Raw genomic sequence first — 57,046 nt, 5'->3', positions numbered from 1 at the left:
AGGCCGATCTCGCCGGCGCTGCCGCGTGCCTTCGGATTGAAGTTGCTTTCGACCTTGACGACCGCATGCGCCAGATCGACGGGAACGCCGTACTGCTTCGCATAGCTCTTGATCAGGGCCGTATACTGAACGTTCTGCGGAAGGTCCGGTTTCGGGAAGCCTGTGGTCCGGGTGACGGTCGGGATGGAAGAGGTCTTGATGGTCTTGTCGACATTCCCCGCATACGACGTACCCATCCCGGCGAAGAACATGCCAAGGCATGCCGCCACCGCAGCAACAGACGATATTCTCATGTAGTTTGAATTCTCCGGTCTGGGGATTGGACCGAAGCGCACCCCGCTTCGAGCCTCACGTCCCGATCGTTTCATTCACAGGACGTGAGCGTTGCGCCCCGAAGTTCCTGCAGTTTCAATGAGCGGGAAATGAACGGCGCATCATGGTAAACATGTGGCAAAGCTAAAAAAACATGCCACGAACATCCGGAAAACAGGCTTCGGGACGAAAAATTCTTCCGCGTCAGGCGATAAATTGCGGCAGCCCGGAAAGCAGGCGATGGAGCGTATCGAGGGTTGAGATGTCGGCGATGCCGTCTACCCTCTGTTGCCGGAAATGCCTTTGGAACGCGGCGACGGCGCCCTCGGTTTTTTCGCAGAAATCACCAGTCACTTCAATGCCGTAGCCATAGAGCGACAGCATCGACTGGATGGCCTCTACCGGCTGACCGCGGTCGCCGCGCTGAAAGAAGCGCCCGCCGCCGATCGGAGCCGGCTCAACCCAGTGCCCGACCCCTTCACGGTGAAGAACATGCCAAGGAAATTTTTCTCCCGGATCAACCTTGCGAATGGGGGCGATATCGCTGTGCGCCAGCACCCTTTCCGGGGCGATCGACCACCGCTGGCCACAGTCCCGACACAATTCGACGACCGCATCGATCTGCTTCTTCGGGAAATCCGGCAACCCGCCGGGGTGGCCCGGGTTGGCGATCTCAATACCGATCGAACAGGAGTTGATGTCGGTCTCGCCCTTCCAGTAGCTCTTGCCCGCGTGCCAGGCACGCAGCGTCTCAGGCACGAGCTGGTCGACGCGTCCGTCCTCATGAACGAAATAATGGCTGGAAACCTGGCTCTCTTCGCGACAAAGCCATTCGAGCGCCGAAGCGCCCGTTGCCATGCCGGTGTAGTGCAGCACGATCATATCCGGTGCCCGCCTGTCGGCGCGGTCGCCAAAATTGGGCGACGGCATGAAGCGAGCCCCCGGATAGTCGCAGTATTTCGAAGTCATGCGGCTCGGCGTTCTTTCTCGATCGCCTCATAGGCGGCGTTCAGCGCCGCCATGCGATCATTGGCGATCGCGTGGAATTCTTGCGGTACGCCGCGCGCCACCAGCATATCCGGGTGGTTTTCGGAAACCAGCACACGGTAGCGCTTGCGGATGTCGGCGAAATCATCCTTACGCGAAACGCCGAGCACCTGATAGGGGTCGCGACCGTCTCCGTGCACATGGCGGGCCATGATGAGCTCGAAATGCGCCTCGTCCATGCCGAAGATCTCGGCGACCCGCACCAGGAACGCCAGTTCGCGCTCATGAACTGCACCGTCGGACTTGGCGATGTGGAACAGGCCGTCGACGATATCCTCGAGGATCGGGCAGTTTTCTTCGCAGGACGAACACAGCGACGCCATCTTCTCCGCATAGGCCTCGTAGCCGGCGACGTCCTGGCGCGCCAGATTATAGAGACGCGCGACGTTCTGCGCCTGGTCGGGCGGGAACTGGAAGATGTCGCGGAAGGCGGCGACCTCGGCCTCGCTGACGATGCCGTCGGCCTTGGCCATCTTGGCCGAAAGCGCGATCATCGCGACGGAGAAGGCAACCTTGCGCCGTGTCTCCGGGTCGCCCTCAAACAGGGTACGCACGGCCTCGACCACACCGGCAAGCGCATTGCCGGTGGCGGTAACGATTTTGAGGAGGCTGTCCCAGAATGACATGCGAGAATCCCTGTCTCTCCAGCGTATAGCATGGACTTGTGTGGTGGCAAATTGCAAGCGGTGGGATGGTCCGAACCACGAGGATGACGAATTTGTGATGGCACCTCACTATTGTCAATCCATCGATTGGAACTTGCGACAGCTGGTAGACGGAAAGCTGTTCCCTTGGGAACAACCTAGCGATCCGAAGCGGCGAATTTATGCCGAAAAACACACCAAATGCACCGGCCGCGAAGGCCGCGCCGCCCGATTGCGCTCCTCCGGCTGCGACAATCGGCGCGACACCGAGCCCGCCCCGCGTTTCCGACGGCGCCCAGCAGCCGTTCTCGCGCAGCCTCGACACAACATCCACAGGCCCGTCATTTAAATTCCATCTGATTTGCGCTATGGAGGCCGCACCCATCGCATGCCAAAGTCCCGAGGAGGAAACATGGCCAAGAAAAAAGTCGCAATGCTGACGGCCGGCGGGCTCGCGCCCTGTCTGTCATCGGCCGTTGGAGGACTGATCGAGCGCTATACGGACGTAGCACCCGAATATGAGCTGGTCGCGTATCGCTCGGGCTACCAGGGCGTACTCCTTGGAGACCAGATCGAAATTACGCGCGACATGCGCGAAAAGGCCCATATCCTGCATCGCCATGGCGGCTCGCCGATCGGCAACAGCCGCGTCAAGCTCACCAACGCCGCCGACTGCGTCAAGCGCGGCCTGGTCAAGGAAGGCGAAAACCCGCTGCGTGTCGCAGCCGAGCGCCTTGCCAAGGACGGCATTTCGATCCTGCACACCATCGGCGGCGACGACACCAACACGACCGCTGCCGACCTTGCCGCCTATCTCGGCGCCAACGGCTACGACCTGACCGTGGTCGGCCTGCCGAAGACCGTCGACAACGACGTCGTTCCGATCCGCCAGACGCTCGGCGCCTGGACGGCTGCCGAATACGGCGCCCGCTTCTTCGACAATGTCAGCAACGAACAGAGTGCCGCCCCGCGCACGCTCGTCGTCCATGAAGTCATGGGCCGCCATAGCGGCTGGCTGACGGCAACCACCGCCCGCTCCTATATCCAGATGACCGACGACAAGGAATTCGTCGACGGCTTCATGATGAACCGCCAGATGAAGAACATCGACGGCCTCTATCTGCCGGAGATGAAGTTCGACCTGCAGGGCGAAGCCGATCGCCTGCGCAAGGTTATGGACCGCACCGGCTTCGTGACGCTGTTCGTCAGTGAAGGCGCCTGCCTCGACGCCATCGTCGCCGAGCGGGAAGCAGCCGGCGAGACCATCAAGCGTGATGCCTTCGGCCACGTGAAGATCGACACGATCAATGTCGGCAACTGGTTCTCCAAGCAGTTTGCAGCCCTTCTCGGCGCCGAACGCTCGATGGTGCAGAAATCTGGCTACTACGCCCGCTCGGCCCCGGCCAACGGCGACGACCTGCGCCTGATCCAGGGCATGGTCGACCTTGCCGTCGAAAGCGCCCTCAACAAGGTCTCGGGCGTCACCGGTCACGACGAAGACCAGGGCGGCAAGCTGCGCACCATCGAATTCCCGCGCATCAAGGGCGGCAAGCAGTTCGATACCTCCACCAAGTGGTTCGGCGAGGTGATGGATGTCATCGGCCAGAAGTGGAAGGCCCAGAAGCACTGACCGACACTTGCCGGCGGGTGGATATGCCACCCGCCGACAACGCTTGATTAGACGTTGACGGCTCCGCGTTTCCGTGGCTGGCTCGGCGAATTGATTGCCGAACACCACCTTCAGCGCGGAGCTTTTTCATGTCGTTCGAACACTGGTTTGCCTTTGCCGCGGCCTCGGCCGTGCTGCTCGCCATCCCCGGCCCCACCATTCTCCTCGTCATTTCCTACGCGCTCGGCCATGGCCGCAAGACGGCGGGCGCGACGGTCGCCGGTGTGGCGCTCGGCGATTTCACCGCCATGACCGCCTCCATGCTCGGCCTCGGCGCCCTGCTTGCCACCTCTGCCGCCATCTTCACCGTCTTGAAATGGGTGGGCGCTGCCTATCTTATCTGGCTCGGCATCAAGCTCTGGCGCGCGCCGGTGGCCGCCGGCGGCGACGCCGACCTCGAAACCACGTCGACGGAACGCCCGCTTCGCATCTTCTTTCATACCTATGCGGTGACTGCGCTGAACCCGAAGAGCATCGTCTTCTTCGTCGCCTTCCTGCCGCAGTTCCTCGATCTCAGCCAGCCGCTCTTTACCCAGATGGCGATTTTCGAGCTGACGTTCCTCACGCTCGCGATCCTCAATGCCAGCCTCTATGCAGCCCTTGCGACCGCCGCCCGCAGCACGATTTCCAAGCCGAATGTGCGGCGGATCGTCAACCGCGCCGGCGGCTCCATGCTGATCGGCGCCGGGCTTTTGACGGCCACGATGAAGCGGGCCACGGCCTGAAATTCGACCCCACGCTTGCCGCCGCCAGCCTCATAGGTTAATGGAGATTCACGCTTGGCGGCTGGCAACCGCTGATTTGCAGGGGCTACGGGGCCCAGAAGCACGAAAGTGACAGAATGGCGAATTACCGTATTTCCCTTTCCAAACAGACGTTTGGCGTGGCAGCTTTGTTGTCGGCGACCATCGTCTCGGGATGCTCAACGGTAGAGCACACGTCGCTGGCAGACCTCACGGCCGTGCAGACGGTTACGCCCCTCGCAAAGCCCGGCACCGAAATGACCGCCTATGCACTGCCGACGCCCGACGGCGCCGCCACCGCAACGAGCGCGGCCTTGACAGCTCAGACCGCTGGCGTCGCCGCCACCTATCCGGTCGCGACCGATCTGGCACAGGGTGCGGAAGCAGCACCCGCACTGGTCGCGGTCCCCGCGGCCAAGCCGGGCGACACCATGGCGCTTGCCATGGTTGCCCCGACGACGCAGACCGGCGCCAGCGCGGCGATTGCCGCAGCGGAAGCCCCCTCGCCCGCCGACTCCACTCAGGTGGCATCCGCCGCCCTCTCGCCGGCGGCAACCAAGACCGCTCGCGTCCAGGATCTGCCGGTCTCGACGCTCGCAGTTGCAGCAGCAATGGAATCGGACTTCGACACCGGCGAACCGGTCGGCCTCGAAACTCTGGTCGCCAACCGCATGATCGTTCCGACCGAGCGCCCGAAGACCGGCGTCATCGGCTCGACGGTGGCCGCAGTCGCCAACGTCATCCCGGATTCGATGAAGTTCACCAAGACGCCGACGAGCTCGCGTCCCGAACTCGACAAGATGATCAAGTACTATGCCGATCTCAACGGCATTCCGGTGGAACTGGTGCACCGCGTCGTCAAGCGCGAGAGCAACTACAATCCGCGCGCCTACAGCAAGGGCAATTACGGCCTGATGCAGATCCGCTACAACACCGCCAAGGGTCTCGGCTATGACGGTCCGGCGGAAGGTCTGTTCGACGCCGAAACCAACCTCAAATACGCGACCAAGTATCTGCACGGCGCCTGGATGGTGGCCGACAACCAGCATGACAGCGCAGTAAAGCTCTATGCCAGCGGCTATTACTATCACGCCAAGCGCAAGGGCCTGCTCGAAGAGCTCGGCATGAAGTAAGCCGGCCACCCGGCTGGCCCGAAGCGAAGCTGCTTCTCGACGGCTCTGGAATATCCTTACGAGGCGCTCAATCGAGCGCCTCTATTATTTTGGCGTTGAGTGTCTGCACGTCATAGCCGAGCCGCGAAGGCGTAAGCCCCAGCCGCACGACCGCCAGCTTCAGCGAAGGCACCAGCATGATCGCCTGGCCGTCATGCCCGAGCATCCAGAAGGCATCTGCCGGGAAACTGCCCGTTCCCGCCCGCGCGCCGTTTTCCTCCAGCCATACCTGGCCCTGGCCGTATTTGCCGCCCGATGCCTTGGTCGGCGTGCGCATGAAGGCGACATAGTCCTTCGGCAGCATCGCCCTCCCCTTCCAGACACCGTCCTGCAGCAGGAGCTGCGCGAACCGCGCCCAGTCCTGCGTCGTCGCATACATGTAGGAGGAACCGACGAAGGTGCCGCTCTCGTCCGTCTCCAGGACGGCGCTCGTCATGCCGAGCGGCGCAAACAAAGCGTCATAGGGAAAGGCAAGCGCTGCCGTCGGATCGTCGAAGGTGCGCATCCAGATCCGCGACAGCAGCGTGCTGGTGCCGCTGGAATAGCTGAAGTTCGTGCCGGGCTTTGCACCCAACGTCCGCGTCGCGGCAAAACCCGCCATGTCCCTTTCCAGATAGAGCATGCGCGTCACGTCGGTGACGGCGCCATAATTCTCGTTAAAGGCAAGCCCGCTCTGCATCCCCATCAGGTCCGCAAGCGTGATGCCCGCCCGCTCGTCCCCGGCCCATTCCGGCAGCAAGTCGCCCTGCGACACGTCCATGCGCCCTTCTGCAATCCTGAGGCCAATCAGCGCCGCCGTCACCGATTTGGTCATCGACCAGCCGAGCAACGGCGTCGAACGGTCGAAACCCTGGCCATAGGTTTCCGCCACCAGTTGGCCGTCGTGGATCACGGCGATCGCCCGCATGCCCGGCCCGGCGAGGTCAGCGTCCTCGACGAGCTTCTGCAAGGTCGGCTCGATCACGGCCCCCTCGCCTTCGGGCCAGGCCACACCCGGCACGGGCGCCGCTGCGGCGGTTTTCGTTTCGATTGGTGCCAGAGCCGCGGCATCGCCGTCCGGCAGGCTGGCGCAGCCGGCACCCGGACGATAGGCCGCGTAACCGGGTGCGGCAAAACCGAGGATGCGTGCCGTCACCAGCTGTTTCTCTTTGTCGACACCGACGCGCACCAGCTTGAGCAACGGGTGGCCGGGGGCCTGCACGTCGTCGGCGAGCACAGCCTGGGCATCGCGTCCGGCGATGAAGACGTTGGAACAGACGATTTTTGCCGCATAGCCGTCGCCGACCTTCAGCAGTTGCGGCGGCGCCAGCGCAAGCCAACCGAACAGACCGACGACGATCAGCGCCAGCACGGCACCCGAAATCTTCAACAAACGTCCCATGCGATCCTCCGGCCTGATGCGCAAAGAGAACCAGCATTTTGCTGCAAGGGAAAGCCCCGGCCGCCTCAACTTTTCATATTGGAAAAACGCACAAGCAGTCGAAAAAAGTGCAGCGCTTCGAGCTCTCGCTCACGCACTCGCAGAGAGGCGCGCCTCTCCCGCTTCGCCGTCGCCGACGAGCACCGACACGTCGGCCATAACAGGCGAAACCCAGGGACCGCGGATCTCGGCAGCGCCACAGGCCCGCGCGCAATCCGCCTCGCTCTCCTTCTCGACACCGCTGACGGCGATCGAAAGCCGCAGCACCTGTCCGGTCTTGATCAGGCAGGCGAGCAACGCCACGCTGCGTTCGCTGCCATGTGCGGCCCGCACGGCGGCGAGATCGACGGTCACCTGGTCGGGCTGCACCTCCGAGATCTGGTTCAGGGGCAGCGACGAGGCGGAGCCGCCGCCAAGCGCGACGCGAACGCCGAGCGCGCGCAGCCCCCGCAAGTTTTCGGTGACGATGACGAGATCGTCCGTCGAGACGCCCTCGGCGACCTCGATCGTCAGGCGTTCCGGCGAAAGGCCAGCATCCGAAAGGCACCGCTCCACGTGCGTGACGAAATCGCGGTCGCGCAGTTGCGAGACGAAGGGCGCAATCGTCAGCCCTTTCGGGAAAGACCAGCCGGCCGCCTGCCTGCAGGCGGACTGAAGCGCCCAGGCGGCAAGCGCCAGCGTAGTCGCGCTCTGCTCCGGCGGCTCGAACGTTTCCGCGCCGATGACGCCGAGATGCGGATGCCGCCAGCGCAGCAGCGCCTGGAACCCACCGATGGAGCCGCTTTCGATGCCGAGGATCGGCAGGAATGCGAGAAAGAACTCCTCTGCCTCGAAACCGCGCGTAAGATCGCGCTCGGCTTCCGCCCGCTGCCGCACGGCATGGCTCAGGGTTTCCGAGTGGAAGGCATGACTGTTGCCGCTGATCGCCTTGGCTTCGTAAAGCGCCAGGTCCGCCCTTTTCAACACGTCGGATGTCGATTTGTCCGACCGCTCGATGAAGGCGATGCCGATGCTGCAGCCTGAAGCGATGCGCGTTTCCCCGAGATCGAACGGCGCTTCGAACAGCTTTTCCACCCGCGTTGCGAGCATTTCCGCATCGGCCTGAGACGGCGCGCACGCGGCCGCAAGCACGAACTCGTCACCGCCGAGGCGGTAGACCGTCGCCTCGCCGGCAAAGGCACGCCTGAGCCGGGCGCCGAACAGAGCCAGCAACCGGTCGCCGGCGTCATGTCCCAGCGTGTCGTTGATCACCTTGAAGCGATCGAGATCGAGAAGAAGCAAGGCGTTGCGCGCAAACGCGGCACCTTCTGCGCTGAGTGCCTGGCTGATATCGGCCTCGAGCGCAGCGCGGTTTGCAAGCCCAGTCAGCTTGTCGCGATGGACTTCGTTGCGCAGGCGACGCTCGGCGCGCCGCGCGGCACGCAGCTCCAGCTCAAGCCGGCGCGAGTAGCGCCAGCGATAGAAGGAGCCGCCGAGGATGAAAGGCATGGCGCCGGCCGCCATAACGGCAGGGACGTCCCAATGCGGCGCCATCTGGTCGGGAAGAGCGGTTCCGCTGGCAAGCCACGCCACAGAAACCAGAGCCCCCAATGCCGCGCCGGCAGCCGCAAATCGCTGCTCGGGCTTCGGCAGAAACGTACCTAACATCATGTCGACGCCCCCCGTATGTAAGGCGGTGCTAGCACGTCAGGGTTTAATGAATTCTTATGGGTGAAAAATTGTAGATTTGCGTTCCGGAGACCGCCCCAGCCCTGTGAGAAAGCCCGTCATCAAAGTGTAGCCGAGTCACTTTAGAAGCGCCTAAGTTTCAACTGGATGACCGTCTGAGATGAATGAAATCGCTTCCGACGTTGGCTTTGGCAGAAAAAATCCGAAGCTGAAAAACGCCCTGCTCCAGCACAAGACCCTCTCCCTCGCAGGCTTCTCGGAACGTCTGTTCGGCCTGCTCTTTTCGGGCCTCGTCTATCCGCAGATCTGGGAAGATCCGATCGTCGACATGGAGGCGATGCAACTGACCCCGGAAAGCCGGATCGTCACCATCGGCTCCGGCGGCTGCAACATGCTGACCTATCTGTCGGCCGGCCCACGGAAAATAGACGTCGTCGACCTCAACCCGCACCATATCGCGCTCAACCGCCTGAAGCTCGCAGCCTTCCGCCATCTGCCGAGCCACAAGGATGTCACGCGCTTCCTGGCGATCCAGGGCACGACGACCAACGTCCAGGCTTTCGATCTATTCCTCGCGCCGAAGCTTGATACAGCGACGCGCAGCTACTGGACCCGCCGCGACATGACCGGTCGCCGGCGTATCGGCGTCTTTGGCCGCAATATCTACCGCACCGGTCTGCTCGGCCGCTTCATTGCAGCCAGCCACCTGCTTGCCCGCCTGCACGGCGTCAATCCGGAGGACTTCGTCCAGGCGCGCTCCATGCGCGAACAGCGGCAGTTCTTCGACGAGCGCCTGGCGCCTCTCTTCGATCGTCCCGTCATCCGCTGGATCACCGGGCGCAAGAGCTCCCTCTTCGGCCTCGGCATTCCGCCGCAGCAGTTCGACGAGCTCGCAAGCCTGAGTGCCGAAAAGTCGCTCGCCGCCGTTCTGCGCCATCGCCTGGAAAAGCTCACCTGTCACTTCCCGCTGCGCGAAAACTACTTCGCCTGGCAGGCCTTCGGCCGCCGCTACCCGCTGCCGCATGAAGGCGACCTGCCGCCCTATCTCGACGCCGGCGCCTATGAGGCGATCCGCAACAATGCCGAGCGCGTCGAGGTACATCACGCAAGCTTCACCGAGCTTCTCGCCGGCAAATCCGCCGGCTCGGTCGACCGCTATATCCTGCTCGACGCGCAGGACTGGATGACCGACCAGCAGCTGAACGACCTCTGGACCGAGATCACCCGCACGGCGGATGAGGGCGCAGTCGTGATCTTCCGCACGGCGGCGGAAGACAGCATCCTGCCCGGCCGTGTCTCCCCGGCCCTGCTCGACCAGTGGCACTACGATGCCGAAACCTCGCTACGGCTCGGCGCCGAAGACCGCTCCGCCATCTATGGCGGCTTCCACATCTACCGCAGGAAGGGCTGAGACGTGCAACAGGCCGGGATCTCCCACGCGCGGCGCATGGACCACATGTACCGCTATCAGCGGCACTTCTACGATCTCACGCGGAAGTACTACCTCTTCGGCCGCGACACGCTGATCCGCGACATGAACCCGGCCTCCGGTGCCTCGGTGCTTGAGGTCGGCTGCGGCACCGGCCGCAATCTGGCGCTGATCGGCCGCTGTTTCCCGTCGGCCCGCCTGTTCGGGCTCGACATATCCCAGGAAATGTTGACCTCGGCCGGCGCGAAGCTCAACCGTGGCGGCAACAGGCGCGCCACGCTGCATGTCGCCGACGCAACGGACTTCGATCCGGCGATCTTCGGCGAAAGGGGTTTCGATCACATCGTCATCTCCTACTCGCTGTCGATGATCCCCGACTGGCAGAAGGCGATCGACGCGGCGATCACAGCGCTTAATCCGGGCGGCTCGCTGCACATTGCCGATTTCGGCCAGCAGGAACGCCTGCCGACGAGCTTCCGCCGGGCGCTGCACGGCTGGCTCAACCGCTTTCACGTGACGCCGCGCGAGCGGCTGTTCGACGTGTTACGCGAGAAAGCCCGCGAAAATGGCGCCGATCTCGAGCGGCGCACGATCGGCCGCGGCTATGCCTGGCTCGCCGTCTATCACCGCCCTTCCGTGGCGATCGCCGACTGAACGGCAGGCGGTTTACACAAAGGTTTTGCATCCCGCCTGAGGGCAGCCATTCCGGCAAGCGCCGAAACCGCCTGGTTTTCGGCGCTTTTGCGCTTTTCTGCCGTCCGCAATTCCCGCTTGAGCTAACTCAATTTTTACGATGATATGGTGAAAATGGGGTTCACGCCTCACTGGGGAAATCACCGACAGGAAGCCATCGTGTGAGGCAGGATCATCGATCGTCTCTAGACAGGAAAATCATGCGCCGGCTTCTCCTGGCTCTCTTGCCGCTTGCCACCCTTCTTTCCGGCTGCTCGTCGACCGACTATGACCTGATGCAGACGGCATCGATCCCGCCGCGCTTCCACGATACGGACCCGCAGAACTTCGGCGACCGGACCCCGCAGCACCACAATATCCACGGCATCGACGTTTCGAAATGGAATGGCGATATCGACTGGATGAAGGTGAAGAACTCGGGCGTCTCCTTCGCCTTCATCAAGGCGACGGAAGGCAAGGACCGGGTCGATACCCGCTTTCCCGAATACTGGCAGAAGGCACGGGCCGCCGGCATCCCTTATGCGCCCTATCACTTCTACTATTTCTGCTCGACCGCCGACGACCAGGCCGATTGGTTCATCGCCAACGTGCCGAAGAGCGCCGTCTACCTGCCGCCGGTTCTCGACGTCGAGTGGAACGGCGAATCGAAGACCTGCCGCCATCGCCCGACGCCGGACGAAGTGCGCGTCGAGATGAAGCGCTTCATGGACCGGCTCGAAGCCCATTACGGCAAGCGCCCGATCATCTACACCTCGGTCGACTTCCACCGCGACAATCTCGTCGACCAGTTCAAGGAACATCACTTCTGGGTGCGCTCGGTCGCCAAGCATCCGGGTGAGGTCTACGTCGAGCGCCGCTGGGCGTTCTGGCAATATACCAGCACCGGGGTCATCCCCGGCATCGACGGCGCCACCGATATCAATGTCTTCGCCGGCTCGGCGAAAAACTGGAAGAACTGGGTCGCCGCGGTCTCGCAGCCGAAGCAGAACTGACATTCCTGCCGACAGGTGCGGCAGGAAGACCCATTTTCTTCTTTCGGTCATAATGCTCTGAGAGAGCAACGACAGATTTCGCAGCGATTTGATTGCCCGTGGTGGTGCAAGGCGCCCCACGGCAAAGAAAGGAATTTCATGATGACCCGCACAGCCCGGCGCGCGCTTGCCTCCGTCGCTCTTCTGGCGCTGACCGCCTCGGCCGCCGCCGCCCAGACCGCAGCCTCGACAGGCGCGAAGACGGCATCCCCGGCCGTTGCCTGCGGTGGCGATCTCGCAACCTTCCTTCAGGGCGTGAAGGCCGAAGCGGTCGCCAAGGGCGTTCCGGCCGATGTCGCTGACCGGGCGCTCGCCGGTGCCGCCATCAATGAAAAGGTGCTCAGCCGCGACCGCACCCAGGGCGTCTTCAAGCAGACCTTCACCGAATTCTCCAAGCGCACCGTCAGCAAGTCGCGCCTCGATATCGGCCAGCAGAAAATGAAGGAATATGCTGACGTCTTTGCTCGCGCTGAGAAAGAATTCGGCGTGCCGGCCCCGGTCATCACCGCCTTCTGGGCGATGGAGACCGACTTCGGCGCCGTCCAGGGCGACTTCAACACCCGCGACGCGCTGGTGACGCTGTCCCACGACTGCCGCCGTCCAGAGATGTTCCGCCCGCAGCTGATCGCGGCGATCGAGATGGTCCAGCATGGCGACCTCGACCCGGCGACGACGACAGGCGCCTGGGCCGGCGAGATCGGCCAGGTGCAGATGCTGCCAGAAGACATCATCGCCTATGGCGTCGATGGCGACGGCGACGGCCACGTGAACCTGAAGAAGAGCTCGCCCGACGCGATCCTGACCGCCGCCAAGTTCATCCAGAGCCTCGGCTACAAGGCTGGCCAGCCGGTAATCCAGGAAGTCAGCGTTCCCGAGCAACTCCCCTGGGAAAAGACCGGCCTGCAGCCGGGCATGAAGGCCAGCGACTGGTTCGCGCTCGGCGTCAAGCCGCGCAACGGCGACACCGCCTTCGGCAACCTCGAAGCCTCGCTGGTGCTGCCGCAGGGCCGCAAGGGCGTGGCCTTCCTCACCTACCCCAACTTCAACGTCTATCTCGAATGGAACCAGTCGTTCATCTACACAACATCTGCCGCCTATTTCGCGACCCGTCTCGGCGGCGCGCCGACCTATGAAGGCGGCAATCCGGAACCGGGCCTCGACGACACCGGCATGAAGGCACTGCAGAGCAAGCTGCAGACGCTCGGCCACGATGTCGGCAAGATCGACGGCATCCTCGGCTCCGGCACCCGTGCGGCACTCCAGAAGGAGCAGCTCCGCCTCGGCCGTCCGGCCGACGGCTGGGCGACGCTCGAACTCCTGAACGCGCTTTAAGCCCGAACCGCAGTTTCAAAACCATGACCCCGGAGATCGGATCGATCTCCGGGGTTTTTTCATGCCACAACGACCGACCGGATCCCGGTTGATGAGAGCCCACCGGCTCGCCCCCACGCATGCGGCCCTCATCATCGCCGCAAGAACCGGGTGGTTCCGCCGGGCGTGCCGGGTTATGTATCATGTGTCGGAGCACAACCGATCCGGGAGCGGTAACCAGGCGCTTGCGCCATGGCGTCCACCCGGCGGAGGGAGACTGACGCCACCACGCAATCAGCACGGATAGGCATCACCATGAATGCGCGAAGCACCGTCGATGGCAATCAGATGAGCGCCGGGACCTGGGCGCTGCTTGCCCTGCTCGGCCTGATCTGGGGCGGATCGTTCTTCTTCGCCCGCGTTGCCGTCGCCCATGTGCCGCCCTTCACGCTGGTGTTCCTGCGTTTGGGCCTGGCAGCCCTGGCGCTGCATATCTACATCCGCGGCCGCTTCGGCATGTACGAGGCGCTTGCCGGCCGCTGGCGCGAATTCGCGCTGATGGGGCTGATCAACAACGCCATTCCGCACGCCTTCATCTTCCTTGGACAAACCCATATCGGCGCCGGACTGGCGGCGATCCTCAACGCCACGACGCCGGTCTGGACGGTGATCATCGCCAACATGGCGACCGAGGACGAGAAGCTGAGTTCCGCCAAGATCGCCGGCTGTCTGCTCGGGCTCGCCGGCACCGTCGTCCTGATCGGGCCGAGCGCCGTTGCCGGTCTCTTCGGCACCACAAGCAGCGTGCCGCTCTGGGCGCTGCTGCTGCCGGTGCTTGCCGCCATCAGCTATGGTTTTGCGGCGACCTACGGCAAACGCTTCCGCGATCTCGCGCCTCCCGTGACGGCCGCAGGCCAGCTGACCGCCTCGACGCTGATCGCGCTGCCGGTGGCCGCCTTTACGGACACGCCCTGGCTGCTGCCGATGCCGCCCGTCGAGGTGATCCTGTCGATCCTCGGCCTGGCGCTGGTTTCGACGGCCTATGCCTACATCTTTTTTTTCCGCATCATGCGCGCGGCCGGCGCCACCAATGCCTCACTGGTCACCCTGCTGGTGCCGCCAAGCGCGATCCTGCTCGGCTACCTCTTTCTCGGCGAGACGCTGCAGGCGGCCGATTTTGCCGGCATGGTGCTGATCGCCCTTGGCCTCGCCGTGCTCGACGGTCGAATCCTGCGTTTCAGGCGGGTCGCCTGACATCTGATCGTGGTCGGTTACAGGAAAAGCCCACACACCTTGAGTGCTTCGCACCGCGTGAAAAAGACATGGTTTGCGGGGGAATCGACGGCCGATTTTCGTCCCGCTCCGGGCCACTCACGCACGGTAACAAACGTTTATATTAACCTTGGTGAAGCGATTGTGAAAAAAATGTGGCAGCCTGGAAAATTAAATAAAATCAGAACTATAGGCCTGTGAATAAGGCAGCGCCGGCTCACGCATTTCGCACTGCAGCACAAGTTTCCCTTTAACGTGTCGTGATTTCGCCCTATGTTTTAACGCGTTAACGCAGGGAGGGTCTTCCATGGGCCTTACACATTCGCTGAATGTCATCATGATCAGTGCAGCGTTCGTATTCGTGGCCACGATGCTCTTCATCTGAGGAGCGGCCGCTGAGAGTCCAAACCGAATAGGGACTTAAATTTCCGGGAAACCATTTTGCAGCACCAAGCCAGTTAGACCGCCAAGAGAGCATAAGGTCTAGACGCTGCGACAAACGAGAAAGCGCCTGAAGATCGATCTTCGGGCGCTTTCCTTTTTGGTGGATGCTGTAGCGATCGGGACGCTTGCTGCGACCGCAGCCGAAGAGACCCCAAAAGGCATGGAGCCATACCAAAGCGCGGCGGCGACCTCTGTCTGCCAGGACACGCGGCGCGTTCGCAGCCATTCGGAAGTTCAACATGGCGAAGCGCACCTTGCCCGTCGCAAGGTGCGAGCGAAGGTCAGGCGGCCGCGCCGGCCGCCACCATCCGCGGTGCATCGATCGCGCCCACCGCTTCCACAGAGGCCCGCTCGAAACCGACGAGATCCAGCACGGCTGTCACCAGCGGCGTGCGGTTCATCGAATAGATATGGAAATCGCGTACGCCGCGCCGGGCGAGATCGACGATCTGCTCGGCGGCGATGTGGGTCGCCTCCTTGAAGCGCTCGACCGGCTGGTCCTCGAGATGCACGAGCCGCGTGACGATCGCCTCCGGCACGGTGGCGCCACAGAGGCCAGCGAATTTCTGCACCTGCGCCAGATTGTTGATCGGCAGAATGCCCGGCACGATCGGGATGTTGACGCCAGCGCGCCGCACTCGTTCGAGGTAGCGCTCGAAATCATTGTTGTCGAAGAAGAATTGGGTCAGGGCCCGGGTTGCGCCCGCATCGACCTTGCGCTTCAGCATGTCGATGTCAGCGGCGACGTCAGGGCTTTCCGGGTGCTTCTCCGGATAGGAGGAGACGGAAATCTCGATGTCGTCCCCGCGCGCACGGATCGCCCGCACGAGGTCGGTGCTGCTGGCGTAACCCTCGGGATGCGGCTGGTAAGTGCTGCCGATGCCGCCCTGGGGATCGCCGCGCAGCGCCACGAAGTGGCGGACGCCGAAGCTGAGATACTCGTCGATCACGGCATCGACCTCCGCCTTCGGCGCGCCGACGCAGGTCAGGTGCGCAGCGGTATTGGCAAAGCCGCTTTCCGCGATCAAGCGCCTGACCGTCGTCAGCGAACGCGCCTTGGTCGAGCCGCCGGCGCCGTAGGTGACGGTGATGAAGGCCGGACCGAAGGCCGAAAGGTCGTCTGCCGTCTGGAAGAGCTGCGCTTCCATCTCGTCGGTCTTGGGCGGGAAATATTCGAAGGAGAGCCGGAGATTGCCGCGTTCGGCCGGGTAAAGCGTCTGTGCCGTCATTATTATACTCCCCCCGCCTGGACACGCGGCCGCGGCGTTTCATTCTCGTTCACGGCCCGCCGATCACGCGCGAGCCAGATCGTCACCGTCAATTTTCCATCATTCGCCCCCTCAGGCGAAAGATCCGTGGTCTTCTCGAGCACAAGGCCAGCCTTCGCCAGCCAATCGGCCATCGCCTGGTGCGAGAAGCCGAGGCGCGCATGGGCGTGCTCGTCGCGCAGATGCTCAAGTCCGTGCGGCGCGAAGTCGATGATGACCAGCCGTCCACCCGGCATCAGCATGCGCGCGGCTTCCGCGATCGCGGCTTCCGGCTCTTCGAGGAAATGCAGCACCTGGTGAATGGTGACGAGGTCGAAGGTCTGGCCGTCGAGCGGCAGGTTAAAGATGTCCCCATGGCGGATCGACGCCTTGGTGATGCCAGCGCGATCGAGATTGGAGCGCGCCACCGCAAGCATGTCGCGGCTGGCGTCGACGCCGATACCGCGCCGATAGAGGCCCTCGAAGAGCTGCAGGATGCGGCCTGTGCCGGTGCCGAGATCGAGCAAGCTTTCGACCGGCTCGTCGCCCACCATTTCGCGCAGCTTCGCCTCGACGTCACGCTCGCTGACATGCAGGCGGCGAAGCTCGTCCCAGCCGGCGGCGTTGCGGCTGAAATAGGCCTGCGCCTTCTCCGAGCGCGCCTTCTTCAAGGTGGTGAGCCGGGCTGCATCACGCGCCAACACCGCGTCGTCGACGGAGGCGGAGGCCAGCATCGCCCGCACGAGCCCGACCCGGGCACCGTCCTGACGGAGGCGGAAATAGGCCCAGGCGCCCTCCTGGTAGCGGTCGATCAGCTCGACCTCCGCCAGCAGCTTCAGATGCCTGGAAATGCGTGGCTGCGATTGACCGAGAATTTCGGTAAGATCGGTGACGGTCAGATCGCCGGCGGCGAGAAGCGCGACGAGACGCATGCGGGTCGGCTCGCCCGCCGCCTTCAGCACGTCCACCAACGCATCCAGACCCAGTTCTCTCTGCAGAGCCATAGCGATCCCCATCAACACATAAAGATATGTTTATGTGATTTGCGGTGGTGACGCAAGCGGATTTGCGCGGAGAGGCCAAACAATGGCGCCGGCGGAACGGATGCTTGTGTATGGACGCCATGCGCCCCAAACGATGTCTCGGGCGGCACGTCAGGAGACCTGCGAAGGTCCCGCTAGTAGGCCGACTTCACGACCCGAATGAGGGCAGCCCCACGCAACCGTGACAAACCCGGCGCCCTTCCCGGTGTTGGGACGCCACCCTATCCGCGCCTCTGCCGCCCGAGGTACGCGTCATCCGCCAGCCCATCTCGCCGCAGCGATAGACAAACCTGCAAACGCCCGTTCGCGCCCGCCATCGGGACGGCAATCGCAGAGCTGATCGCTACGCCGACCCCTGGAGCGTCCCGCACGTTCATCCCCCACGCGGGCACAGCGATAAACAGACCCTGGCGCGCAACCGAGCGACAGCTGGTCTTCGCCTCAGGTCAGGAGACAAAGGAAAACGGGCGAAGCCTGCGCCTCGCCCGTTCCTAGAGCAAATGTTGCAGCGCCCGCTTCAACGGACGCAGCAAGGTCCAGCGCCACGATATGGCGGCGGCTGAAATCAGCGCGTCAGGCGCTTGTAGGTGACGCGCTTCGGGTTGACCGAGTCCGGGCCGAGGCGGCGGATCTTGTCCTTCTCGTAGTCTTCGAAGTTGCCTTCGAACCACTCGACCTGGCTGTCGCCTTCAAAAGCGAGGATGTGCGTTGCCAGGCGGTCGAGGAACATGCGGTCGTGGCTGATGATAACGGCGCAACCGGCGAAGTTTTCGAGCGCGATTTCGAGCGCTGCCAGCGTCTCGGTGTCGAGGTCGTTGGTCGGTTCGTCGAGCAGCAGCACGTTGCCGCCGTTCTTCAGCATCTTGGCGAGGTGAACGCGGTTGCGCTGACCGCCCGAGAGGTTGCCGACCTTCTGCTGCTGGTCGCCGCCCTTGAAGTTGAAGGTCGAGCAATAGGCGCGCGAGTTCATCTCGTGCTTGCCGAGCTTGATGACTTCAGCACCGCCGGAGATTTCTTCCCAGACGGTCTTGTTGCCGTCGAGCGCGTCGCGGCTCTGGTCGACATAGCCGAGGTGCACGGTATCACCGATGCGGATTGAGCCGCTGTCGGGCTGTTCCTGGCCGGTGATCATGCGGAAGAGCGTCGTCTTACCGGCGCCGTTCGGGCCGATGATGCCGACGATGCCGCCCGGCGGCAGCTTCAGCGACAGGCCGTCGATCAACAGGCGATCGCCATAGCCCTTGGTGACGCCTTCCATCTCGATGACCACCTGGCCGAGACGTTCGCCGACCGGGATGATGATCTGCGCGTCGCCGGGGCGCTGGTTTTCCGCCGCGTTGACCAGTTCGTCATAGGAGCGGATACGCGCCTTGGACTTGGCCTGACGAGCCTTGGGGCTGGATGCGATCCATTCCTGTTCGCGAGCGATCGCCTTCTGGCGGGACGCCTCTTCGCGACCTTCCTGCTGCATGCGCTTGGCCTTCGCAACCAGGTAGGCCGAGTAGTTGCCCTCGTAGGGGATGCTGCGGCCGCGGTCGAGCTCGAGGATCCAGCCGGTGACGTTGTCGAGGAAGTAACGGTCGTGGGTGATCATCAGCACGGCGCCCGGATACTCGCGCAGGTGCTTTTCGAGCCAGGCGATCGTCTCGGCGTCGAGGTGGTTGGTCGGTTCGTCGAGGAGCAGCAGGTCCGGCTGCGAGAGCAGCAGCTTGCAGAGCGCAACACGACGCTTTTCACCGCCCGACAGGTTGGTGACTTCCGCGTCGCCCGGCGGGCAGCGCAGCGCTTCCATGGCCATTTCGACCTGACTTTCCAGATCCCAGAGGTTCTGGCTGTCGATGATATCCTGGAGCTTGGCGCCCTCTTCCGCCGTCTCGTCGGAATAGTTCATCATCAGTTCGTTGTAGCGGTCGACGATCGCCTTCTTCTTGGCGACGCCTTCCATGGCGTTTTCAAGCACCGTCTTCGTCGGATCGAGCTGCGGCTCCTGCGGCAGGTATCCGACGGTCGCACCTTCGGCCACCCAGGCCTCGCCGGTGAATTCCTTGTCGAGGCCGGCCATGATGCGCAGAACCGTCGACTTACCGGCGCCGTTCGGGCCGAGGATACCGATCTTGGCATCCGGGTAGAACGACAGATGAACGTTCTCGAGAACCTTCTTCGCGCCGTAGGACTTATTAAGTCCGGCCATATGATAGATGAACTGACGTGCCATGAGGGAATGCTCCGCAGGGATAAGGAAATTTGCCCGCTATGTAGGCGAATTATAGGAAGGGGGCAATGATCAAAGGCATCCGCCCCCGCCCTATCCCAAAACGAACATCCCGATCGGAACGCCCGGCAGGCTCTCCCGGAAGGCGCCTAAAGCCGGCGCGGTCAAGGCCGCACCATAAGGCGCTGCCATGGCCGACCGGGCGAAACGCCCTACCCGCGACCGGCAGTATCGGCGATACCCTTGGCGCACTTGAACTCGGTCGTGCCTGCGGCCTGGATCAGCGGCCCGAGGCTCGCAGCCTTCATGACATCGCCCGTGAGCCCGATCGTCAGCCCGGTGATGATGCTGCGGCCCTGCACGGTCTGGCAGCGCATGCGCACCCGGTCGCCGGCTCCAGCGCCAAAACTCTGGTCGAAGGCCTGCTTGATCGCCGCCTCATCGAGTTCCGCACCCACACGCTGGCGGAAAAGTGCCCCGACCGCCGAGCGGTTGAGCTCTTCCAGCATGCGCAGCTGCACCGAGAAATAGTCGTCGACCGAGCCGCTCTGGCAGGTGCCGCTTCGCAGCCACTGGTGCCGGTCGAGACCGGATTGCACGCCGGGCATGGCGATAAGCAGCCGCGCCGCGGTGTCGTCGGCCATGGCAAGCTTCGGCAGCTCCAGCCAGCTGCCCTTGCGGTCGGTTGCCCGCGCTTCTGCCGCGACCCCGCAATAGCTCTTGCGCAGCGGCCACAGGCGATGCAGCGAGAGGTTGGTGGCATCGAAGCGTTCCGCCGTCTGGCTCTCGCATTCCTTGCGTTGCGGCCGCGTCTCGCAGAAACCGGGCTGCCAGCTGACCGCCAGCACGTAGTCGGTGCGGCTGGTTGAACTCGCCGGCGGAGCACCCTTGGATGCGTCTTCACCGGCAGCAAAGGCGCCGGAACCAAGCAACAGCGTCAGCGCTGCTAGGATGCCCGCCACAGAACCTGATATCGCTTTACAAAAACGGACCATGATATCCTCCCGCAAAAACAAAACGGGAACAAATATCGCCCAAAACGGGAAAATTGCAACCCCTAATGTAATGCACCGTCAAATCGCTTGTGACCTCATGCGCAACGATCAACAAGCGGCGATTGCCTTTGCCACGCAAATCGATTTGAAATCTCAAAGGTCTGTCGATTGCTTCCGGGAGTAGAGATGTTCGGGCAGGTGAAGACGCATCAGAGCCCGACCGGTGCCAGCTTGAGCTGGCGGCATTTTCCGGCAACCACAGAAGCCCGCGGCATCCTTCTCGTCAGCCATGGCCTTGCCGAGCATTCCGGCCGATATGCCCGCTTTGCCGAGGCGATGGCCGGCCACGGCTTCCATGTCTATGCCCACGACCATCGCGGCCACGGCGCGACGCAGGCGCCTGACGCCCAGCTTGGGATGTTCGCAAGCCGCGACGGCCTCGACAAGATATTCGCGGACATCCGGGCAGTGCGGGAGATTGCGACCACCGCCCATCCGGGCTTGCCGGTCATCCTCTTCGGCCATTCCATGGGTGGACTGATCGCGCTCAATGCCGCCGAAACCGATCCCGGCCTCTACGATGCGCTTGCCGTCTGGAACTCCAACTTCCGGCCGGGCCTTGCCGGCCGTGGCGGACAGGTGATCCTGAAGATCGAAAAGGCGCTCAAAGGGTCTGACGTGCCGAGCCCGCTTCTGACCAAGCTCACCTTCGGCATGTGGGGCGGCGCCATCAAGGATCGCAAGACCGATCTCGACTGGCTGTCGCGCGACGATGCCGAGGTCGCCAAATACGCCGCCGACCCGCTCTGCGGCTTCGATGCGACGGTCTCGCTCTGGCTCGATCTTTTCCGCCTGTCCTTCGATGGAGCCCGGCCCGACCGGCTGGCGCGGCTCCGGAAAAACCTGCCCATTCATCTCGTCGGCGGCAGCGCTGACCCGTCGACCGAGATGGGCAACGCCGTCCGCTGGCTTGGCACGAAGATGAAAGCCGCCGGTCTCAGCGACGTTAGCGTCACCGTCTATGACGGCATGCGCCACGAAACACTGAACGAACTCGGCCGGGACGAGGCGACGGCCGACTTTGCCGCCTGGTGCCTGCGCGCCGTCGCAGGGCGGCGCTGACCGGAAATATCATGGCCGACATGTCGCTTCCCAAGATCGCCGCCGACCACAACCGCATCTCCTTCGGGCTGACACTGATGGTGATCTCGGTGCTTCTGTCGCCGCTGATCGACATCTTCGCCAAGCTCGCGATCGCCACCGTTCCCTCGGCCGAAATCACCGCCGTGCGCTTTCTGCTGCAGGTCGTCTTCATCCTGCCGATCGTGCTCTTCCGCGGCAGCCTGTTTGATCTCACCTGGAAGAAGACCGGGCTGCACGCGTTGCGCGGCGGTCTGCTGGTCGTGACCATGCTCTCCTTCATTACCACGCTGAAGGTCATGGAAGTCGCCGACGCGATCGCGATCTTCTTCGTCGAGCCGATCATCCTCACGATCCTTGGCAGCATCTTCCTGAAGGAGACGATCGGCTGGCGGCGCTACACCGCCTGCGGCGTCGGCTTCTTCGGCGCGCTGCTCGTCATCCAGCCGAGCATGCAGGAGGTCGGCTGGATCGCCCTTCTGCCTGTTGTGGCCGCCTTTGGCCTTGCCGTTTTCCTGCTCGTCACCCGCATGGTCGCGCAAAATGAGGACCCCTGGTCGATGCAGTTTCACGCCGGCGTCTGGGGCGCGCTCTTCTGTCTCGTGCTGCTTTATTTCGGCGAAGGCACCGGTTCCGGCATCTTCGATCCGGTCTGGCCAGAAGGGTACACCTGGTATTACCTGCTCGGCGTCGGCGTCACCGCCACCATTTCAGGCGTGCTCGGCGTCTATGCCTATCGCGCCGCCCCGGCCTCGGTGCTGGCGCCGCTGCAGTATCTCGAAATCGTTTCGGCCACGATCTTCGGCTGGCTCGTCTTCGGCGACCTGCCCGACGCGCTGAAGTGGCTCGGCATCGCCATCATCATCGGCTCCGGCCTCTACATCATCTGGCGCGAGCGCCGCGTGCACAAGGACACGAGCGTCGCTCCGGTGTCGCCAGCCATCTGACAACAAAGCCATCTGAAAACAAAAGAAAGACCATCGGGAGGAATATCATGAAAACTGGAGGTCAGCTCATCGTTGACGCGCTCGTCGCCAACGGGGTGAAGCGCATCGCCTGCGTGCCGGGGGAAAGCTATCTCGCCGTGCTCGACGCGCTCTACGACACCGACATCGACGTGCTCGTCTGCCGCCAGGAAGGCGGGGCCGCGATGATGGCGGATGCCTGGGGGCGGCTGACCGGCGAGCCCGGCATCTGCATGGTGACCCGCGGCCCTGGCGCGACCAACGCTTCCGCCGGCCTCCATGTCGCCAAGCAGGATTCGATCCCGATGATCCTCTTCATCGGCCAAGTGCAGAGCGAAGCGCGCGAGCGCGAGGCCTTCCAGGAGATCGAATACCGCCGCGCCTTCACCGAGGTCGCCAAATGGGTGGGCGAGATCGACGATCCCGCCCGCATTCCGGAATTCGTCACCCGCGCCTTCGCGGTCGCCACGTCCGGCCGCCCCGGCCCTGTCGTGCTGACGCTCCCCGAGGACATGCTGACCCGCAGCGCCGAGGCGCCCGCCGCCAAACCCTACCAGCCGGTCGAGGGTCATCCAGGTCCGGCGCAGATGAAGCGGCTCGGCGAAATGCTGAGCAACGCCAAGCGCCCGATCGCCGTCCTCGGCGGCACTCGCTGGACAGCGGAAAGCGTTGCTGAATTCCAGCGCTTCGCTGAACGCTGGAAGCTGCCGGTCGGCTGCTCCTTCCGTCGCCAGATGCTGTTTGATCACCTGCACCCGATGTACGCCGGCGACGTCGGCATCGGCATCAACCCCGCTCTGGCAAAAGAGGTCAAGGAAGCGGATCTCATCCTGCTTATCGGCGGCCGCTTCTCGGAAATGCCCTCGTCCGGCTACACGCTGATGGACAGCCCCTACCCGCACCAGACGCTGGTGCATGTGCATCCTGACAGTTCCGAACTCGGCCGTGTTTACAGGCCGGAGCTGGCGATTGCCGCCAGCCCGCGCGACTTCGTCGCCGCGCTCGAAAGCCTTGCACCGCCGAGCGAACCGAGCTGGTCCGCACGCACCGAGACCATGCACGCCGCCTATCTCAAGTGGTCGACCCCGCCGGAAACCGGCCCGGGCGCGGTGCAGATGGGCCCGATCATGAACTGGATCGAGGCGAACGTGCCGGAGGATACGATCTTCACCAACGGCGCCGGCAACTACGCCACCTGGGTGCATCGCTTCCACCGCTTCCGCCGCTACGCCACCCAGGCAGCCCCGGCTTCGGGCTCAATGGGTTACGGCCTGCCGGCGGCGGTCGCCGCCAAGCAGCTGCATCCGGATCGCGAAGTCATCTGCTTTGCCGGGGATGGCTGCTTCCTGATGCACGGCCAGGAATTCGCAACCGCCGTGCGCTACCGCCTGCCGATCATCACCGTCGTCGTCAACAACGGTATCTACGGCACGATCCGCATGCACCAGGAGCGCGACTATCCCGGCCGCGTCAGCGCCACCGATCTCACCAACCCGGATTTCGCAGCCCTTGCCCGCGCCTATGGCGGCCACGGCGAGACGGTCGAGAAGACGGAAGAGTTTGCCGACGCCTTCCTCAGGGCGCGCGCCAGCGGCAAGCCGGCGATCATCGAGATCAAGCTCGATCCCGAAGCGATCACCCCGACGCGCACGCTAAGCGAGATCAGGGCGGGCTGAGCAAGTCTTGTTCGTGAAGGGTCCAATCACGGCGCAGACGCGCCGTGATTGGATTTCTGTGACAAGCACAGGAATGAGGGCGATGGAGCATTTGCGATAGGGCCCTTCTACCCACGCGCCCGCGCTTCTGTGCCTGCGAGCGCGCGGGCGAAGCGACGCTTCTCAGGGCGTCGTGCGCCAATTGAACGCCGATCGGCCACCATTATACCTCCCTCATTCCTGCGTTTGTCACAGGAGTCCAGCAGCGCCGCCTCGGCGGCGCGGGGAACGATCACGCCCGCTAACTGCCTGCGAGATACGTCCAGCCGCTTACTCCAGCCATTCCGTCGAAAACGCACCGGCCTCATGCAGATCGGTCGTCTCCAGGCGCCCCGGCCCGAGGTTCTCGAACTTGTGCGGCACATTGGCCGGCGCCACGACGATCTGACCGGCCTCGGCATCGATGATGCGGTCGCCGACGGTGAAGCGGGCGCGGCCGACGCGGACGATGAAGGTTTCCGGATAGGGATGGCGGTGCAATTTCGGCCCGTACCCGATCTCGTCGGTGGAAACGAAGATCACCGAAAGGCCTGCGCCATAGGCGCCGCCCTCGAATTCGCCCTTCCAGGCGTCGGGCTCATCCGCCCATTGCTCCCGCGAAATGAGATACGCTTCGGCCATGCCGATCCTCCACTGTCAGATGGAACGATGCGGCCGAGCGCGAGAGTTTGGATTTTGCGTGGCTCAGCCGCGGATATGCTGGGTCTGCTGGTAGACGGCCGTCGAGCGCGCGCCGGAACGGCAATAGCCGAGCATCGGCCGCTGGAACTCGTCGAGCGCGTCGACCATGCTCTTCACGGCATCGGCGGTCACGCCCATCGGGCCGACGGGAATGTGCTTGGTTTCGATGCCGAGTTCTTCGGCACGGGCGGCGATGGAATCAAAGGTCGGCTGGTCCGGCGCCTCGAAGTCCGGGCGGTGGCAGACGATGGACTTGAAGCCGAGCGCCTTGATCTGGTCGAGGTCCTCGACCGCGATCTGGCCGGTAACCGAGTATTCGTCGTTGATCTGGCGGATGTCCATGGTCGTCTTCCTTGAGGCAAATTTCCCGGCCTCTGATGTAGGCGCAGCCTTATCTCCCGTCAATTCAAAAGCCGCATCGTCAAGGCGCAGGATCAGACGACCGAAAAGGCGATGGCGTAGCTGCGCGCCTCGCCCGGCTGAAGCGGTGTCAGTTCCCCGGCCGCGGCCAACTCCGGCCGTTTGGCGATCCGGTGCGATACCGGCTCGATGCTGATCACGTTGGCCTCGCCGCGCTGGCAGCGCCACATCTGCAGGAAGGGCAAAGTATCGGCCCGGAACCGCACTTTCAGATTTCGGCCGCCGAGCCCCGCGAGATCCGCAAGCGTGACCTCCGACCAGCCATCGGAACCGACGGCCGCCGGCAGGCAGAAATGTGCGCTCTCGCCGGTGCCGAAGCACCAGGCGCTCTCCCCGCCTGCAAGCGAAGCGCTGACGATGCGGGTCTCGTCCCCGAGCAACCGGCCGCCAATGTTGAGGTGATACATCATGACAGGCGGAAAGGCGGTGACGCCGGAATTGACGACGCGATCTTCGAGCACCACTTCGTGCCGCGCGGCATCGATTCGCCAGCGCCGCTCGACCCGGGCCCGCCCGCCATCGGCGAGCGCCACCTCGATCGTCGCCGTGCACTCGGCCCCGTCGCTCGCCATCTCCATGTGGCTGACGGCTGTTCCGGCCAGTGACCCGTGCAGCGGATAGCGTGCGCCTTCCGCGCCACCTTCGATCGCCTCGGGATGGCGGATATGGTCTGGACCGCAGGTAAAGAGAAAACCGGCCAGCGCCCGGTCGATCCTCGGGTCCCCATCCGACGGGATCGCAGCACCCGGCGACAGGTCGACGCCGTCGACGACGAAGGCGGCGATATCGAGCGCCGAGAGCCGGTCGAACAGCACATGATTCTCTTGAAAATCCTGTGGTTCTTCGAGCGTCTTCAGCATGTTCTCTTCCTCAAATCGGCCGCAGAATCACTGCAATCACAAAGAGATGATAGCTGAGGAGAGACGCATTTCACCGGTTGAAGCCCGGGATTGCGCCGCCTAGATAGAATTTAACTGCTTGTTCATGATGAATTCATTTTTTTCACATTAACGTCGAAATCGAAATGTATCGCGCCACATTCACCACAATGAAAACAGGTTCTCTCGTGACGTCAGCGACCCGCACAGGCCTCTCGCTCCTCGCCGCAGTCGGCTTTCTTGCCGTGGATCTGACGGCCGCCTTCGCGCAGGACTATCGCGGCTACAATCGCTATGGCGACGATGTCATGCTGGTCACGCCCGACGGTGAAATCCTCGATTATGTACCCCGCTCCGACGAAGTACAGACCATGCGCGACAGCCGCGGCCGCACGCTTCTGATCGACAGCTGGGGTAATGTGGTCGCAACCGTGGTGCCCAATAATCGCGGCCGCCAACGCGACTACGGCGGCAACCGTCAGGGCGATTACGGCGGCTATCGCCGTCAGGGTGACGTGGATATCTATTCCAACCGACGCTACCGGGAAACCGAGCGCGGCTACGGCTATTCCGAGCCCGGCGACGTCACCGGCTCCGTTCCCGACTACCGCGACGTCGTTCCGCCGTCGACCGACGGCAACGAACTGCCAAACAGCCTACCCGGCCTGATCGACGGCACCCAGGAGGCTTCCGTCGATCCGAACGACGGCAACCCAATGCGCCAATCGATGCCGCCCGCGATCTCGGTCAAGTCGAAGTCGCGCGCCGAGATCACAGCACTTCAGGTCTTCCTCGACCGCGAAGGTTTTTCGCCGGGCGTGATCGACGGCAAGATGGGCTCGAACGTCACCAAGGCGATCGAAGCCTTTCAGCAGTCGACCGGCGAAACGCTCGATCCCAACAACACCGACGACATTCTCGAGCGGCTGCGGATGAACGGCGGCATGCCGATCACCAGCTACACGATCACGGCCGCCGACGCCGCCGGCCCCTATGTCGCGTCGATCCCCGAGGATTACGCGCACAAAGCGATGCTGCCGCACATGTCCTTCACCTCGACGACGGAAATGCTCGGCGAGAAGTTCCACATGGACGAGGCCTATTTGCGCGAGTTGAACCCGGGCGTCGATTTCACCATTCCAGGCACGATCATCAAGGTGATCAACCCCGGCGCCAACAAGACCGGCAAGGTCGCCCGCATCCTCGCCGACAAGGCGCGCAAGCAGGTGCTCGCCTATGACGACGCCGGCAAGCTGATTGCCGCCTATCCGGCAACGATCGGCTCGTCCGATACGCCGTCTCCGTCAGGCACGGTCAATGTCGAGCGCATCGCGCTCAATCCGGGCTACACATACAATCCGAAGATCAACTTCAAGCAGGGCAACAACGACAAGATTCTGACCCTGCAGCCGGGCCCGAACGGTCCCGTCGGCACGGTCTGGATCGCGCTCTCGAAGCCCACCTACGGCATTCACGGCACGCCGGAACCCTCGAAGATCGGCAAGACCCAGAGCCATGGCTGCGTGCGCCTGACCAACTGGGACGCGACCGAGCTTGCCAAGATGGTGAGCACGGGCGTCACGGTCGAGTTCGTCGACTGAGCGAAGCCGGCCGCCCGTTAACCGAACCGTTGTTTTTTTGGCATTTTTCTTGAGGCTTCCCCCAATTGGGTGAGTGACTTCGCGCCTGCAGCATAGATGATGGAGTTGCCTGGCCGACCATCCACGACGAGGCACTCTTTTTTAAATTTCTTTGCGCCGACCCGTCGGCTAAATCGTTTCAGACCTATCCATTTACGAAGACCGCAGCTGCCGACGACCCAGCTGCGGTTTTTTTTCGAGCGCCGGGTGCAAAAGCCCTCCCGCCGCTCTCCCCGTCCATCATGACTTCATGAAACATTGTCATGAGAATTTTTCCGGCAATCGGCTATCACCGGATATCTCAACGACAATGGCCGACCTGCGGCCGCACTTGAAGGATGGCCTGAATGGCGACGGAGCGCACCCTGCCCAACCTCTGGCATGCGACGGCACCGGCCGCCCCTGAGACCAGGCCGCTCAGCCAGGACCTGACGACCGATGTGGCGATCATAGGCGGCGGCTTTACCGGCCTCTCGGCAGCGCTGCACCTGGCCGAAAAAGGCGTGAAGGCAACGGTCATCGAAGCCAAGATGATCGGCTTTGGCGGCTCCGGCCGCAATGTCGGCCTCGTCAATGCCGGCATGTGGGTGAAGCCCGACGACCTGATCTCGACGCTCGGCCCCGAGGCCGGCAACCGGCTGCTGACCGAACTCGGCGACGGCCCTTCGATGGTCTATGCGCTCGTGGAAAAACACGGGATGCCTTGCGAGGCGGTGCGCAACGGTACGCTGCACATGGCCGTCGGCAGCGAGGGCGTCACCGAGATCAAGGACCGCGAAGCGCAGTGGCAGAAGCGCGGCGCGCCGGTCGAGGCGCTTTCGGCCGAGCGGGCGCACGCGCTCACCGGCGCTGAAGGTTTTTCCGGCGCCCTGCTCGACCGCCGCGCCGGCACCATCCAGCCGCTCGCCTATGCCCGCGGGCTCGCCCGCGCTGCCCTTGCCGCCGGTGCCGAGATCTACACCGACACGCCGCTGACCGGTGCGGAGCACCAGGGCGACAGCTGGGTACTGAAGGCCGGCAACAACACGGTCCGCGCGAAACAGGTGATCCTCGCCACCAATGCCTATGGCGGCCTCTTCGCCGAGAGCCCCTGGCAGGCCCATACGCAGGAACTGACGATCCTGCCCTATTTCCAGTTCGCCACCAATCCGCTGCCGGACGCCGTCGCCAAGCGCATCCTGCCGGAGCGCCAGGGCACTTGGGACACCGGCCTCGTCATGACCTCCTTCCGCATGGACCAGCAGAACCGGCTGATCTTCGGCTCGATCGGCCGGCTCGACGCGATCGCTGAAGGCACGCACCGCGCCTTTGCCGCCCGCTCGCTGCGCAAGCTCTTCCCCTTCATCGGCAATTTCCGGTTTGAGTACTGGTGGGACGGCCGCATCGGCATGACCACCAACAACCTGCCGGCCATGCACACGCTCGCCCCCAACGTCGTTTCCGTCAGCGGCTACAACGGCCGCGGCATCGCGCCGGGCACCGTCTTCGGCCGCGCACTCGCCAGCCACGTCACCGGCGAAACCTCGGCGATCCCGCTCGCCGAAACGCCCGTGACCCCGGACACCTGGCGCGGCGTGAAGTCCGCCTTCTACCACGCAGGCGCCCAGGCCAAGCACTTCATCGACCGTCGGTTCTGAGGTAGCGCACGGTGCGGACCGTTCATTTCGGTTCGCGACCATGCCATGCGGTTTCGCCACGGGGTGAAATGCGCGCCAGCCGGATTGCGCCGGCCCATGCTGACCTATCTTGAATATTGAAACCCTGAGGTGTAGCGACCGCCGCGGGTACCCCTCCAAACCTGCTGCCGGGTTGAAGGGCCGCGGAACTTTACTCGACGACCATGTTCATCAACGTCGAAGCGTAATCGGCAGACTTCGACCAGGAGCATCGGATCGTCTCATGCTGCACCCGCAGGTCAGGTTCTCGCCGTCCAATATCGCCGCCCTGAAGAAGTCCCTCCGGGATCGTTACCCGCACATCAAGTCATCCCACCTGGACGAGGCAATCGCCGCGTCGTTCGGCTTCAAATCCCATGCGGCATTGCGCCCGGCGCTGCTTCAGGTCGTCAACCACGCCCGGCTGATCGTCATCACCGATCATATGTTGCTTCTGCTTCGGCTGGAGGAACTGGGATACCGAGATATCGACGCCGGAGACTTGCGCCACCTGATGTGGGACATAAAATTCCCCGACCACTGGTACGATCAACACCTTGAAAAGGCCGTGACGAAACGCAGACGGCCGACAGCGGCCAATTCGCAATAGCGCAGCAGCGACCATCGGTGGCCCGTGCACGGTAGAGACCGTCGATGGCAAAGCCCAAAAACCGCTTGCGATTTGAAATCAGTCGGCTTAGCGTTGACCGATTGCACGTCGCAAGCAGACCCGTGCGAACGGGCCATTCGAGACAAGGAACTGGCCATGGCTAAGCTCGTGTTCGGAATGAACCAGTCGCTGGACGGCTACGTCGACCACATGGAGTTTGCGCCAAGTCCCACGCTCTTCCGCCATTTCATCAAGGAGGCCGAACAGCAGACGGGCAGCCTGTACGGCCGTCGGATCTATGAGATCATGCGCTACTGGGACGACGAGCATCCGGAATGGGATGCGGACAGACAGGCCTTCGCAGCCGCGTGGCGAAAGCAGCCGAAATGGGTCGTCTCGCGCTCCTCGGCGTCCGTCGGCCCCAATGCCCGGCTCGTCGACGGTGATCTTGCGGGCGCCGTGCGCAAGCTGAAGGCCGAGCACGACGGCGAGATCGAGGTGGCGGGCCCCGTCCTCGCGCACAGCCTCACCGAACTGGGCTTGATCGACGAGTACCGGATCTACCTGCACCCGGTCGTCCTTGGTCACGGCAACCCCTATTTCGCCGGCCCCCGCCCGCGGCTCCGCCTGATCGCTCATGATCGGATCGGCGAGGACGTGGTGCGGCTGGTCTACGTTCCCGCTTAGTCGCCGGACTTGCCGGTCCCGTCAGCGCGCGGCTCTGTGCTTCGCGCTAACGGCGTGAAATCCGCATTCGACCCGGTTCGTTTTTCAGCTGCAACCTTGGCTTTCAAGCCAGGTGAGCGCGCCGCGAACTGCGGCGGCAAGCTGGTGCTGCCTTTGCCCTCACTCGGAGCGTCTCCAGCGATATGACCAACCGTCGATCCTTTCTCCGGTGGCCTTCAGCAACAAGGCGTCAGGCAGGAACTGGCCACGCACCAGGCCAATCTTTTCGAGAACACGGCAGCTGCTCTCATGTGCTGCCGCGCATATGGTATGAACCTCGGATAGGGGTGACTGCTGCTTGACCCAATGCATAATCGCAAGACCGGCTTCCGTCGCCAGCCCCCGTCCCCAATAGGCCGGACCGATGCCATAGTGAATTTCCGCGCCGTCCCCATCCACAAACATGAGGAAGAGGCCCATCGGCCGCTGGTCGCTGCGGTCGATGATGCTCCAGATGAAGCGGTCACCATCCGCCCAGCTGCTTTCTCCCCACGCATGGATGACCGCCTCGGTGCTGGATTGTGCGGGATGAGCGCCGCGCGGCAAAAATCGTGCTGCCATGCTGTTGCCGGTGTATTCCGTAAACACGGACGCCGCGTGTTCAGAGCGGGCTGCACGCAGGTGAAGACGGCTTGTCTTTAGTTCAACGGGCGGCGTGATCAACTTCAGGTGTCCGGGCGAGGCAGAGCGCGGACATCTTAATTCCATCGGGACAAAGAGCGAAAGCCACCATCGATCGCTTCCGGCGTAGAAAGTCCCTGGCCGCGCGGTGAAGCTGCCCCCAACATCACTGCGCCGCGATCAGCAAAGCAAAACGCCTCGGATCATCCCTGACCCGAGGCGTTGTCTCTCGAACGGAAGGCGCGATTACGCCGCTGCGCGGTAACCCGAGCCGGCGCTGACCTGCACCTGACCCGACGTGCGGAACGCCCGCAGACGCGTGGCGATGTGCTCGGCCTCTCCCGTCAATGCCTGGCTTGCGGCGTTCGCCTGCTCGACCATGGCGGCGTTCTGCTGGGTGATCTGGTCCATCTGGGTAATCGCGGTGTTGACCTCCTGCAGGCCGGTTGCCTGTTCGGCGGTGCTGGCGCGGATGGCGCCGAAGACGGAGCTGACTTCGACGACCTGGGCGACGATCTGCTGCAGCGACTGCGCCACCTGATTGACCGAATTGACGCCGTCGTCCACCTGGCCGCGCGACTTGGCGATCAGGCCCTGGATGTCCTTGGCCGCTTCGGCGCAGCGCTGGGCCAGCGCCCGGACTTCGGAGGCGACAACCGCAAAGCCCCTGCCCGCCTCGCCGGCGCGGGCCGCTTCGATGCCGGCGTTCAGCGCCAGGAGGTTGGTCTGGAAGGCGATCTCGTCGATGACGTCGACGATCCGCGCGATGCTGGCGGAAGACGTCTGGATCTCCTGCATCACCTCGATCGCGTGGCTGACGATCTCGCCGCTCTGTTCGGCATTGGCGCGGGCGGCAATCACGGTCGAGTTCGCCTGGTTGGCGCCTTCGGCCGTCTGCTTGACCGTGCGCGTCACTTGCTCGACGGCAGCGGCCGTCTCTTCAAGGTTGGCCGCCTGCCGTTCCGTGCGCCGGGCCAGATCGTCGGCAGCCGCCGCAATCTCCTTGGCGCTCGTGTGGATCTGGCTGGCGCCGGCCTCGATGCCGCCGATGGCGCGTGCAAGCTCGCCGATCGCGTGGTTGAAATTTTCGCCAAGCTCCTGATAGGCAACCGGCAGGTCCCCACCGATGCGTGCCGTCAAGTCGCCATCGGCGATCTTCTTCAGCGCCGCGCCGAAGGTCTTGCTGATCAGCGCGCGTTCGGCAGCCAGCACTTCTTCCTGCACCGCACGTTGCTTGGTGACGTCGGAGGCGTCCATGTAGACGGAGATCGACAGATCCATGTCGAGGAAGACGCCCTTGATCAGGCTCGACAGCATCGCGCCCATGTCCTCGGCCGAGGTCCCCTTGCGCGAGAACAGGCCGGCCTTCGGCCAGTGCGCCTTGACGATTTCGGTGATCAGATGCTCGGCGATCAGCGCGTAGCCGCCGATGTACCAGCGCGGCTCGAGCCCGATGCGGGCGTGCACCAGGCCGATGGTGCGAACCTTGGCGCTGTAATCCTCGTTGAAATTGGCATCGACGATATTGGCCCAGTGGCCGACCTGGGCGCCCTTGGCGCGGTCGATATGAGCGTCGGAGGAGAAGAAGCGCTTGGTCTCGGGCGTCGTCTTGACCTTGACGTAGAACTTGTCGAGCGCGGGTTTAAGTTCCTTCTCGAGGATCGGCTTCAGCGCCTTCAGGCTCGTCTTGGCGGCGTCATCGAGCGCCATGAAATTCAGACGACCGGCAACGTCTTGCGTGCCGGCAGCGGCGTGTTCCGTTTTCATGCGCGAACTTCCCTGCATGCTCATTTCTGGATCATGGAGACAGGATCTAGGGCGCTGCAGCGTCTGAGATCATGGCCGCAATCATGGCGGCTGGTTGCCCTGTTCAGTCGGTCGCAGGGGCAAGCTGTGTCCTGGGCCACTGATAGAAGCGCAGGGTAAAGGAAGCCTTACGCGAAACAGCTATTTCGCGAGGCCTGAAATACAACTCAACCGGAACTGACGAATATCAATTCCGGTTGATACGCAATAAACGGTGGAACGGCGAAGGATCAGGCGGCGTTTCGCGAAGCCCAGGATGGCATGCGCGCAGCCCAGGAGCGGCGCGTCTTGACCGGCATCAGCGCCTGCACTTCCTTGGCGAGGGCTGCTGCGTTTTCCCGCGCCTTGTCGAGATTGCTGACGCGGTTCGGATCCATCGTCTGCAGCGTGCCGCCAAAATCGAAGATCTCGCGATAGGCGGCGCGCTCGACGATCGGCGTGTCGAGAACCGAGACGCCGCGCTCGGCGAGCATCGCCTTGATCGTCTGCAGCGCACGCGTGGTGACCAGCGAATTGACGCGGGTGAGCACCACAGAATGGTTGATGCGCAGGCCCGAACGGTCCTGGATCTGGCGGATCAGCTCAAGAATTTGAGCCGCACCCTTGGCATCCATGGCGCAGCCCTGCACCGGGATCAGCACCTGGTCAGAGATGGCGAGTGCAAGTGCTACGATCTGGTCCTTGGCGCCCGCGAGATCGATGACGATATAATCCGCTTCGTCCTTCGCCTCGCGGATATGACATTCGAGCGAGCCGGGCGTGATGTGCGAAATGACGGTGAGGTTGGCGATATGGCCGGAAGCCTCCGCCCAGCTGGTGATCCAGCGCTGCGGATCGGCATCGAGGACGACTACCCGGTGCCCCTGCCGCGCCAGTTCCGTCGACAGGATCAGCGCCGCGGTCGTCTTGCCCGCACCACCCTTTGCATTGGCGAAAGTGATGACCGCCATGATATTCCCCATTCTATGCCTGTATCGCGCTGAACCGGACGGCCACAGCCGGTGGTTCGCTTCTTAACGAAACCTTACAGAATTTGGTTAACGAAACGGTAACGCCGGCACGTCAAACCTGACAGTCGGCCTTAAGGCTGCGTGCCAGAGACACTGCTATGGTGATGAAAATGCTGGAGTTCTGGCCTCAGACCGGCAAAACTGCCGGTTCGCTCACGTGCTGTGATCGATAGCACATCGACGAGAACGGCCCGTGCCGCACCGCCTCGCCTGTCGGGCTGAGCAGGGTCAGCACGTCATTCGCAAACGCCTGGGCGTTGGCCTGCGCCTTGGCAAGGTTGCTGACCTTCGCGGGGTCGAGAGAGGAAAGCGTGTCGCCCCGCTCAAAGAGTTCGCGGAAGGCCGTACGCTCCACCAGCGGGGTATCGACGAGCCGGATCCGGTTCTCCGAAAGCAGCAGCTTGACCCGGCGCATCGCCCGCGTCGTCACGATCGGGTTGACCCGGGTCAGCAGAACCGCGTGGTTGATGTTGGCGCGCGCGTTGTTCTCGATGTGGCGGATCAGGTCCAGCACCTGGATGGCGCCGCGCGCATCCATCACACAGCCCTGCACCGGGATCAGCGTCAGGTCCGAAAGACCGATCGCCAGCGCCACCAGCACGTCGGCCGCCCCGGAGAGATCGATGATCACATGCTCGACCTGACCGCGCAGCCGCCGGAGATGATCGCTGAGCGTGGTTGTCGCTACACCTGAGAGAACGAAGAGATTGCCATCGTTGCGGCCGTGGCGGAACCAGTCGGTCATGCAGGCGAGTGGATCGCAATCAAGAACCGCAACGCGATCGCCGCGCCGGGCGAATTCGCAGGCAAGCAGCAAGGCTGCCGTTGTCTTGCTGGCTCCCCCCTTCGCATTCGCGAGGGATACAATCGCCATCGGTCGACCCTAACTCAACGCAGGCCCGGATTTTCGCGGGCCGATACATACGCACACCCTAATGCAAGCGTTCCAGACCGCGGTAAACAAAGCGTAAAGAAAACGCCCCGCGAGCCCGAAACGTGACAGTTCGATGACGATTAGGTGACAGATCCGCCGCAATGGCAAGTGGTATTTTTGGGCTAACTAAACCGATAGGCCGACGCCTTCGCCTGGGGGCAAAGGCGTCGGGAATTGGTCAGATGCACTCGCGGAAGAGCTTCTTCGCGGCGTCGAGCGTCAACTCGACCGGGTTGCCGCCGGCCGTCGGGTCGACGATCGCCATCTCCGACATTTCGTCGATCCGGTCGGTGCCAACGCCGAGGGCTGCGAGCTTGTCCGGAACGCCGAGTTCCTCGCGCAACTTCAGCACGTAGTCGTAGAAGCCGTCGAAGCCACCGGAAATGCCGAGATAGGCGGCAGCGCGCACTATTCTGTCCTCGATCGCCGGACGGTTGAAACGCAGCACCGGCGGCATCACGACCGCATTGGTCATGCCGTGGTGGGTGTTGTAGATCGCGCCCACCGGATGCGACAGCGAGTGGATGGCGCCAAGGCCCTTCTGGAACGCGACGGCACCCATGGCGGCCGCACTCATCATGTTGGCGCGCGCCTCGATGTCGGTGCCGTCCTTGTAGGCGCGCGGCAGGTATTCCTTCACCAGCCGCATGCCTTCAAGCGCAATGCCCGCAGACATCGGGTGATAGAAGGGCGAGGAATAGGCTTCCAGGCAATGGGCAAAGGCGTCCATGCCGGTGCCCGCGGTGATCACCTTGGGCATGCCGACCGTCAGTTCCGGGTCGCAGATCGTGACTGCCGGTAGGAACTTCGGATGGAAGATCACCTTTTTCACATGGCTTGCCGAATTGGTGATGACGCTGGCGCGGCCGACTTCAGAGCCGGTGCCGGCGGTGGTGGGCACTGCAATGATCGGTGCAATGCCTGAGACGCTCGCCCGCGTCCACCAGTCACCGATATCCTCGAAGTCCCAGACGGGGCGGCTCTGCCCGGCCATGAAGGCGACGCACTTGCCGAGGTCGAGGCCAGAGCCGCCGCCGAAGGCGACGACGCCGTCATGGCCTCCATCCTTGAACGCCTTCACGCCGGCGGCGAGATTAATGTCGTTCGGGTTCGGATCGACGTTGGCAAAGATCGCGCGGCCGAGGCCGGCGGCCTCGAGGATATCGAGCGCATTTTGCGTAATCGCCATCGGCGCGAGGCCCCGATCGGTAATCAGCAGCGGCTTCTTCATGCCGACCGCCTTGCAATGGTCGGCAAGCTCCTTGATCCGGCCGGCACCGAACTTGATGGACGTCGGATAGCTCCAGTTGGCGGTGATGGTCATGCGGTGACTTTCTTCAGATGATAGGATTTCGGACGGGTGAGGTTCTGGAAGCCGATGACCGAAAGCGAGCCGCCGCGGCCGGTTTCCTTGACGCCGGTCCAGCAAAGCGCCGGGTCGAGATAGTCGGCGCGGTTCATGAACACCGTACCAGTCTCGATGTCGGCGCCGATGCGCGCGGCACGCTCGGCATCCCTGGTCCAGAGCGATGCGGTAAGGCCATACTGGCTATCGTTCATCAACTCGATCGCCTGGCTGTCGCTATTCACCTTCATGATGCCGACGGCAGGGCCGAAGGTCTCTTCGCGCATGAAGGCCATGGAGTGGTCGACATTTACGAGGATCTGCGGCGCGAGATAGGCGCCGCCGTCGTCGGCAGGGAAAAGCTTCGGGTCGATCAGAGCCTTGGCGCCCTTGGCAACGGCGTCGGCGATCTGCTCGCGCACGGTGGCAGCAAAACGCTTGTTGGCCATCGGCCCCAGCGTCGTTTCCGGATCGAGCGGATTGCCGAGCTTGTAGTTGGAAACCCAGGCGACCGACTTCTCGACGAAGGCGTCGTAGAGCTTTTCGTGCACGTAGATGCGCTCGATGCCGCAGCAGCACTGGCCAGAATTGTAGGTGGCGCCGTCCATCAGCGTGTCGACGGCCGCGTCGAGATCCGCGTCTTCCATGACGTAGCCCGGATCCTTGCCGCCGAGTTCGAGACCGAGACCGGTAAAGGTACCGGCCGCCGCCCGTTCGATCGAACGCCCGCCTTCGACCGAACCGGTGAAGTTGACGAAATCGAAGCTCCTGGCCGCAATCAGCGCCGCCGTTGTTTCGTGGTCGAGGAAGATGTTCTGGAAGACGTCGGCGGGAACGCCGGCCTCGACGAAGGCGCGCACCATGCGTTCGCCGACGAGGATCGTCTGGCTCGCATGTTTGATGATGACCGTGTTGCCGGCCATCAGCGCCGGCGCGACCGTGTTGATCGCGGTCATGTAAGGGTAGTTCCAAGGTGCAACGACGAAGACGACACCGTGCGGCTCGCGGGCGATGCGGCGCTCGAAGCGGTCGCTCTCCTCGATCACCAGCGGCTTCAGTGCATCGGCGGCGATGGTCGCGACATAGTTCGAGCGCTCGTTGAAGCCCTTGAATTCGCCGCCATAGCGCACCGGCCGGCCCATCTGCCAGGCAAGCTCCGGCACCACTTCGTCGACCATCTCGTTGAGGCGCGCGACACCGGCCAGAACCAGATTGACGCGCTCGTCGAGCGGACGGCGCGCCCAGGCCTTCTGCGCCTGGCGGGCGCGGGAAACCACCTGCTTTGCCATGTCCAGCGGCATCGCCGGGCGTTCTGCGTAGACCTCGCCGTTCACCGGCGAAATGCACTTGATCATGCTCATGATCGTCTTCCTGCTTTCATTGCGAATGATGCGATGGCCGCTCCGGTCAGGAACGGCCATCCTTGTGAATGATTATGTCGCGGGTCAGGCCCGTTCGAAACCGCGTGCGACCTCCCAGTCGGTGACGCGGCGATCATATTCTTCCTGCTCCCAGCGCCCTGCCCGTGCATAGTGCTCGATGACCTCGTCGCCGAAGGCGGCGCGCAGCATCTTCGATTCCGTCAGCGCGGCCGTCGCATCGCGAAGCGTGCGCGGGATCTCGCGCACGTCCTTGCCGCCATAGGCATCGCCGACGAAGGGCGCTTCCAGTTCCATCTTGTTTTCGATACCGGAAATGCCCGCCGCGATCAAAGCGGCGAAAGCGAGATAGGGATTGAGATCGGAGCCGCCGACGCGGCATTCGATACGGATCGCCTTGGTGTCTTCGCCGCAGAGACGATAGCCGGCCGTGCGATTGTCCTTGCTCCAGACCGCCTTGGTCGGCGCGAAGGTACCGGCCATGAAGCGCTTGTAGGAGTTGATGTAGGGGGCGAGGAAATAGGTGATCTCGCTCGCATGGGTGAGAAGCCCGGCCACGTAATGGCGCATCATCTCGGACATGCCGTATTTGCCGCTCTCGTCGTAGAACTTCGACGACTTGCCGTCCGCGCTCCAGAGCGACTGGTGGATATGCGAGGACGAACCGGCGGCCGCATAGTTCCACTTGGCGAGGAAGGTGATGGCCTTGCCGCGCGACCAGGCGATTTCCTTGCAACCGTTCTTGATGATCGCATGCCGGTCGGCCATCGTCAGCGCGTCGGCATAGCGTACGTTGATCTCTTCTTGGCCGGCCGACGCCTCACCCTTGGAATTCTCGACCGGAATGTCTGCACCCTGGAGACCGTTGCGGATCGCCCGCATCACGTCCTCTTCCTTGGTCGTCTGGAAGATGTGGTAGTCCTCGTTGTAGCCGCTGACGAGCTGCAGGTCGCGATAGCCGGACTGGCGGGCGTCGTCATAGGACTGGTCGAAGAGGAAGAATTCGAGCTCGCTCGCCATATAGGCCTTGAGGCCCATCTTCTCGAGACGCGCCACCTGCTTCTTCAGGATCGCCCGCGGCGAATGCGGCACTTCCTCATGGGTGTGATGGTCGAGCATGTCGCAGAGAACCAGCGCCGTGCCTTCGAGCCAGGGGATGCGGCGAAGCGTCGAAAGGTCCGGCTTCATCGTATAGTCGCCGTAGCCTTTTTCCCAGCTTGTCGCCTTGTAGCCGGGAACGGTCTCCATCTCCATGTCGGTCGCCAGCAGGTAGTTGCAGCTATGCGTTTCCTTCCAGGCGCCATCGACGAAGAACTGCGCGTGGAAGCGCTTGCCCATCAGCCGGCCTTGCATGTCGACCTGGCAGGCGAGCACCGTATCGATGCGGCCGGCGGCGACGTCTTCCTTCAACTCGTCAAACGTATAGCTCATCAACTTCCATCCCATGTTTTGTCACGCGGCCGTTCCCTTGAGGTCACGATATTTTTTGGCCGCGTGAACGTGATCAGCTCGAATTGTCTGGCGCGGAGTGCGGGCCGGAAGCCGCGCACATTGTTTTCGATTTCGTCCGGCCCCAAAGAAAAGGCGGAAGTCGCGGTCGCGCTTCCGCCCTTTTGTCGTTGATCAGATCTGGCCGACGGCCTTCTCTGCAGCGGCGATCTCTGCCTGGCGGCGTGCCACTTCGTCACCGATCGGCGGGCCGCGGAAGCGGCGGCTCTCGAAGCCGAACCAGACAGCGCCGGTCAGCACCAGGAAGCCCACGGTGATGTAGAGTGCCCAGTCGTTCGGCGGCTGCACGCCGAGGATGAAGATCAGCACCATGGCGATGATCGAGAGCACCGCGAACAGCTTGAACATGCTCTCGCCGAGGTTCCACGGACCCATCTTGTCCCACTTCGAAGTGCCCCAGGCGAACAGGCCGAGGGTGATCGGGATCGCGAAGGAGAAGAACAGGAAGATGACCGTGCACGAAACGACGATGGTGTAGACCGGCGTCTCGCCGATCGAGACCAGCGACGAGCCCCAGACGAACAGGACCGACAGGATCGAGCCGATCCAGATCGCGGCAACCGGCGTGCGGTAGGTCGGGCTCACCTTGGCAAGCGCCTTGGAGGCCGGCAGGCCGCCGTCACGCGAAAACGCGAAGATCATGCGCGACACCGAGGTCACCGTTGCCAGGCCGCACAGCCACTGGCTGACGAGGATGGCGAGATAGAGGATGTCCTTGATGATGGGGTGCACCTGCGCATCCATTGCCCAGAAGAACACGTTCCAGCCCTGCTTGGCGGCTTCGTCCATGTTCGGGATCATCAGCACGAACGAGCACAGCATGATATAGCCGAAAAGCGCCGACCAGAGCACCGACGAGACCATGCCACGCGGCACCGAATGGGCGGCTTTGACCGTCTCTTCGGAGGTGTGCGCCGAAGCGTCATAGCCGGTGATCGTGTAGATCGGCAGGAGCAGGCCGAGTAGGAACACCCAGGTGCCCGAGGTCTGAGGCCACACGTTGCCGCCGGCTTCACCGGAATAGTTGGAGAAGGTGAAGAGACGGGCGATGTCGTAGCTGTCGGCTGCGACCAGGCACACGAGCGCCAGCAGGATCGACGTCGCGAAGATCAGGTAGCCCGAAAAGTCGGTGAGCTTGGCTGTCAGCCCGATGCCCATGTGGTTTACCAGCGCCTGCCCGCCGGTGATGATGGCCAGGAAGACGATGCGCGTCAGCGTCGTATCGGCGAGGCCGAAATAGGGCGTGCCGAAGGAACCCATGAAGAAATAATAGGTGCCGACGTTGATCGCACCGAGAACGGTGACGAGACCGAGCAGGTTGAACCATGCTGTCAGCCAGCCGGTGAAGCGGTTGCCGAGGATCGAACCCCAGTGATAGAGGCCACCCGCCGTTGGATAGGCCGAGCTGATCTGTGCCATGGCAACGGCGAAAACCAAGGAGATGAAGCAGCCAAGCGGCCAACCGATGCCGATCGCGGCGCCCCCCGCGCCGGCGGTCGCCTGGGCGAGCGAGTTGATGCCGCCCGAAAGAATGCAGATGATCGAGAACGACACCGCGAAGTTCGAGAACTGGCTCATGCGCCGCTCGAGCTCCTGGGCATAGCCCATCGAGTGCAGGACGCTCATGTCCTGCTTTTTGTCTGAATCACTGTAGTCCGACATTTTTCTTCCCCTGATTTCTTCAGACCACACCGCCCCATTGCGGCAGGGTCCCATCAACCACCTGCCCCGGTTGGCCGGAACAGGACCGCGGCAACGCCGCTCCCCAGGGTCTTTTATTGTGCTGAAACAGCCGCAGCGCCTTTGCGCAGCAGCCCTTCCAGGTAATCGGCCATGACCCTTTGGCCGATGTCATTGCCAATGAGATCGTTGCGGATCTCGATCATCACATTCGGCAGTCCGTTGTGGACGCCATATTCGATCAGGCTATGGGTAACGCCGTCGGCCGGCCCATAGGGCTCGTTGCGCCGGATGTCGTAGGCAACCTGCCCCTTGGTGGCAGTCGCGAGCATATGGTCGGCAAGCCGGCTGTCGGCATCGTGAAGCACGCCGACTTCGACGGCGCGCGGCTTGCCGAAATAGACGGGCGTGAAACTGTGCATCGTCACGAGAACAGGCGGGCGTCCCGCGGCCTTGCGATCGGATACGAACCGGGCGACGGCATCGTGGAACGGCCGATAGATCTCGTCGACCCGCGCCTGGCGCTCGTCGGCCGACATCGTCCGGTTTCCCGGGATCTCGTAGACCTCGCTGACAGCAGGCATCGCCGCGTCCGCTTCCGGCGGTCGGTTGCAGTCATAGGCAAGGCGGGAGAAGCGCTGGTAGATCAGGGACCCGTCGAGCTTTGTTGCGAGCAGCTTGGCAACCGCAAGCGCACCCGGGTCCCAGGCAATATGACTTTCGAGCGCCTGTTCGCTGAGGCCAAGCGTGCCCAGCCGTTCGGGAACGAGGCGCGAGGCATGCTCGCAGACGAGCACAATATCGCCTTTGCCTGCGGCGTTCTCGATCGCAACCGGATCGCCATCTGCTTCGGTCAAAAGTCGCGTCAACACCGGCATCCCCTCTTGCCCCGTTAGACGTTCGTTAATGAAAAGAATTCTTCAGAGGATGACGCATGTCAATCAAAATCTGAAACGATCTCTTCAAAATTGCGATTGACTCCAATTGTGACAGCGATGTTTAATCTGTCACAAACCGGCTTAAGATCGGTTCAGGGGAGACAATTTGAGCAGCAAGGCGACGTCCACCACCGTGTCGGATGTGATCAACGCCCACTTCACCGTGCTGACCCGCGCGGAGAAGCAATTGGCAGAGACGCTTCTCGACAATTATCCCGTTTCGGGACTCGGTTCGATCACCACGGTTGCCGAGAACGCCGGCGTTTCGACACCGACGGTCGCCCGCATGGTGCAGAAGCTCGGTTTCCGCGGTTTTCCGGATTTCCAGGCAAGGCTGCATCAGGAATTGGAAGCGACGATTTCCAATCCGATCACCAAGCACGACCGCTGGGCGGCCAATGCGCCCGGCACCCACACGCTCAACCGCTTTGCCGACGCGATCACCAGCAATCTGCGCGAGACGCTGACCCAGATCGAGCCGCAGGAATTCGACGAGGCGGCCGCGCTGATCGCCGACCGCAAGCGCAGCATCTATCTGCTCGGCGGCCGCATCACCCGCTCGCTCGCCGATTATCTCTTCACCCACCTTCAGGTCATTCGGCCGGGGGTCACCGAAATCGCCACCAATGCCAGCGCCTGGCCGCACTACGTGCTCGACATGCGCCAGGGCGACGTGCTGATTCTCTTCGACATCCGCCGCTACGAGCAGGAGATGGTGACGCTTGCCAAATCCGCCCGCGAGCGGGGTGTCGAGATCATCCTTTTTACCGATCGCTGGAGTTCGCCGGTCGCCAAGTCCGCCTCAAGGGTGTTTCGCTCGCAGATCGAGGTGCCCTCGGCCTGGGACAGTTCCGTCGTCATCCTGTTCTTGATCGAGGCTCTGATCGAGGCCGTTCAGAGTTCGAACTGGGACGAAACCCGGGATCGGATGAAGACGCTCGAGGGCCTGTTCGATTCCACCCGCATCTTTCGCAAACCGGTCTAGGAGAATTCGCCGACACGTTCACAGGATTTCATGCAGTTATGCGACAGTGGCCCGCCGAAGCCAAAAAAGAAATGTTCTTCCAACGACATACGCGGCGCGAACGGATAAACCCCTGTCACATTACTTTCATCGCATCTCTTTAACAGCTTCGCCGAAATCGACTGAAACCCAACGAATTTGACTAAACCCATAAGGAGAACTCCAGTGATTTCAAAAACCCAACGCCTGCTTTCGCTCTCCACCGCCATTTTCCTGGCGACGACGGCAATCGCCGCTGCCGAACCGAGCGCCGAGCTCATCGAAGCCGCCAAGAAGGAAGGCATGCTGACGACCGTCGCCCTGCCCCACGACTGGTGCGGCTACGGCGACGTCATCGCCTCCTTCAAGGCCAAGTATCCGGAAATCCAGGTCAACGAACTGAACCCGGACGCAGGCTCGGCCGACGAAGTCGAAGCCGTCAAGGCCAACAAGGACAACAAGGGCCCGCAGGCGCCTGACGTCGTCGACGTCGGTCTCGCCTTCGGCCCGCAGATGAAGGCCGAAGGCCTGCTGCAGCCCTACAAGGTCTCCACCTGGGACGAGATCCCGGACAGCGTCAAGGACGCCGAAGGCTACTGGTACGGCGACTACTACGGCGTCATGTCCTTCCTCGTGAACAAGGACCTCGTCCAGAACGCACCGAAGGACTGGGCTGATCTGCTGAAGCCGGAATATGCCGGCCAGGTTGCTCTCGCCGGTGACCCCCGCGCCTCGAACCAGGCGATCCTCGGCGTTCTCGCCGCTGGTCTCGCAAAGGGCGCAAAGTCCGGCAAGGAAGCCGGTGAAGCTGGTCTCGGCTACTTCGCCGAACTGAACAAGGCCGGCAACTTCGTTCCGGTTATCGGCAAGTCGGGCACGCTCGCCCAGGGCTCGACCCCGATCGTCGTTGCCTGGGACTACAACGCGCTCGGCTGGGCAAAGACCCTCAACGGCAACCCGCCGACCGAAGTCGTCGTTCCGGCCAGCGGCGTTCTCGCCGGCGTCTACGTTCAGGGCATCTCGGCCTACGCGCCGCACCCGAACGCAGCGAAGCTGTGGATGGAGCACCTCTACTCCGACGAAGGTCAGCTCGGCTGGCTCAAGGGCTTCTGCCACCCGACCCGCTTCAACGCCATGGTCAAGGCCGGCAAGGTTCCGCAGGAGCTGATCGACGCCCTGCCGCCGGCAGCCGCTTACGAGAAGGCCTACTTCCCGACGCTCGAAGAAGTCGACGCCAACAAGGCTGCCGTCACCGGCGGCTGGGATTCCGTCGTCGGCGCGAACGTTCAGTAAGCCTTTCCACAGACATGTCGCCCCGACCGGTTTTCCGGTCGGGGCGCATAGGTTATTCGTAAGAAATTCAAGTCCTTGGAGCGAGATCTGGGAGCCGTGCGCGGCTTCGTCGGTTTCCCGCTTCTTGCTTGCAACAATCGATAACGCCCGCGTGGAAAACGCGGCTTCAGGGGCGCGAACGGAATGTCATCTGCTAAACCCGACGCCAGCCCGCCGGCGCGTCGCCTACCGCTTCACTGGCTGGGCATTCTTCCCTTTGCCGCCTTCGTGACGCTGTTCCTGCTTTTGCCGACGATGAAGATCGTGGTCGGCGCGTTTCAGACGCCCGATGGCAGCTTCACGCTCGACAACATCCGCGGCCTGTTCACGCCCTCGATTCTGGCTGCCTACTGGATCTCCATCAAGATCAGCATCGCCTCGGCGCTTCTCGGCTGCCTGATCGGCTTTGCCATGGCGTCCGCCATCGTCTTCGGCGGCTTGCCGAAGGGGATCCGCGGACCGCTCCTGACCTTCTCCGGCGTCGCCTCCAACTTCGCCGGCGTACCGCTCGCCTTTGCCTTTCTCGCGACGCTTGGACCTGTCGGCATCGTCACCGTCTTCCTGCGCTCGAACTTCGGGCTCGACCTCCGGATGCTCGGCTTCAACCTGCTGTCCTTCTGGGGGCTGACGGTCACCTATCTGTTCTTCCAGATCCCGCTGATGATCCTGATCATCACGCCGGCACTCGACGGCCTGAAGCGCGAATGGCGCGAGGCCGCCGAGATCCTCGGCGCCACCGGCCTGCAATACTGGCGCATGGTCGCCTTCCCGATCCTGCTTCCGTCGCTGCTCGGCACGCTGGCGCTGCTTTTCGCCAATGCCTTCGGCGCCGTTGCGACCGCGATCGCACTCACCGGCTCGTCGCTCTCGATCGTGCCGATCCTGCTCTTTGCCCAGATCCGCGGCGACGTGCTCGGCAACCCGCATCTCGGTTACGCGCTCGCCTTCGGCATGATCGTCGTCACCGGTATCGCCAACGCGATCTACATCTGGCTGCGCAGCCGCAGCGAAAGGTGGCTGAAATGAAGAAGATCTGGGCCTGGGGAGCCCTCGTTTTCGGCCTCCTCTATTTCACCCTGCCGCTCATTGGCATGACCAACTTCTCCTTGAAGATGCGCCGCGGCGAATACTCCTTCGACGCTTACCAGAAGGTCTTCGCCGACCCGCGCTTCCAGGAGACCTTCACCTATTCGGTGCTGCAGGCCTTGTTCACCATCCTCTTCGGTGTTCTGCTCGTCGTGCCGACAGCCTATTGGGTCCGCCTCAAGCTGCCGCGGCTGCGCCCCGTCATCGAGTTCATAACGCTGCTGCCGCTGGTCATCCCAGCGATCGTCATCGTCTTCGGCTACATCCGGCTCTACAACACCTCGAGCTGGCTGCCGTTGACGGGCTCGCTCACCGGCACCAACATCCTCCTGATGTTCGGCTATGCGACGCTTGCGCTGCCCTACATGTACCGCGCGGTCGACACCGGCCTTCGCACCATCGACGTCGCCACCTTGACCGAGGCCGCCCAAAGCCTCGGCGCCGGATGGACGACGATCCTTGCCAAGATCATTCTGCCGAACGTGCTCGTCGCCGTGCTCTCGGGCGCCTTCCTGACCTTTGCCATCGTCATCGGCGAGTTCACCATGGCTGCCTTGCTCAACCGCCCGGCTTTCGGCCCCTACATGCAGCTCCTGGGCGCCAACCGCGCCTATGAACCGGCCGCACTCGCCGTCATTGCATTCGGCATCACCTGGGGCTGCCTCGGCCTCATCCAGCTCGTCTCGCGCTTTCAAAAAAGCGCGCCTGCTAAGGCCTGAGGACCGCACCCATGAGTTTCCTGTCACTCACCAGCATCAAGAAGTCCTTCGGCCCGGTTCACGTCGTGCACGATTTCAACATGGACATCGAAAAGGGCGAGTTCGTCTCGTTCCTCGGGCCATCGGGCTGCGGCAAGACCACGGTCCTGCGCATGATCGCCGGCTTCGAAAGCCCGACCAGCGGCAAGATCGTCATCAACGGCCGCGACCAGAACTCGCTGAAGCCCAACCAGCGCAACATCGGCATGGTGTTCCAGGCCTATGCGCTGTTTCCCAACATGAACGTGCATGACAACGTCGCCTTCGGCCTCAAGGTCGCAGGTACAGACAAGTCGGAGATCGACGCGAGGGTGAAGCAGATGCTCGGGCTGATCAAGCTCGAGCACCTGGCGGACCGCTTCCCCTACCAGCTCTCCGGTGGTCAGCAGCAGCGCGTTGCGCTTGCCCGCGCCATTGCGGTCAAGCCGCAGGTGCTGCTGCTCGACGAGCCGCTGTCGGCGCTCGACGCCAAAATCCGCGTGTCGCTGCGCGAGGAAATCCGGCAGATCCAGCAACAGCTCGGCATCACCACCGTGTTCGTGACCCATGACCAGGAAGAAGCGCTGTCGATCTCCGATCGCATCGTCGTCATGAATGCCGGCCGCGCCGACCAGATCGGCACCCCCTTCGAAATCTACAACACGCCGTCAACGCGTTTCGTCGCCTCCTTCGTCGGCACGCTCAGCATCATCGAAGGCAAGGTCGCGGACCCGGCCGCGGGTGCCGTCACGATCGGCAACCAGCAGATCGCGCTGAAGGATCCGATTGCCGGCATGAAGGGCGGCGACAGCATATCGCTGGCGCTTCGTCCCGAAGCGGGCTCGATCGCCGAGGGCGCCACGGGCGACACGTCGCTTGCCGGCGAGGTCGTCTCGACGAGCTTCCTCGGCTCGGTCATCCGCACGCGCCTTCGCGTCGGCGGCGACGTCATCTCCTTCGACATGTTCAACAATCCGGGTGTGGCCCCGCCGGTTTCCGGCGACAACGTCACGCTGCGCTTTGCCGCCAAGGACCTGCTGGTCATTCGGGAGTAGGCCGATTGACGCCATCGGAACGATTTCTTCCGATGGCTCCAAACACTGGAAAAATCTGTCGTGATTTCTGGCATTTTCGTCGCACCGTGCGTTTGACCGCGCGCGGTCGCGCTATATAGTCGCGTTGTTCTCAGGGCGGGGTGAAATTCCCCACCGGCGGTAGCGGCCGAAAGGCCGAAGCCCGCGAGCGCCTCAGGGTTTCGCCCTGGGGGTCAGCAGATCCGGTCAGAATCCGGAGCCGACGGTCACAGTCCGGATGGAAGAGAGCAAGCAGCAACGTGGGTCCCCGCGACGGGACCTCGCGCGCATGCATGTTCGCCCGACGGGATCATTGGAAAACGCCAAACCCTGAAAGGCTTGAGACCATGACCATTCTTTCCCACCCCGCCGCCAAGATCGCGATCGTTCGTGCCCGCTGGCATGCCGATATCGTCGGCCGCTGCGTCGATGCCTTCGTCACGCAATGGACGAAGCTTGGCGGGTCGGCCGCCGACGTCGAGATCTTCGACGTACCCGGCGCGCTCGAAATCCCGCTGCATGCGCAGACGCTGGCCAAGACCGGCCGCTATGCCGCGATCCTCGGCACCGCCTTCGTCGTCGACGGCGGCATCTACCGCCACGATTTCGTCGCCGGCACCGTGCTCGACGGCATGATGCGCGTGCAACTCGACACCAATGTGCCGGTGCTTTCCGCCGTACTGACGCCGCACAATTTCCAGGAAAGCGAACCGCTGATCGCCTTCTTCCGCGAGCACTTCGTTACCAAGGGTACGGAGGCGGCCAACGCCTGCGCCCAGATCCTCGACGCCCGCGCCAAGCTGGCGCTCGTCAACGCCTGATCGGCGAGATGCGCTTGAGGTTGGCTCGCCCCTCATCCGCCCGGTGAAGGCTCGCCCCTCATCCGCCCGGTGAGGGGAATGCCCCTCATCCGGCCTGCCGGCCACCTTCTCCCCGCCTGCGGGGAGAAGGCTAGCGTGAGGGGGCAGCGGCAGGGGCGAACAGCGCCAAACGCTGCGCTTGAATCAACCTCTGAACCACCTGAATCGGCTCACCAGCTTGAGCCGGCAACGCGCTGTTTCGACTCGCAAAATCAATGCGCAGCCTCGTTCTTGCGCAGGCTGCGATCCAGTGCCGCCACGCGGTGCCGGTGCCCCGCCACCTCGTAGCCGACGATGGTGACGACGGGCGCGAGCATCAGGATGATCAGGCACTTGGCCATGTCGAGCCCGGCCATGGCCGCGACCACTGACGCGGCCAGCACCACTGCCGTGCCCGCGAGCAGCCAGAGATGCAACCGCTCCACCTGCTGCATAAGATAGGCGTACATCGCATAGAGCAGCCCGATGTAGCACGCGACGGGCACCGCAACGGTCAGCACCGTTGCGACCGAGCCGATATGCGCCTTGTGCTCGATGTAATAGGCCGCCACATGCAGGCCGGCGCCAGTCGCCACGATCGAGGCGAAGATCGGCATGTGGCCGTAGCCCCAGACGAAGGAGCGTTTTTGACGGTGCCGGTGCAGGATCTCGGCGCTCGGCAGCAGAAAATAGATCCACCACATGCCGAAGGTGAGCCCCGTACCGGCGAGGCAGACGAGCGCGACATCGAGGTTCCAGCCCTGCCCTTCGACCACGGCGGAGATTGAGGCGACCGTGCCGACCACCCCTTCCCCAAGCGCGATGATCGCGAGCAGCCCGTAGCGCTCGGCGATGTGATGGGCATGCCAGGGCGTTCCGCCGTAGCGCATCTCGGCGACATAGGGGCCCAGCATCTCGATCGCCGTCAGCCCCACGACCATGACGAAGGTCACCAGCAGCGAGAAATCGAAGAAGATCAGAACGACCCAGCCAAGCTGGGCGAGGCTGATTGCTTTGACATAGGCCATGCAGGCATCCCGTCGGGCCGGGTCCTGCCGGCTGGCGCGCAGCCATTGGAAGAGCATTGCCACCCGCATGACGACATAGCCGAGCACCATGATGCCGTTGTCGAGATGCTCACCCTTGTCGATCGATTCGAACATTGGCGGCAGGGCGATCGCAAGGATCAGCACGCCGACCATCTGCACCATGGTGACGATGCGGAATACCCAGTCGTCCGTGTCGTAGGCGGAGGCAAACCAGCTGAAATTGATCCAGGCCCAGCAGATGGAGAAGGTCGCAAGCGCGAAGCCGAAGAGGCCGGAAAAGAAGTGCCCTTCGGCCAGGAAATGAGCAAGCTGCGAAGCCGCCAGGCTAAAGGCGATGACGAAGGTCAGGTCGAACAAGAGTTCGAGCGTCGTCGCCGTCCTGTGATGTTCATGCGTGTCGCGACCGCTCATGCGCGCCACATGGTGGTGCGCGCTTTGATGCGGCTCGGTCGGGGTGGTTTCACTCATGCGGCGACGCCCTTCAATTGACGATCCGCAAGAATATTCAAATATTTGCAGAAGCTTCGTCAAGGCGAAGCGGGAGACCGGACATGAAAACGCCCGGCATCGCTGCCGGGCGTGTCGTCACGATGCCTGAGGGAGGATCAACGGCATCGCGAGATAAGGTAGGCCTTGAACCGGGAACCGGATGCAGACGGCAAGCCGCCCGCCCCTTCCCTCAACCGGCTCTTGCGGCATCCAGGCGATTGATCGCCTCGACATTGCCGGCTGAAGAGCCGTTCGGGTCGAACTCGGACGCGAGCCAGGTGTCGACGATCGACTTTGCCAGCTCCGGACCGATGACGCGGGCGCCCATGGTGATGATCTGGGCGTTATTCGACTTGGCGGCCCGCTCGGCCGAATAGGTGTCGTGCGTCAGCGCCGCGCGGATGCCCGGCACCTTGTTGGCCGAGATGCATACACCGATGCCGGTACCGCAGAACAGTATGCCGCGGTCATGCTTGCCCTCGACAACCTGCTGCGCCAGGTTCTGTGCGAGGTCCGCATAGAAGCCGGACTGGCTGAGATCCACGACTTCCACGTCGCTGCGGCCACCGAGATGGGCGGCTATGACATCCAGCAGGGGCTTGCCGGCGCTGTCGGCTCCGATTGCAATCTTCATGATTGTTCCTTTCGTTCTTCTTGAGCTGCAACGGCCGGGGCTCAGATCGCCTTGGCGACACGCTGCAGAATGTCGAGATAGCCAGTGACGTCCCAGGCGGAGCGGCCGATGAAGAGGCCGTCGATATGCGCCTGGGTGATCAGTTCTTCGCAATTGCCGGGGTTGACGCTGCCGCCGTAGAGCACCGGCACGCGACGGCCGAGGGCGGCTTCCGCCACCTCTGCGATGCGCTTGTGGCGCTCGTCGGCATAGTCAGCCGTCGCCGGAATGCCGTTGACGCCGATCGCCCAGACCGGCTCGTAGGCCAGCAGGATCGTCGCCTTCTTCGCCGCGCCTTCGAGAAGTGCCAGCGCGCCTTCGACCTGGCGCTTCAGCACCTGATCCGCCTCGCCCGCTTCGCGCTCAGAAAGCGTCTCGCCGATGCAGATCAGCGGCACCAGACCATGGCGCACGGCGGCTGCCGTCTTCAGGCCGACGGTGCGGTCGGTCTCGCCGAAATGCTCGCGCCGCTCGCTGTGGCCGAGCTCGACCACATCGAGGTTGCAATCCGCAAGCATCAGCGGCGACACCTCGCCGGTCCAGGCGCCGGCATCGTCCCAATGCATGTTCTGCGCGCCGACCTTGACGCTGGTGCCGGAAAGTCGCGCCTTGACCTCACGCACCGCCGTGAACGGCGGAATGACGAAGCGCTGGATGCGGTCGTCGCGCGAAGCGTCGGCAGCCGCCAGGCCGTCGGCAAAGACCATCGCCTCGGCAAGCGTCTTGTTCATCTTCCAGCTGGTGCCGACCCACAGGCCTGACTTGCTCATGCTTTCTCCTTGAGATTGTCGATCCTGACCAGCCGGATGCCTGCCTCTTCGAGCGGTGCGGCATGTTCGGCCGAAACTTCAGCGCCGGTCAGCACCGCGTCGAAGGAATCGAGCCCGGTCAGGAAATGGAGCGCAGAGCGCCCGAATTTGTCGTGGTCTACTAAGAGGTATTTGCGCTTGGCCGCCTTCACCATCAGGCGCTTGGCCTGCACCACCTCCTGGTCCTGGTGGAAGGCCGTGGTGCCTTCGATGGCAGAACTCGAGAGAAAGGCGATATCGACGCGCAGCGACCGCAGCGCCTCGTCCGTGACGATGCCGAAGAAGCCGTTGAACTTCTTGCTGTATTGGCCGCCGAGCGCGATGACGTTGATGCCCGCAGCACCTGAGAGGCTGGTGATCACGCCGAGATTGTTGGTGATGACCGTCAGCGGCCGGATGTCGCGGATGCAATCGGCGATCGCGCCGGTGGTCGAACTGTCGTCGATGAGGATGCTCTGCCCCGGCTCGATCAGGCTCGCCGCATGTTCGGCGATCCGCCGCTTTTCGGAGATGGCGATCTTTTCGCGGTAGCGGAAATCGCTTTCGAATTGCGGGCTCGACTGGATCGAGGCGCCGCCATGGACCTTGCGCAAGAGGCCCGCTTGCTCGAGGTCGTCGAGGTCGCGATGCACTGTCATCTTGCTGACGCCGAAGCGCAAGGAGAGGTCTTCGACGGAGGCCGTTCCGGCCTCCATCAACACATCCATGATCGCCTGTCGCCTGTCTTCCGGCTTCATCGTCTCGGTCCCGATCCCGCGCAGCCTCGACCACGCTCACCGTGAGAAGGTAACACCTATTTGTGATATTTCAATTTATCTAACGTGATTTTGTGATCTTTCAGTGTGATTTTTCTGTGCGATTGAAGCCCGTATCGATATGCGGCTCCCAGAATTCGACCGACTCCCGGATCATCTCGACGACGTTGTGGTCCGTCGGCTCGCGTTCGCGGAAGGAAAGCTCCAGGCAGATCTCGTTGTCGGTGCCGCCACCGGCCTTGACCGCGCCGATCAGCCTCTCCGGCGTGATGCGGCCGTCGCGGTTGTAGGCGGCGGTGAACGGCCAATGACCGCCCTTGTTCATCGAGGATTGCTTGATGTGGATGATCGGCGAGCGCTCAGGGAACGCCGCCGCCCAGGCATAGGGATCGATGTCGTTGGGGTTGTCGGAGGTGACGTCGCCGTGGTCGATATCGACCATCATCTTCATCGGGATCGGCAAATGGGCTTCGGCGAGCCGCCGGTCGAGCGCACGGCATTCCTCGATCGTGTGGCCGAACTCGCGCCCGACCGACATCGGCTCCCAGAAGACATAGGAGAGCCCCGCCGCCTTGCCGTGCTCGGCAACTTCGCGCCAGCAATCGATGGCGATCCGCATCATCGCCTCGCGCCGCGACGGGTCGTCGTAATCGCGAAGCGTGAAGATCGCGAACTGCGTGCCCATGCCCGAGGCGCCAAGATCGGCGGAGATATCGGCGAAGGTCTTGAACCAGTCGACATAGTAGCGCCTGACATCCGGGTCCGGATGGCCGAAATGATTGAGCCGACCATAGGGGCCGGTCATGCCGGAGGTGATCTTCACGCCGGTACGGTCGAGCGCCCGACGAAACTGCCTGACGGTCTTGGCGATCGTTGCCGCCGGCCAGCCGGGATTGACGAACTCGTGGGTGAGCTGAACGTAGCCGATGCGGATCTTCTCGGCGATCGTGTCGATCAGGTCGTCAGGCTCGGCGAAGCGGTTGACCAGCGGATTGGTGTTGAGCGACAGCGTGAAGGCCACGACCTTACTCCCGGCTACCAGAGAAATTTCGGAAGGATGAAATCGGGGTTGGCGCCGTGTTCGGCAAAGAGCTTGCGGCGCTCCGCGTCCGAGGCGCGCTCCAGGATCCCCGTCGTCACCAGTATCGAGCGAAGTCCCGCGCTCGCGGCACCGGCAATGTCATGCTCGATGCTGTCGCCGATCGCGCAGACACGCGTCGGATCCGGATGGCCGAGGAATTCCAGCGCGGCTGCATAGATGTCGGCAAAGGGCTTGCCGATCCAGCGCACACTGCCGCCAAGCTCTTCGTAGAGCTCGGCGATACGCCCGGCGCCGAAGGCGGTACCTTCCTTGATCAGCATCACCTTGTCCGGATTGGTGCACAGGCAGGGCACGCCGCGTCTGGCGGCCGGCGCCAAAAGCGCCTCGTAGTGGGAAAGCGGATGGACATCGCCCTCGCTCGCGGCGAGCAGCACGAAATCGGCATCGGCACCACTGGTCGTGCGTTCGAGGTCTAACCCCGTCAGCGGCGAGAGGTCACCGTCGCGACTGATCAGCAGGCACTTGCGCCGCCCACCGGTGGCACCCTCGCCCTCCCGCCTGAGAATCTGCCAGGCGACCTCGCCCGAGGTCAGGAACCAATCCCAGCTCCCCGCGACGAAACCGAGATCGACGAGGCGACGGTCGTTTTCCGCCGAGCGCTTGCCGGAATTCGAGAGGATGATGATGCGCTTTCCCGCATCCTTCAGCTTGACCAGCGTTTCGGCCGCACCCGGATAGGGCCCGCGGCCATCGCGCAGCACGCCGAACTGATCGATCAGGAAGGCGTCGTAGCGATCGGCAATCTCGCCAAGCCTCGCTATCGCAGTCGTTTGAGCAAACGTCACAGCACACCAGCCTTTCTGGCACCGGCCAGCGCCAGCCGTGCCGTGCCGGCCGCCGCCTCCTCGGACAGGACGGGCAGGAACGGCACGCCGAGCTTGCGCGCCCGGATCGCGCTCCAGGCCGCGTTCTTGGCGCCGCCGCCGACACTGCGAAGCGATCGGAGCCCCGGTCCGCCAAGCGACGCCAGCCGCTGATAGGCGAGGCTCTCGACGCCGGCGATGCCCTCGAAGATTGCCTTGAGGAAGGTCGCGTCATCGGCCGGCCGCGGGCTCATGCGCGGGGCGAAATCCGGATCGGCGATTGGGAAGCGCTCGCCGGGCTTCACCAGCGGATAATAATCGAGCCCGGTGTCGACGGCCGGATCGATCCCGGCCGAAAGTGCAGCGATCCGCTCCGGCGAGAAATGCTCGGCCAGCACCACCCCGCCCGTATTGGACGCCCCGCCGGCGAGCCACATCTCGCCGATGCGGTGACTGTAGAGCCCGTATTCCGGCGCAAACAGCGGACGGTCGGACAGCATCTTCGCTGTCAGCGTCGTGCCGAGCGCGCTGACGCCGTCGCCCGGCTGATCGGCGCCAGTGGCGAGAAACGAGGCGCATCCGTCCGTGGTGCCGGCAACGACCACCACCTCGCTTGAAAGCCCGAAGGCTCCGGCCGCTTCCGGCGAGATCGTCGCGATCGGCGCACCAGCCGGCAGCACATCCGGCAGCAGTTCGACGCGGGCGCCGGTCTTTTCCATCCAATCCGGCCAGGACCGCGACACGGGATCGTAGCCGGTCTTCAACGCATTGTTCTCGTCGGAGACATCGTAGAGCCCGGTGAAATGCCCGGCCAGCCAATCGGCCTGATGGATCACCCGGAACACGCCCGGCACAGTCTGGAAAGCGAGAAGCTTGGCAAGGCCGGATGTGGCGCCATGGGCCGCACTTTCGCGCGGCGCATAGGCAGAGACCGCATCGAGCGGTGCGCGGTCGGCAACCGGGTCGTTGTACATCATAGGCGTTGCCAACGGCGCGCCCGCATGATCGACCGGCAGCATCGTGCCCGATGTACCGTCGATCGAAAGTGCAACGACCTTCTGCCTGTCGGTACCCCCAAGCGCTTCTTCGAGCGCCGCCTGCACGGCCTTCCACCAGCCGATCGGATCGCGGTGATCCGCAGAAAAAGCCGAGAGCTTCGCTGCACCCGATGCCACGACCGTGCCGTCCGCCGCCATCGCGACCGCACGGGCGCCAGAGGTGCCAAGATCGATGCCGACGACCAGCTTGCGATTGTCACCGCTCATTGCAGCACCTGTCCGGCGCGGTTGAGCTGCTGGCGGTATTTCTCGGCGTCCCAGCCGAGAAGCTCGGCGTTCTCCGCCTCGGTCAGGTAACGTAACCGTGCGTCCGCTGGAATGCGTGCCGTCACGTCGGCAAGGCACCGCGCCATGGCGAAGGCACCGGCAGAAATCTCCTTCTGCACGAGCACGCCCTTGCCCGGGAAGAGCAGCAAGGGCGGCAGGCTGTCGCCGCTCGCACGCCGCTTCGTCTCGATCGAAAGCGCGGTCTCGCCGGGCGCGGCCACCGACACCCCCTTGCCGAGGAAGATGACATGATCGGGATAGAGACTGCCGCCGGCAGCAAGCCGGCAACTGTCGAGATCGGCGGCGACCGAATGCAGGGCAATGTCCTCCGGCAGCCGGTAATCGCTGTCGACCGCAAGCCGACCGAGCGACGCGAGATCGGCGGCCAGCGCCTGCCGACGCGTGCCGGTCAGGCGGCGGGTAATGTCGGTGAGCAGGATCGCCGCGTCGACCACGGTTTCAGCGGCGACGACCAGGCCGTGATTGCCGAGGATCAGAACCGACGTGTTGTCCTGCATCCGCTCAGCGATTGCTCTTGCAAGCGGCAGGCCCGGGCGGGCATAGGGCACGAAAACATGGGGGTAGCCGGCAAGCCGCTCAGCAGTGATCGCCGCACCGTTGGTCTGCACCGCCGTCGCGATCGTCTCGACGCAGTGCACATGCACCACCACCTTCTGCGGCATCAGCGCATGCACGGTGGTTTCGATCGAGGGGCGCAGGCCCGAAGGGTTGCGCTCGGTTATCACGAAATCCTGCGCCTTCTCGGTTGCCGGGTCGTTCGCTTCCAACGCATTGAGCAAGGGCTCGAGTGCCACCGGCACCATGACGTCGCGCTGGCGCGCATGCGCCAGCCACAGGCCCGAGGCCTTGATCCAGAGCGTACCGCCCTCCTTGATCGAGGTATTGCCGCCCGCCCCCTGCACCAGCAGCGGATCCGCCCCGACGCGGGCCGAAAGATCGAGAAGCGCTTCGAATTCCAGACTTCGCATCCGTTCTCCTTCAGGCCGCGGCCTGCTGGCGGTCCAGCCAATGAGTAAAGGCCTGCCGCTCGGCCGGCGTCATGTGCAGGCCATGCTTGGTGCGCCGGTCGAGAATGTCGTCCGCCGTCAGCGCCCATTCGTTTTCGATGAGGAAACGCGCCTCGCGCTCGCGAAAGAGCGAACCGAAAGCCGGGCCGAGATCATCAAGCGATGTAGCGCCGGCAAGCAGCGCATGCGTGCGGGTGCCATAGAGCCGCGCATAGTGTTTGACGAGATCCGATGGCAACCAGCGATAGCGCGCCTTCAACTCACCCAGGAACAGATCGAAATCGGCCGCCGCCATGTCGCCGCCCGGCAGATGCGCCTTCGCCGTCCAGGCCGGCCCCATCTTGGGGAAAAACGGCTTCAGCCGCTCCAGCGCATGTTCGGAAAGCTTGCGGAAAGTGGTGATCTTGCCGCCGAAGACCGAGAGCAACGGCGCCTGGTTGTCAGTCGCATCGACCTCGAAAATATAGTCACGGGTGACGGCCGAGGGGTTTTCGGCATTGTCGTCATAGAGCGGTCGTACGCCGGAGAAGCTGTAGACGATATCGTCCGACGTCAGCTGCTGCTTGAAGTAGCGGTTCACCGATTTCAAGAGATAGGCGATCTCGTTGCCGTCGGCGGTCACGTCCTCCGGACGGCCTTCGTAGGGGATATCCGTCGTGCCGATCAGCGCCAGGTCGTTCTGGTAGGGATTGATGAAGATGACCCGCTTGTCCGGGTTCTGCACCAGATAGGCCTGCCGCCCCTCCCAGAATTTCGGCACGACGATGTGGCTGCCCTTGACGAGGCGCACGCTGCGGGTGGAGTTCAGGCCCCCGATCCGGCCGATGACGTCGTTGACCCACGGACCGGCGGTGTTGACGACACAGCGCGCCCTCGCCTCGGTCTTGGCGCCGGTGCGCGTGTCGGTCATCTCGATAAACCAGAGCCCGTCCCGCCTTC

At 63.3% G+C, this 57,046-nt stretch carries 51 protein-coding genes and 1 riboswitch (2 of these 52 running past the window's edge); of the genes, 21 read left to right on the top strand and 30 right to left on the bottom strand.

Annotation, left to right across the window (positions count from 1 at the left end; translation table 11 throughout):
• From ASD01_RS00810 to ASD01_RS00800, 3 genes are all read right to left on the bottom strand, one after another.
• A protein-coding gene (locus tag ASD01_RS00810; protein WP_034792405.1) for a lytic transglycosylase domain-containing protein crosses the window boundary here: on the bottom strand, positions 1-293 show its 5' portion. It extends 235 nt beyond the left edge of the window; 293 of the gene's 528 nt are visible here — the first part of the coding sequence; the start codon lies at positions 291-293; the stop codon falls past the left edge of the window.
• Between the two features lie 223 nt (positions 294-516).
• A complete protein-coding gene (locus ASD01_RS00805; RefSeq protein ID WP_034792393.1) occupies positions 517-1,281 on the bottom strand; it encodes an N-acetylmuramoyl-L-alanine amidase in 765 nt (254 codons plus the stop codon).
• On the bottom strand, positions 1,278-1,985 hold the full coding sequence (locus tag ASD01_RS00800) for a J domain-containing protein (RefSeq protein ID WP_034792391.1): 708 nt from the start codon (positions 1,983-1,985) through the stop codon (positions 1,278-1,280). The genes ASD01_RS00805 and ASD01_RS00800 overlap by 4 nt, the downstream gene beginning before the upstream one ends.
• A gap of 430 nt (positions 1,986-2,415) precedes the next feature.
• Between ASD01_RS00800 and ASD01_RS00795 the strand changes: the two genes are divergently transcribed.
• From ASD01_RS00795 to ASD01_RS00785, 3 genes are all read left to right on the top strand, one after another.
• Positions 2,416-3,633 carry a pyrophosphate--fructose-6-phosphate 1-phosphotransferase gene (locus ASD01_RS00795; protein WP_034792390.1) on the top strand — a complete coding sequence of 406 codons (1,218 nt, stop codon included), beginning with the start codon at positions 2,416-2,418 and terminating at the stop codon, positions 3,631-3,633.
• Between the two features lie 128 nt (positions 3,634-3,761).
• The gene (locus ASD01_RS00790; protein WP_034792388.1) at positions 3,762-4,397 is read left to right on the top strand and encodes a LysE family translocator; all 636 of its coding nucleotides are present in this window, start codon (positions 3,762-3,764) and stop codon (positions 4,395-4,397) included.
• 116 nt (positions 4,398-4,513) lie between these two features.
• Positions 4,514-5,548: a lytic transglycosylase domain-containing protein gene (locus ASD01_RS00785; RefSeq protein WP_034792386.1), complete on the top strand. Its 1,035-nt coding sequence runs from the start codon at positions 4,514-4,516 to the stop codon at positions 5,546-5,548.
• 67 nt (positions 5,549-5,615) lie between these two features.
• On the opposite strand, the gene ASD01_RS00780 is transcribed toward ASD01_RS00785, so the two are convergent.
• Positions 5,616-6,968, bottom strand: a complete 1,353-nt coding sequence (locus tag ASD01_RS00780) for a serine hydrolase domain-containing protein (RefSeq protein WP_034792383.1) — start codon at positions 6,966-6,968, stop codon at positions 5,616-5,618.
• Between the two features lie 129 nt (positions 6,969-7,097).
• The gene (locus ASD01_RS00775) at positions 7,098-8,657 is read right to left on the bottom strand and encodes an EAL domain-containing protein (RefSeq protein WP_082572746.1); all 1,560 of its coding nucleotides are present in this window, start codon (positions 8,655-8,657) and stop codon (positions 7,098-7,100) included.
• A 178-nt stretch (positions 8,658-8,835) separates the two neighbouring features.
• On the opposite strand from ASD01_RS00775, the gene ASD01_RS00770 reads away from it, so the two are divergent.
• The 5 genes from ASD01_RS00770 to ASD01_RS00750 all read left to right on the top strand — a co-directional run bounded on the left by ASD01_RS00770 (position 8,836) and on the right by ASD01_RS00750 (position 14,393).
• Complete coding sequence (locus tag ASD01_RS00770; protein ID WP_034792379.1) at positions 8,836-10,086, top strand: BtaA family protein; 1,251 nt, start codon at positions 8,836-8,838, stop codon at positions 10,084-10,086.
• A 36-nt stretch (positions 10,087-10,122) separates the two neighbouring features.
• Entirely contained in the window at positions 10,123-10,758 is a 636-nt protein-coding gene (locus tag ASD01_RS00765) for a class I SAM-dependent methyltransferase (protein WP_051659249.1), read from the top strand.
• Between the two features lie 239 nt (positions 10,759-10,997).
• Positions 10,998-11,789, top strand: a complete 792-nt coding sequence (locus ASD01_RS00760; RefSeq protein ID WP_034792376.1) for a glycoside hydrolase family 25 protein — start codon at positions 10,998-11,000, stop codon at positions 11,787-11,789.
• 141 nt (positions 11,790-11,930) lie between these two features.
• On the top strand, positions 11,931-13,160 hold the full coding sequence (locus ASD01_RS00755; protein ID WP_034793581.1) for a lytic murein transglycosylase: 1,230 nt from the start codon (positions 11,931-11,933) through the stop codon (positions 13,158-13,160).
• Between the two features lie 294 nt (positions 13,161-13,454).
• Positions 13,455-14,393: a DMT family transporter gene (locus tag ASD01_RS00750; protein WP_060528751.1), complete on the top strand. Its 939-nt coding sequence runs from the start codon at positions 13,455-13,457 to the stop codon at positions 14,391-14,393.
• Between the two features lie 743 nt (positions 14,394-15,136).
• On the opposite strand, the gene metF is transcribed toward ASD01_RS00750, so the two are convergent.
• From metF to ASD01_RS00730, 4 genes are all read right to left on the bottom strand, one after another.
• Complete coding sequence (metF, locus tag ASD01_RS00745) at positions 15,137-16,084, bottom strand: methylenetetrahydrofolate reductase [NAD(P)H] (RefSeq protein WP_034792372.1); 948 nt, start codon at positions 16,082-16,084, stop codon at positions 15,137-15,139.
• A gap of 2 nt (positions 16,085-16,086) precedes the next feature.
• Positions 16,087-17,106 carry an ArsR/SmtB family transcription factor gene (locus ASD01_RS00740; protein WP_034792368.1) on the bottom strand — a complete coding sequence of 340 codons (1,020 nt, stop codon included), beginning with the start codon at positions 17,104-17,106 and terminating at the stop codon, positions 16,087-16,089.
• Positions 17,107-17,710: 604 nt separating this feature from the next.
• The gene (gene ettA, locus ASD01_RS00735) at positions 17,711-19,360 is read right to left on the bottom strand and encodes an energy-dependent translational throttle protein EttA (protein WP_034792366.1); all 1,650 of its coding nucleotides are present in this window, start codon (positions 19,358-19,360) and stop codon (positions 17,711-17,713) included.
• Positions 19,361-19,569: 209 nt separating this feature from the next.
• Complete coding sequence (locus ASD01_RS00730; RefSeq protein WP_060643518.1) at positions 19,570-20,352, bottom strand: ribonuclease T2 family protein; 783 nt, start codon at positions 20,350-20,352, stop codon at positions 19,570-19,572.
• Positions 20,353-20,538: 186 nt separating this feature from the next.
• Between ASD01_RS00730 and ASD01_RS00725 the strand changes: the two genes are divergently transcribed.
• The 3 genes from ASD01_RS00725 to ASD01_RS00715 are packed head-to-tail and all read left to right on the top strand — an operon-like array spanning position 20,539 to position 24,133.
• Positions 20,539-21,474 (top strand): alpha/beta fold hydrolase, encoded by a 936-nt coding sequence (locus ASD01_RS00725; RefSeq protein ID WP_060528750.1) that lies wholly within the window; start codon positions 20,539-20,541, stop codon positions 21,472-21,474.
• An 11-nt stretch (positions 21,475-21,485) separates the two neighbouring features.
• Entirely contained in the window at positions 21,486-22,439 is a 954-nt protein-coding gene (locus ASD01_RS00720; RefSeq protein WP_034792361.1) for a DMT family transporter, read from the top strand.
• A gap of 47 nt (positions 22,440-22,486) precedes the next feature.
• Positions 22,487-24,133, top strand: a complete 1,647-nt coding sequence (locus tag ASD01_RS00715; RefSeq protein WP_034792359.1) for a thiamine pyrophosphate-binding protein — start codon at positions 22,487-22,489, stop codon at positions 24,131-24,133.
• A gap of 309 nt (positions 24,134-24,442) precedes the next feature.
• Here the strand turns inward: ASD01_RS00715 and ASD01_RS00710 are convergent, their stop codons facing one another.
• The 3 genes from ASD01_RS00710 to ASD01_RS00700 form a co-directional block, all read right to left on the bottom strand.
• Positions 24,443-24,793 carry a cupin domain-containing protein gene (locus ASD01_RS00710; RefSeq protein WP_034792357.1) on the bottom strand — a complete coding sequence of 117 codons (351 nt, stop codon included), beginning with the start codon at positions 24,791-24,793 and terminating at the stop codon, positions 24,443-24,445.
• A 63-nt stretch (positions 24,794-24,856) separates the two neighbouring features.
• Positions 24,857-25,195 (bottom strand): protein tyrosine phosphatase family protein, encoded by a 339-nt coding sequence (locus ASD01_RS00705; RefSeq protein WP_034792356.1) that lies wholly within the window; start codon positions 25,193-25,195, stop codon positions 24,857-24,859.
• Between the two features lie 92 nt (positions 25,196-25,287).
• A complete protein-coding gene (locus ASD01_RS00700) occupies positions 25,288-26,133 on the bottom strand; it encodes a DUF4432 family protein (RefSeq protein ID WP_051659247.1) in 846 nt (281 codons plus the stop codon).
• A 164-nt stretch (positions 26,134-26,297) separates the two neighbouring features.
• Between ASD01_RS00700 and ASD01_RS00695 the strand changes: the two genes are divergently transcribed.
• The 4 genes from ASD01_RS00695 to ASD01_RS00680 all read left to right on the top strand — a co-directional run bounded on the left by ASD01_RS00695 (position 26,298) and on the right by ASD01_RS00680 (position 30,743).
• Positions 26,298-27,752 carry a L,D-transpeptidase family protein gene (locus ASD01_RS00695; RefSeq protein ID WP_034792355.1) on the top strand — a complete coding sequence of 485 codons (1,455 nt, stop codon included), beginning with the start codon at positions 26,298-26,300 and terminating at the stop codon, positions 27,750-27,752.
• 386 nt (positions 27,753-28,138) lie between these two features.
• A complete protein-coding gene (locus ASD01_RS00690; RefSeq protein ID WP_034792353.1) occupies positions 28,139-29,428 on the top strand; it encodes an NAD(P)/FAD-dependent oxidoreductase in 1,290 nt (429 codons plus the stop codon).
• 262 nt (positions 29,429-29,690) lie between these two features.
• Entirely contained in the window at positions 29,691-30,056 is a 366-nt protein-coding gene (locus ASD01_RS00685) for a hypothetical protein (protein ID WP_034792351.1), read from the top strand.
• 156 nt (positions 30,057-30,212) lie between these two features.
• Complete coding sequence (locus ASD01_RS00680) at positions 30,213-30,743, top strand: dihydrofolate reductase family protein (RefSeq protein WP_034792349.1); 531 nt, start codon at positions 30,213-30,215, stop codon at positions 30,741-30,743.
• A gap of 159 nt (positions 30,744-30,902) precedes the next feature.
• Here the strand turns inward: ASD01_RS00680 and ASD01_RS00675 are convergent, their stop codons facing one another.
• The 9 genes from ASD01_RS00675 to ASD01_RS00635 form a co-directional block, all read right to left on the bottom strand.
• Complete coding sequence (locus ASD01_RS00675) at positions 30,903-31,445, bottom strand: GNAT family N-acetyltransferase (protein WP_034793572.1); 543 nt, start codon at positions 31,443-31,445, stop codon at positions 30,903-30,905.
• 204 nt (positions 31,446-31,649) lie between these two features.
• On the bottom strand, positions 31,650-33,170 hold the full coding sequence (locus ASD01_RS00670) for a globin-coupled sensor protein (protein ID WP_051659245.1): 1,521 nt from the start codon (positions 33,168-33,170) through the stop codon (positions 31,650-31,652).
• 269 nt (positions 33,171-33,439) lie between these two features.
• On the bottom strand, positions 33,440-34,159 hold the full coding sequence (locus ASD01_RS00665) for a ParA family protein (protein WP_034792347.1): 720 nt from the start codon (positions 34,157-34,159) through the stop codon (positions 33,440-33,442).
• A gap of 187 nt (positions 34,160-34,346) precedes the next feature.
• On the bottom strand, positions 34,347-35,093 hold the full coding sequence (locus ASD01_RS00660; protein ID WP_051659244.1) for a ParA family protein: 747 nt from the start codon (positions 35,091-35,093) through the stop codon (positions 34,347-34,349).
• Between the two features lie 238 nt (positions 35,094-35,331).
• On the bottom strand, positions 35,332-36,477 hold the full coding sequence (locus tag ASD01_RS00655) for an iron-containing alcohol dehydrogenase (RefSeq protein WP_034792313.1): 1,146 nt from the start codon (positions 36,475-36,477) through the stop codon (positions 35,332-35,334).
• Positions 36,474-37,859 (bottom strand): aldehyde dehydrogenase family protein, encoded by a 1,386-nt coding sequence (locus ASD01_RS00650; protein WP_034793564.1) that lies wholly within the window; start codon positions 37,857-37,859, stop codon positions 36,474-36,476. Before ASD01_RS00650 ends, ASD01_RS00655 begins: the two co-directional genes overlap by 4 nt.
• An 84-nt stretch (positions 37,860-37,943) precedes the next feature.
• On the bottom strand, positions 37,944-39,308 hold the full coding sequence (locus ASD01_RS00645; protein ID WP_034792288.1) for a glutamine synthetase family protein: 1,365 nt from the start codon (positions 39,306-39,308) through the stop codon (positions 37,944-37,946).
• A gap of 192 nt (positions 39,309-39,500) precedes the next feature.
• On the bottom strand, positions 39,501-41,048 hold the full coding sequence (locus tag ASD01_RS00640; protein ID WP_034792285.1) for an amino acid permease: 1,548 nt from the start codon (positions 41,046-41,048) through the stop codon (positions 39,501-39,503).
• A gap of 113 nt (positions 41,049-41,161) precedes the next feature.
• Positions 41,162-41,935, bottom strand: coding sequence for an N-formylglutamate amidohydrolase (locus tag ASD01_RS00635; protein ID WP_082584554.1), 774 nt, complete (start codon positions 41,933-41,935; stop codon positions 41,162-41,164).
• Positions 41,936-42,110: 175 nt separating this feature from the next.
• On the opposite strand from ASD01_RS00635, the gene ASD01_RS00630 reads away from it, so the two are divergent.
• The 6 genes from ASD01_RS00630 (at position 42,111) to ASD01_RS00605 (ending at position 48,056) form a co-directional block, all read left to right on the top strand.
• Positions 42,111-42,989 (top strand): MurR/RpiR family transcriptional regulator, encoded by an 879-nt coding sequence (locus ASD01_RS00630; RefSeq protein WP_034792277.1) that lies wholly within the window; start codon positions 42,111-42,113, stop codon positions 42,987-42,989.
• A gap of 204 nt (positions 42,990-43,193) precedes the next feature.
• A complete protein-coding gene (locus tag ASD01_RS00625) occupies positions 43,194-44,300 on the top strand; it encodes an ABC transporter substrate-binding protein (protein WP_034792275.1) in 1,107 nt (368 codons plus the stop codon).
• Positions 44,301-44,483: 183 nt separating this feature from the next.
• Positions 44,484-45,365 carry an ABC transporter permease gene (locus tag ASD01_RS00620; protein ID WP_034792273.1) on the top strand — a complete coding sequence of 294 codons (882 nt, stop codon included), beginning with the start codon at positions 44,484-44,486 and terminating at the stop codon, positions 45,363-45,365.
• On the top strand, positions 45,362-46,144 hold the full coding sequence (locus ASD01_RS00615) for an ABC transporter permease (protein ID WP_060643515.1): 783 nt from the start codon (positions 45,362-45,364) through the stop codon (positions 46,142-46,144). The genes ASD01_RS00620 and ASD01_RS00615 overlap by 4 nt, the downstream gene beginning before the upstream one ends.
• Positions 46,145-46,155: 11 nt before the next feature.
• Positions 46,156-47,217 carry an ABC transporter ATP-binding protein gene (locus tag ASD01_RS00610; RefSeq protein WP_034792269.1) on the top strand — a complete coding sequence of 354 codons (1,062 nt, stop codon included), beginning with the start codon at positions 46,156-46,158 and terminating at the stop codon, positions 47,215-47,217.
• 122 nt (positions 47,218-47,339) lie between these two features.
• Positions 47,340-47,489: riboswitch (FMN riboswitch) on the top strand.
• 93 nt (positions 47,490-47,582) lie between these two features.
• Positions 47,583-48,056: a 6,7-dimethyl-8-ribityllumazine synthase gene (locus tag ASD01_RS00605; protein WP_034792248.1), complete on the top strand. Its 474-nt coding sequence runs from the start codon at positions 47,583-47,585 to the stop codon at positions 48,054-48,056.
• Between the two features lie 251 nt (positions 48,057-48,307).
• Here the strand turns inward: ASD01_RS00605 and ASD01_RS00600 are convergent, their stop codons facing one another.
• The 9 genes from ASD01_RS00600 to ASD01_RS00560 form a co-directional block, all read right to left on the bottom strand.
• Positions 48,308-49,591 carry a low temperature requirement protein A gene (locus ASD01_RS00600; RefSeq protein WP_034792246.1) on the bottom strand — a complete coding sequence of 428 codons (1,284 nt, stop codon included), beginning with the start codon at positions 49,589-49,591 and terminating at the stop codon, positions 48,308-48,310.
• Between the two features lie 211 nt (positions 49,592-49,802).
• A complete protein-coding gene (derI, locus tag ASD01_RS00595) occupies positions 49,803-50,246 on the bottom strand; it encodes a D-erythrulose-4-phosphate isomerase (protein WP_034792218.1) in 444 nt (147 codons plus the stop codon).
• Positions 50,247-50,287: 41 nt separating this feature from the next.
• The gene (locus tag ASD01_RS00590; protein WP_034792216.1) at positions 50,288-51,055 is read right to left on the bottom strand and encodes a triose-phosphate isomerase; all 768 of its coding nucleotides are present in this window, start codon (positions 51,053-51,055) and stop codon (positions 50,288-50,290) included.
• The gene (locus ASD01_RS00585; protein WP_034792214.1) at positions 51,052-51,831 is read right to left on the bottom strand and encodes a DeoR/GlpR family DNA-binding transcription regulator; all 780 of its coding nucleotides are present in this window, start codon (positions 51,829-51,831) and stop codon (positions 51,052-51,054) included. Before ASD01_RS00585 ends, ASD01_RS00590 begins: the two co-directional genes overlap by 4 nt.
• A gap of 100 nt (positions 51,832-51,931) precedes the next feature.
• Positions 51,932-52,870 carry a sugar phosphate isomerase/epimerase family protein gene (locus tag ASD01_RS00580; protein ID WP_060528749.1) on the bottom strand — a complete coding sequence of 313 codons (939 nt, stop codon included), beginning with the start codon at positions 52,868-52,870 and terminating at the stop codon, positions 51,932-51,934.
• Positions 52,871-52,884: 14 nt separating this feature from the next.
• Positions 52,885-53,736, bottom strand: a complete 852-nt coding sequence (locus ASD01_RS00575) for a TIGR01459 family HAD-type hydrolase (protein ID WP_210339096.1) — start codon at positions 53,734-53,736, stop codon at positions 52,885-52,887.
• Entirely contained in the window at positions 53,733-55,019 is a 1,287-nt protein-coding gene (locus tag ASD01_RS00570) for an FGGY-family carbohydrate kinase (protein ID WP_060528748.1), read from the bottom strand. The genes ASD01_RS00575 and ASD01_RS00570 overlap by 4 nt, the downstream gene beginning before the upstream one ends.
• Positions 55,016-56,068: a class II aldolase/adducin family protein gene (locus ASD01_RS00565; RefSeq protein ID WP_034792208.1), complete on the bottom strand. Its 1,053-nt coding sequence runs from the start codon at positions 56,066-56,068 to the stop codon at positions 55,016-55,018. The genes ASD01_RS00570 and ASD01_RS00565 overlap by 4 nt, the downstream gene beginning before the upstream one ends.
• A gap of 10 nt (positions 56,069-56,078) precedes the next feature.
• Positions 56,079-57,046: the 3' portion of a glycerol-3-phosphate dehydrogenase gene (locus tag ASD01_RS00560; protein WP_090425622.1), read on the bottom strand. Its footprint extends 550 nt past the window's final position; only the last 968 of its 1,518 coding nucleotides appear in the window; its start codon lies beyond the right edge, outside the window; its stop codon occupies positions 56,079-56,081.

The sequence above is a fragment of the Ensifer sp. Root423 genome (genome assembly GCF_001426275.1).
Taxonomy (GTDB): Bacteria; Pseudomonadota; Alphaproteobacteria; order Rhizobiales; family Rhizobiaceae; genus Ensifer; species Ensifer adhaerens.
This window is presented reverse-complemented; position numbering and strand designations above follow the sequence as displayed.

Bases quoted from the DNA above. Each gene is read 5' to 3' on its own strand.
- ASD01_RS00605 (WP_034792248.1), top strand. From the start codon at position 47,583: ATGACCATTCTTTCCCACCCCGCCGCCAAGATCGCGATCGTTCGTGCC.
- ASD01_RS00640 (WP_034792285.1), bottom strand. From the start codon at position 41,048: ATGTCGGACTACAGTGATTCAGACAAAAAGCAGGACATGAGCGTCCTG.
- ASD01_RS00790 (WP_034792388.1), top strand. From the start codon at position 3,762: ATGTCGTTCGAACACTGGTTTGCCTTTGCCGCGGCCTCGGCCGTGCTG.
- metF (WP_034792372.1), bottom strand. From the start codon at position 16,084: ATGACGGCACAGACGCTTTACCCGGCCGAACGCGGCAATCTCCGGCTC.
- ASD01_RS00765 (WP_051659249.1), top strand. From the start codon at position 10,123: ATGGACCACATGTACCGCTATCAGCGGCACTTCTACGATCTCACGCGG.
- ASD01_RS00805 (WP_034792393.1), bottom strand. From the start codon at position 1,281: ATGACTTCGAAATACTGCGACTATCCGGGGGCTCGCTTCATGCCGTCG.
- ASD01_RS00670 (WP_051659245.1), bottom strand. From the start codon at position 33,170: ATGAAAACGGAACACGCCGCTGCCGGCACGCAAGACGTTGCCGGTCGT.
- ASD01_RS00740 (WP_034792368.1), bottom strand. From the start codon at position 17,106: ATGGCTCTGCAGAGAGAACTGGGTCTGGATGCGTTGGTGGACGTGCTG.
- ASD01_RS00660 (WP_051659244.1), bottom strand. From the start codon at position 35,093: ATGGCGATTGTATCCCTCGCGAATGCGAAGGGGGGAGCCAGCAAGACA.
- ettA (WP_034792366.1), bottom strand. From the start codon at position 19,360: ATGGCACGTCAGTTCATCTATCATATGGCCGGACTTAATAAGTCCTAC.
- ASD01_RS00620 (WP_034792273.1), top strand. From the start codon at position 44,484: ATGTCATCTGCTAAACCCGACGCCAGCCCGCCGGCGCGTCGCCTACCG.
- ASD01_RS00775 (WP_082572746.1), bottom strand. From the start codon at position 8,657: ATGATGTTAGGTACGTTTCTGCCGAAGCCCGAGCAGCGATTTGCGGCT.
- ASD01_RS00755 (WP_034793581.1), top strand. From the start codon at position 11,931: ATGACCCGCACAGCCCGGCGCGCGCTTGCCTCCGTCGCTCTTCTGGCG.
- ASD01_RS00570 (WP_060528748.1), bottom strand. From the start codon at position 55,019: ATGAGCGGTGACAATCGCAAGCTGGTCGTCGGCATCGATCTTGGCACC.
- ASD01_RS00780 (WP_034792383.1), bottom strand. From the start codon at position 6,968: ATGGGACGTTTGTTGAAGATTTCGGGTGCCGTGCTGGCGCTGATCGTC.
- ASD01_RS00655 (WP_034792313.1), bottom strand. From the start codon at position 36,477: ATGACCATCACCGCCAACTGGAGCTATCCGACGTCCATCAAGTTCGGT.
- ASD01_RS00600 (WP_034792246.1), bottom strand. From the start codon at position 49,591: ATGAGTGAAACCACCCCGACCGAGCCGCATCAAAGCGCGCACCACCAT.
- ASD01_RS00650 (WP_034793564.1), bottom strand. From the start codon at position 37,859: ATGAGCATGATCAAGTGCATTTCGCCGGTGAACGGCGAGGTCTACGCA.
- ASD01_RS00785 (WP_034792386.1), top strand. From the start codon at position 4,514: ATGGCGAATTACCGTATTTCCCTTTCCAAACAGACGTTTGGCGTGGCA.
- ASD01_RS00720 (WP_034792361.1), top strand. From the start codon at position 21,486: ATGGCCGACATGTCGCTTCCCAAGATCGCCGCCGACCACAACCGCATC.
- ASD01_RS00610 (WP_034792269.1), top strand. From the start codon at position 46,156: ATGAGTTTCCTGTCACTCACCAGCATCAAGAAGTCCTTCGGCCCGGTT.
- ASD01_RS00750 (WP_060528751.1), top strand. From the start codon at position 13,455: ATGAATGCGCGAAGCACCGTCGATGGCAATCAGATGAGCGCCGGGACC.
- ASD01_RS00685 (WP_034792351.1), top strand. From the start codon at position 29,691: ATGCTGCACCCGCAGGTCAGGTTCTCGCCGTCCAATATCGCCGCCCTG.
- ASD01_RS00615 (WP_060643515.1), top strand. From the start codon at position 45,362: ATGAAGAAGATCTGGGCCTGGGGAGCCCTCGTTTTCGGCCTCCTCTAT.
- ASD01_RS00645 (WP_034792288.1), bottom strand. From the start codon at position 39,308: ATGAGCTATACGTTTGACGAGTTGAAGGAAGACGTCGCCGCCGGCCGC.
- ASD01_RS00730 (WP_060643518.1), bottom strand. From the start codon at position 20,352: ATGGTCCGTTTTTGTAAAGCGATATCAGGTTCTGTGGCGGGCATCCTA.
- ASD01_RS00585 (WP_034792214.1), bottom strand. From the start codon at position 51,831: ATGAAGCCGGAAGACAGGCGACAGGCGATCATGGATGTGTTGATGGAG.
- ASD01_RS00715 (WP_034792359.1), top strand. From the start codon at position 22,487: ATGAAAACTGGAGGTCAGCTCATCGTTGACGCGCTCGTCGCCAACGGG.
- ASD01_RS00665 (WP_034792347.1), bottom strand. From the start codon at position 34,159: ATGGCGGTCATCACTTTCGCCAATGCAAAGGGTGGTGCGGGCAAGACG.
- ASD01_RS00590 (WP_034792216.1), bottom strand. From the start codon at position 51,055: ATGAGCAAGTCAGGCCTGTGGGTCGGCACCAGCTGGAAGATGAACAAG.
- ASD01_RS00770 (WP_034792379.1), top strand. From the start codon at position 8,836: ATGAATGAAATCGCTTCCGACGTTGGCTTTGGCAGAAAAAATCCGAAG.
- ASD01_RS00565 (WP_034792208.1), bottom strand. From the start codon at position 56,068: ATGCGAAGTCTGGAATTCGAAGCGCTTCTCGATCTTTCGGCCCGCGTC.
- ASD01_RS00760 (WP_034792376.1), top strand. From the start codon at position 10,998: ATGCGCCGGCTTCTCCTGGCTCTCTTGCCGCTTGCCACCCTTCTTTCC.
- ASD01_RS00690 (WP_034792353.1), top strand. From the start codon at position 28,139: ATGGCGACGGAGCGCACCCTGCCCAACCTCTGGCATGCGACGGCACCG.
- ASD01_RS00795 (WP_034792390.1), top strand. From the start codon at position 2,416: ATGGCCAAGAAAAAAGTCGCAATGCTGACGGCCGGCGGGCTCGCGCCC.
- derI (WP_034792218.1), bottom strand. From the start codon at position 50,246: ATGAAGATTGCAATCGGAGCCGACAGCGCCGGCAAGCCCCTGCTGGAT.
- ASD01_RS00725 (WP_060528750.1), top strand. From the start codon at position 20,539: ATGTTCGGGCAGGTGAAGACGCATCAGAGCCCGACCGGTGCCAGCTTG.
- ASD01_RS00695 (WP_034792355.1), top strand. From the start codon at position 26,298: ATGTATCGCGCCACATTCACCACAATGAAAACAGGTTCTCTCGTGACG.
- ASD01_RS00800 (WP_034792391.1), bottom strand. From the start codon at position 1,985: ATGTCATTCTGGGACAGCCTCCTCAAAATCGTTACCGCCACCGGCAAT.
- ASD01_RS00700 (WP_051659247.1), bottom strand. From the start codon at position 26,133: ATGCTGAAGACGCTCGAAGAACCACAGGATTTTCAAGAGAATCATGTG.
- ASD01_RS00705 (WP_034792356.1), bottom strand. From the start codon at position 25,195: ATGGACATCCGCCAGATCAACGACGAATACTCGGTTACCGGCCAGATC.
- ASD01_RS00680 (WP_034792349.1), top strand. From the start codon at position 30,213: ATGGCTAAGCTCGTGTTCGGAATGAACCAGTCGCTGGACGGCTACGTC.
- ASD01_RS00710 (WP_034792357.1), bottom strand. From the start codon at position 24,793: ATGGCCGAAGCGTATCTCATTTCGCGGGAGCAATGGGCGGATGAGCCC.